Here is a 57,671-nt window from a genome sequence, read left to right on the forward strand (position 1 = left end):
ACAGGAGAAACATGCAGTGATCCTTTCAGGTTCCGGCGCCACAGCATCAGTTTCTCGGGAACCGCAGAAAGCCGCTGACGTTCGGTAGGCATGACCAATGGAGGAGGCTCATATGACCGCAGATAAAACCGCAGAACCGCACCGTTTGCAGCCGGATCCGCCCGAGGGTGACCGGCGGACGATCGAGCGCGAACTGGCAAAGCAGGACGACCCCGACGAAGAACCAATCGAACAGGGTGTCGACCTCGATCCGAAGCGACGGATCGATTGAAGGGAGCATCATCATGAACAGCAAACTGCCACCCGTTCCGGAGGAAAACCGCAGCCACAAGGGGACCGGCGAGACCGGATCGATGAAGAAGGGCGAGGAGCAGCATTTCTCGCCGGAAAAGAACCCCGACAAGCTGGGCCAGCAGGGCAACAGCAAGGTCAATACGACCCATCAGGGATATCAGCAGGACCGATAGGAGCAGACCATGTCGACATCGACGAAAAGCCCATCGACTATCCGCCAGGGCGGCCCGGGCGCATCGCACGAGAATGCCAAGGCGCCTCTGGAAGTAGAAAAGCCCGCGCCGAAATCGGATCGCAAACACCATAGCGATGTCTCGGGCGGTGGTGGCGAGCGGGATACGCACCATACCCACGACCCTAAGCGGAAGTAGAAGATGAACACCGCGAACCCTCAACTGGAAGGTCTCTACCTGGCCATCTCCGCACTTGTCCGTCGCATGATCGAGAAAGGCATTCTGAACGCCGAGGATCTCCATCAGGCGATGTCAGAGGCAAGGCAGGCCGCCGAACAGGATCTTGAGACCTCCTCTTTGTCGGAGGCCAATCGCAAAGCGGTTCTCTTCCCGATCGATTTTCTCGACAAGGCGGATGGTGATGTGGAGAGCTTCCGCAGCCTGGTACGCCGCATCGCTGCAGGAAACTGAGCCGTTCAACTTTGCGAGAGAGCATTCTTGTGCGCCATCCTAGGTCTCCTACATCTGCGCCGAGATAGGAGAACCGAAGAATGACCAACGCCGCGCCGCAAGTTGATCCCGCCCTGGAAGGCGGCGTGGCGTCCAGACGGCTGGCGCGCCTTCGAGCCCAAGCGCTGGAAGCGGGCTCGGTTACCCTCGACGGATTGATGTCTGCCATGGGCCGCAGCAGCATCGCTTTCGCCATCCTCATTCTCTCGCTGCCTGCGCTGACCCCGATCCCCGGCCCCTTCGGCATGGTCTTCGGAACCTGTCTGGCCATCGTTTCCCTTCAGATCATTGCTGGCTTCCGTCGCATCTGGCTGCCATCCTTTCTCGGCCGACGCCAGGTTTCAGGCGGCACGATCGACCTGATGGTCCGCTACACCGCACCTCTCGTGGCCCGCGTAGAAACTCTCCTGCGAAAGAACCGCATGCGTCGGTTCGCGGGACCGAGGGCACAGGCATTCCTCGGCATCCCCGTGCTACTGCTCGCCATTGCCGTGGCACTCCCCATTCCGTTCGGCAACATGCTCCCCGTCGCGGCTCTAGTGATGATCGCCCTCGGTTTGATGGAACGGGACGGGCTCGTCACTGTTCTCGGCGTGGCCATGGGTGTCTTCGCGCTCGGCGCAACGGGCGGCCTTGTCTATGCCGCAGCCTGGGGTATCGGCACACTTGCCGGCAGCTGAAAAATTTTCCGCGTCTGATGGAATAAGCCTGCCACCGGCTCCGTATACTGGGGCATGACGACGAACTCGAACCCGTTCAATGTGATTGGCCAGCTCGCAGCATTGCGACGCTATGCCCGTTCGCTCGCCAGAAACCCCGATGAGGCCGAAGATCTCGTTCACGACGCGCTGGTACGCGCGCTCGAGCGCAGGTCGAGCTTCAGGAGCGGCGGCAGCATTCGCAACTGGCTGATGTCGATCCTGCACAATACCCATATCGACCGGCTTCGCCGCGACCGGGCTGTCCATCGCCGTCACGATGCTGTGGCCGATCTGGCCGATGCCGTGGCTCCAGCTGGACAGGAGCATTCCGTCCGGCTCGCCCAGGTGCGGGACGCGTTTCTCGCTCTGCCGGAAGACCAGCGCGAAGCCCTTCATCTCGTGGCCATCGAGGAGCTCTCCTACCAGGAGGCCGCCGATGTCCTTAACATTCCCGTGGGCACATTGATGTCTCGCGTTTCCCGCGCCCGCGCCCGGCTGAGGGCGATGGAAGGCGGCGAGGAGACGAGCGCCGTGCCCCACCTCAGAATCGTTGGAGGAAACCCCGATGACCAGCCATGATCCTGTGATCGAGGCCGACCTGCACGCCTATGTCGACGACCAGCTGGATGTCGGCCGCCGTATCGAGGTCGAGGCTTACCTGTCGGAAAACCCCACGGTCGCCGCCAAAGTCATGGCTGACCTCCGGGTCCGCGACGAGTTGCGGCTGGCTCTAGCCGGCATGCCGTCGGTCGTGCGCCAGGAAACGCGCGATGCGGCACGTGCCCTTGAAAGCGCCTTCAACCGTCCCCGCACCATCGATGTGATGCGGCGCGCGGCAGCGGTTGTGCTTCTCGTCGGTGCCGGCTGGATTGCCCATGGCTGGATTTCTCCCGGCAGCATCGGCGAAGTCGTGGCCTCCGTGCCGCCACCACAGTTCGTTGAGGAAGCCATTCGCGCGCATCAGACGGCCGAACTGCGCGAGCAGATGAGCTCGCAGACGGTGACGAACAACTTCGATCCGGCAGAGATCCGATCTGCCACGGCAATCGTGCTGCCCACGATGCCGAGCGAATGGGCGGTTCGTGACGCCCAGGTTTTCCCCTCGACCTATGGTCCGAGCGTCGAGCTCGAGGTCGAACCGCAATCCGGCGAGAGGCTGTCCCTCTTCGCCGTCCGGCCTGGCAATTTTGCCGTTCAGCAGGTGCTGCTGAAGCAGGAGGGCCGGACCAACGCAGCCTATTGGCAGATCGGCGAGGTTGCCTACGCGCTGATCTCCGAAACCGAAAACGCGGACAAGCTGGCCGAAGAGGCCCGCAGGCTTGCCCGCACCCTTTATTGATCCATCCAAGGAGGTAATCGACTATGGATCCCATTCAGAACCGCTTCGGCTACGGCGCCCAGGCCCAGTCCGCGGCTCTCTTCGACGAAGGTCTGCGCAAGCACATGCTGCGCGTCTACAACTACATGGGCCTCGGACTGGTCATCACCGGCATCGTTGCCTTCGTGGTAAGCCAGACGCCGGCGCTCTATGTGCCGATCTTCTCCACGCCGCTGAAGTGGGTCGTCATGCTGGCGCCGCTCGCCTTCGTCTTCTTCTTCTCGTTCCGCATCCACGCGATGTCGGCTGCCACCGCGCAGATGGCCTTCTGGGCTTTTGCTGCCGTGATGGGTCTGTCGCTGGCCTCGGTCTTCCTGGTCTTCACCGGAACCTCAATCGCGCGCACCTTCTTCATCACCGCAACCATGTTCGGCGCCATGAGCCTTTATGGTTACACGACCAAGCGTGACCTGTCGCAGTTCGGCTCGTTCCTGATGATGGGTCTGATCGGTGTCGTCATCGCCTCGATCGTCAACATCTTCCTAGGCTCGAGCGCCCTTCAGTTCGCGATCTCGGTCATCGGCGTCTTCGTCTTTGTCGGTCTGACCGCATGGGATACGCAGAACATCAAGGAACAGTATGCCGAAAACTACGACCAGGAGAGCCAGCAAAAGCTCGCCGTCTTCGGCGCCCTCTCGCTCTACCTGAACTTCGTCAACCTGTTCCAGCTGCTGCTGAGCCTGACGGGCCAGCGCGAAGAATAAGAGAAAAAAGCGTCGGGAGAACGCTGAAACAGGAAACGCCCGGGTTTTGCCCGGGCGTTTTCACGAGATGAGAATGAGATCCAGCTTAGACGATCCCGCCGGAACCGCCCTTTACCGCCGGACGCTCGGCCGCAACCCGGGCCCGGTAGCCGCTCGCACGATAGGTCGCGACCGGATCGATCGCACCACCGGCCCGCCGACGCGCCTCCGCCAGGATCGGCTCGACATCGGCGCGATAGGCTCGCTTCAGTGTTTCCGTCGCCATCAGCGCGTCATTGCCCTCCTGATAGCCTTCGAGCGCTGCGCGATCCACCAGAAGCGCCTGCGCATAGGCTCTACGGATCTCGTTGGCGCTTGCAATCAGGCTTTCGATCGGGTCGGTCACATTGTGGCTTTGGTCGATCATATGCGCCGGATGGAAACCCTTCACACCGCGATGCTCGGCATCAACGAGTTCGTTGAAGACGAGGAAGAGGCGGTAGGGTTCGACCGATCCTGCATCCAGATCGTCGTCGCCATACTTCGAGTCGTTGAAGTGGAAACCACCGAGCTTGCCGAACTGGATGAGCCGCGCGACGATCATCTCGATATTGGTGTTCGGCGCATGATGTCCGAGATCGACGAGGCAGAAGGCCTTGTCGCCGAGCGTCTGTGCGATCAGGTAATTCGTGCCCCAGTCCTGCACGACCGTCGAATAGAAGGCCGGCTCGTACATCTTGTGTTCGGAGAACAGCCGCCAGTCATCCGGCAGCGCCTGGTAGATGTCGCGCATCGCATCAAGGTAACGCTCGAACTGGCGGGTGAAATTGCTTTGCCCCGGGAAGTTGGAGCCATCGCCGATCCACACCGTCAGGGCCTTGGAGCCCAGGGTGCGGCCGATCTCGATGCATTCCAGGTTATGCTCGACCGCCTGACGACGGGTCCCGGCGTCCACATGGCTGAGCGAACCGAACTTGTAGGAATGCGCCTGATCGGCACCATCCGAAAACGTGTTCGAGTTCATCGCATCGAAGCCGAGCCCGAGCGCATCGGCCTTGGCCTTGAGCTCCGTCGGATCCGACTTATCCCAGGGGATATGCAGCGAGACTGTCGGCGTCGCGCGGGTCAATTGCTGGATGACGCCGCAGTCATCAAGCTTGTCGAAGATATGCCGCGGCTCGCCAAGTCCGGGGAAACGAGCAAAGCGCGTGCCACCCGTGCCGACACCCCAGGAGGGAACGGCGACGAAGAAGTCGGCGACCTTCGCGGTCAACTTGTCGATGTCGATCGAGCTGCGGGCCAGTTTTTCACCCAGCGCCTGATAGTCGCTGCGATGGGCGGCTTCACGCTTGTCATTCTCCGCCGCGACGATTTCGGCGGCAATTCGCATCTCGGTCATTCTTTCCTCCACCTCGCGCGAACGATTGTTACCGAAGCGCGTTTATCTGCAATCTGAAACAACAAACGGAGCCACTATGGACGTCCTTCGCATTCTGCTTGCCATCCTCCTGCCGCCGCTGGGCGTCTTCCTCCAGGTCGGCATCGGCCTGCATTTCTGGCTGAACATCCTGCTGACCCTGTTCGGCTATATCCCCGGCATCATCCACGCGATCTGGGTCATCATCCGCAAGTAAGCGGTCCGCGGCATTCGCGCCGCGAGCGCCTCGGGGGATCAGCGCGTAAAGCTCTGCGCGTTGCCGGCATCGACATTGATGATGTTGCCGGTCGATTTCGCCGAAAGGTCAGAGGCGAGGAAATAGATCGCCTCTGCAATGTCTTCCGGAAAGACATTAAGCTTCAGCATCGAGCGCTTGCGGTAGTGCTCCTCAAGATCATCCACCTCGATCTTCGACGACGCCGCGCGCTGCTCGCGCCACTCGCCATTCCAGATCTTCGAGCCACGCAGCACCGCATCCGGATTGACCGTGTTCACCCGGATGCCGGCATCTGCGCCTTCGAGTGCCAGGCAGCGGGCGAGATGGATCTCGGCGGCCTTGGCCGTGCAATAGGCGGACGCGTTCGGCGACGAGGCGAGCCCGTTCTTCGAAGCAACGAAGACGACGTTGCCGCCGAGCCCCTGCCGCCGGAACAGCCGGAAAGCCTCGCGGGAAACCAGGAAATAGCCGGTTGCCAGGATGCTGATATTCTTGTCCCACATGGCAAGCGTCGTGTCTTCGACCGGAGCCGACGAGGCAATCCCGGCATTCGACACGAGGATATCGACGCCACCGAATTCCACGCAGGCTTCGGCGAAGGAACGAATAACCGCATCCTCGCGCGTCACATCGAGCTGCACGGAGCGGACCACATCCGCACCATGGCGCTTCGAGAAATCGGCGACGGTCTGTTCGAGCGCTGCCGCATCGATATCGGCGAGCACCACGCAAGCCCCTTCCGCCATCAGCCGGTCGGCGGTCGCCCGGCCAATGCCGCCGGCGCCGCCGGTGACGAAGGCAACGCGGCCGGCCAGGCTCTTCGGCTTCGGCATGCGCTGCAGCTTTGCCTCTTCGAGCAGCCAGTATTCGATATCGAAGGCTTCCTGCTCCGGCAGCCCCTGATATTCGGAAACCGTCGAGGCGCCGCGCATCACGTTGATTGCATTGACGTAGAACTCTCCGGCGATGCGGGCGGTTGCCTTGTCCTTGGCAAAGGACAGCATGCCAACGCCGGGAACCAGGAAGATCACCGGGTTCGGATCGCGGATCGCAGGCGAATTGTCGTGTTTGCAGGTCTCGTAGTAGCGGGTGTAGTCGGCGCGATAAGCTTCGAGCGCCTTGTCCAGACCGGCAAGAACCGCATCGACATCCGGCTTTACGGGATCGAAATCAACGATCAGCGGCCGGATCTTGGTGCGCAGGAAATGGTCGGGGCAAGAGGTGCCGAGGCTGCCCAGCGGCTGCAGGTTCTTCGAGTTGACGAATTCAAGCACGGCATCCTGATCGTCAAAATGGCCGAGCTTGCGCTCTGCCTTGCCGATGCGGCCGCGGATCTCGGGCATCAAGCGCGCGGCAATCGCACGGCGCTCCTCCGCCGGCAGGCTCGTTGCGACGGCACCGCCGAAGATCGTCTTGCCCTCGGTCTCCTTCGCAAACCACGCGATCGCCTTGTTGATGATCTCGAGCGTCAGCAGGTAGCAGTCCTTCGCGTCGTTTGCCCAGGTGAACAGGCCATGGCTTTCAAGCACGACGCCCTTGGCGGTCGGATTGGCCTTCACGAAGGCTTCGAGGTCGAGGCCGAGCTGGAAACCGGGACGGCGCCAGGGCAGCCAGCCGATCTCGGAGCCGAAGATCTTCTCAGTCAATTCCTTCGAATTCTTCGAGGCCGCGATCGCGATAATCGCGTCCGGATGCATGTGATCGACATGCGTAAACGGCACGAAACCATGCAGCGGCGTATCGATCGAGGCCGCGCGCGGATTGAGGTTGAAAGTGCAATGCGGCAGGAAGCCGACCATGCGGTCTTCGTCATGCACGCCCTTGTAGATGCCCTTCAGCGCGTCGAGCTTCTCCTGATAGAGCGTCGCAAAGCCATCAAGCTTGATCGTCCCGACGTCGCCACCAGAGCCTTTGACCCAGAGCACCTTGACCTTCTCACCGGTCAGCGGGTCGATCTCCATCACCTTGGCAGACGTGTTGCCGCCACCGTAATTGGTGATGCGCTTGTCAGCGCCCAAGAGATTGGAGCGGTAAAGAAGCTTGCCGGGCTCATCCAGCTTGGCCGCGTGGGCGTCATCCCAACGGTTTTCGAGAAGGCGGGTTTGGCCCGTCATGACATCCTCCCTGCAATGATTTTCATGAGCGGTCAGCGACGGCTCATCTCCTTCTTGTTCGCAGATATCGCGCAGCCGTCCCGCGATTGTCAATCAGTTTCGATCATTTCTTTTCATTGTGCGCTGCAATATTATTATTTTTGATCGTTTCTGATTGACAGCGTAAAAACATTACGAATAAATCACCGTCAGGAGGACCCCATGCACGAACGCGAACGCCATCGCATTATTCTGAGCGCCATCCAGGAAAAGCCTGTGATCACGGTGCAGGATATCGCCGAGCTGACCGAGGCTTCAGAAGCCACGATCCGCCGCGATATCGCGTCTCTTCACGTGCAGGGAAAGCTGAGGCGCGTCCGCGGTGGCGCAGAAGCCGTTCACCCGCCGCAGCTCGGCAATCTCGCCGCCCGCCCCTTCCGCGTTTCTGAATCGGTCAACATCGACAAGAAACGCGCAATTGCGCGCGCAGCCGTCGATCTCTGCGAAGAAGGCGATTCGATCATCATCAATGGCGGCACCACCACCTTCCAGATGGTGCATTTCATGTCGGCCCGCCGCCTGCAGGTCATGACCAATTCCTTCGCGATCGCGGAACACCTGGTGAAGCACTCGAAATGCACGGTCTCGGTTCCCGGCGGCGCGATCTATCGCGACCAGAGCTTGATCTTGTCGCCTTTCGACAATGACGCGATCCGCAATTTCTACGCCCGTCGCATCTTCATCGGCGCGCAGGGCATCAATGCGCTCGGCGTGATGGAGTCCGACGCGCTCGTCATTCAGAGCGAGCAGAAGCTTGTGCGCCAGGCCGAAGAGCTGATCGTCATGGTCGACTCCAGCAAGTTCGCCAAGCGCTCCAGCCTGATCCTGTGCGCGCTCGACAAGGTGTCGACGATCATCACCGATGACGGAATTACCGACGAGGCGGCCGCCATGGTCACCGACGCCGGCGTGAAGCTCATAACCGTGAAGCCGATGGCTTCGTCGGCAAGGGAGGATACCTCATCGGTCGCCTAGAGGAGGCGCCGGGAGGGAGAGGGAAGCAGTTCATCAACCTGGGAGGAAAACATGAAACTGACGAAAATGTTGCTGGCCGGTGCAGCCATTGCACTCGCAACCATGGGCTCGGCCGCACAGGCCGCCGACATGAAGATCGCGCTCGTCGTCAAGTCGCTCGGCATCGGCTTTTTTGAAGCTGCCAACAAGGGCGCGCAGGAAGCCGCCAAGGAGCTCGGCGGTGTCGAAGTGATCTACACCGGCCCGACCTCGACCACGGCCGAAGGGCAGATCGAAGTCATCAACTCGCTGATCGCCCAGGGCGTCGATGCCATCGCAATCTCCGCAAACGATCCCGACGCGGTCGTCCCGGCTCTCAAGAAGGCCATGGATCGCGGCATCAAGGTCATCTCGTGGGATTCCGGCGTAGCGCCCGAAGGCCGCATTATGCACCTCAACCCGTCGTCCAACGCGCTGATCGGCAAGATGTGCCTGCAGCTCGCCGCCAACCATCTGCCGGATGGCAAGGGTGACTTCGCCATCCTGTCCGCCACCACCACCTCGACCAACCAGAACATCTGGATCGAGGAAATGAAGGCACAGCTGAAGGACTTCCCCGGCCTGAACCTCGTGACCACCGTTTATGGTGACGACCTGGCCGACAAGAGCTACCGCGAAGCCAATGGTCTCCTGACCTCGCAGCCGAACGTCAAGGTCATCGTTGCCCCTACTACCGTCGGCGTTCTGGCCGCCTCGCAGGCCGTCAAGGATGCCGGCAAGATCGGCGACGTCTATGTCACCGGCCTCGGCCTTCCCTCGGAAATGGCCGGCGCCATCCAGTCGGGTGCCACGAAGGAATTCGCCATCTGGAACCCGATTGACCTCGGCTACTCCGCCACCCAGATTGCCTATCGCATCGTGAAGGGCGAGACCGACGCAGCTCCGGGTTCGGAAATCGAAGCCGGTCGCATGGGCAAGATCAAGGTCGGCGACAACGGCGAAGCCGCCATGGCTGACCCCTTCGTCTACGACGCCTCGAACATCGAGGAATTCTCCAAGATCTTCTGATCTCGGCGGACCAGCCCCGGCGGCCAAAGCCGCCGGGATTTTCCTTCAGTCGGTAAGTGAAATGATGACCGTTCAATCTGCCAAGCTCGCGGCGGGCGCGATCCCGGCTGGCGAGCCCATTCTCGAAATGCGGGGCATTTCCCAGATCTTCCCGGGCGTCAAAGCTCTGGATCAGGTGAATATCGCTCTTTATCCGGGCAAGGTGACCGCGCTGATCGGCGAGAACGGCGCCGGCAAGTCGACGCTCGTCAAGATCCTGACCGGCATCTATCGCCCGAACGAAGGCGAGATCCTGATCGACGGCAAGCCGACCAGCTTCGCCAACGCCCAGGACGCTATCGATGCAGGCGTCACGGCCATCCACCAGGAGACCGTGCTGTTCGACGAACTGACCGTCGGCGAGAACATCTTCCTTGGCCACGCACCGCGAACCCGCTTCGGCCTGATTGACTGGCGCACGATCAACGAGCGGTCCAGGCAATTGATGAAAGCGCTGGAAAGCGACATCGACCCGACCACCAAGCTCAAGGACTTCTCGATCGCCCAGCGCCATCTGGTCGCGATCGCCCGCGCACTCTCCGTCGATGCCCGCATCGTTATCATGGACGAACCGACGGCCGCCTTGTCGCGCAAGGAGATCGACGATCTCTTCCGCATCGTCGAGGGCCTGAAGCGCCAGGGCAAGGCAATCCTTTTCATCAGCCACAAGTTCGATGAACTCTACGAGATCGCCGACAACTATGCCGTCTTCCGGGATGGCCGCATGGTCGGCTCCGGCGTTCTCAAGGACACGCCGCAGGACGAGATCGTGCGTCAGATGGTCGGCCGCGACGTGCACGACGTCTTTCCAAAGACCGAGGCCGTGATCGGCGCGCCGGTTCTCAGTGTCATGGGCTACAGCCACGAAACCGAATTCCGCGATATCAGCTTCACCCTGCGCAAGGGCGAGATCCTCGGCGTATACGGCCTGATCGGCGCCGGTCGCTCCGAACTCTGCCAGTCGATCTTCGGCATCAACAGGCCGAAATCCGGCAGGCTGGAGCTCGAAGGCCGCGAAATCGCCATTCGCAACACCTCCGATGCGATCACAGCCGGCATTGTCTATGTGCCCGAGGAACGGGGTCGCCATGGTCTGGCGCTGGAACTGCCGATCTACCAGAACATGTCGCTGCCCTCGCTGATCCGCACCTCGGTTGCAGGCTTCCTGAAGGCGACCAACGAACTGAAGCTCGCGCGGCGCTTTGCCGAGCGGCTCGACCTGCGCGCGGCGGCTCTCTCGGTGCCCGTCGGCACGCTCTCGGGCGGCAACCAGCAAAAGGTCGTGATCGGCAAGTGGCTCGCCACCTCGCCCAAGGTCATCATTCTCGACGAACCGACAAAAGGCATCGACATCGGCTCCAAGGCCGCCGTCCACGCCTTCATCTCGGAACTCGCAAGCGAAGGCTTGTCGATCATCATGATCTCGTCCGAACTGCCCGAAATCCTCGGCATGTCGGATCGCGTCATGGTGATGCGCGAAGGCCTGCAGGCCGGCATTTTCGAGCGCGAAGGCCTGACCGCTGAGACGCTGGTGCGCGCCGCCACCGGCAATGCGTGAGGAATGACAATGCAGAAGCTCTTGAAAAACCGGGAAATGCTGCTGGGTCTGATCATCATCGGCATGATCCTCGGCTTCACCACCCGCGCACCCAATTTCGCCACGCCTGAAAACCTGGCTAAGATCTTCAACGACACCTCGATCCTGGTCATCCTGGCACTCGGCCAGATGGTCGTGATCCTCACCAAGTCGATCGACCTCTCGGTTGCCGCCAATCTCGCCTTTACCGGCATGGCCGTGGCCATGCTCGACAGCGCCTATCCGGGCCTGCCGCTGGCGCTCCTGGTTCTCATCGCGATCGGCATTGGTGCCGCCCTCGGTGCCATCAACGGCTTCCTCGTCTGGGCCCTGCAGATCCCGCCGATCGTCGTCACGCTCGGCACGCTGACCATCTATCGCGGCATGAGCTTCGTGCTCTCCGGCGGCGCATGGGTCAATGCACACCAGATGCAGCCGGACTTTCTCGGCGTACCGCGCCTGCCGGTGCTGGGGCTGCCGATCCTCTCCTGGGTCGCAATCGCGGTGATCCTGCTCATCGGCTTCATTCTCGCCCGCACCGCCTTCGGCCGCTCGACCTATGCTGCCGGCGGCAATCCGGTCGCGGCCATCTATGCCGGCATTGATGTCGGTCGCGCCCGTTTCCTGGCCTTCGTGCTCTCGGGCGCGCTTGCCGGCCTCTCCGGTTACCTCTGGGTCTCGCGTTATGCGGTCGCCTATGTCGATATCGCCGCAGGCTTCGAGCTCGACAGCGTCGCGGCCTGCGTCATCGGCGGCATCTCGATTGCAGGTGGCATCGGCACCGTCATCGGTACGGTTTTGGGCGCCCTCTTCCTCGGTGTCATCAAGAACGCGCTCCCCGTCATCGGCATCTCGCCCTTCGCCCAGATGGCGATCTCGGGCATCGTCATCGTGCTCGCCGTTGTCTTCAACGCCCGCGCCGAGGCCAAGAAGGGCCGCATCATCTTGCGCGACCGCGCAGCCGGAAAGGAGGTGACCGCATGAGCACTGCGACCGAACAGACGAAACGCGTCATCCCTGACCGGCTCGAAACGCCTTTCCGCCGACTGCTGGGCAGCTGGGAAGTCCTCCTCTTCTGCGTGGCGGTCGCGATCTTCATCGCCAATTCACTGGCCTCGCCCTACTTCCTGAACGCCTGGAACCTGTCGGACGCCACCTTCAACTTCACCGAAAAGGCGCTGATCGCCTTTGCCATGGCGCTGCTGATCATCGCCGGAGAGATCGATCTCTCCGTTGCCGCGATCATCGCGCTCGCATCGACGGCCATGGGCTATGCCGCACAGCTGGGCGTCGGTGCGCCCGGTCTGGTCGCGATCGGGATCACCACCGGCCTTGCCTGCGGTGCCTTCAACGGCCTGCTCGTCGCCGGCCTGAAGCTGCCCTCGATCGTCGTGACGATCGGCACCACGAGCCTATTCCGCGGCATCTCCTATCTGGTTCTCGGCGACCAGGCATTCGGCAAATACCCGCCCGAATTCGCCTTCTTCGGCCAGGGTTATGTCTTCTGGGTCATCTCCTTCGAATTCGTTCTCTTCCTGGTGATGGCCGTCATTTTCGCCATCCTCCTGCACCGGACAAATTTCGGCCGCCATGTCTATGTCATCGGCAACAATCCGCATGCCGCACGGTTTTCCGGGATTCCGGTCGAGCGGGTCAAATTCATCCTTTTCCTGCTGACCGGCCTGATGAGCGGTATCGCCGCCGTCTGCCTCACCTCCCGCCTCGGCTCGACCCGCCCGTCGATCGCTCAAGGCTGGGAACTCGAAGTCGTCACCATGGTCGTGCTCGGCGGCGTCTCTATCCTCGGCGGATCCGGCACCATCGTCGGCGTGGTCATCGCCGCCTTCGTCATGGGCCTCGTCACCTTCGGTCTTGGCCTGCTCAACGTGCCGGGCATCGTCATGTCGATCTTCATCGGCCTGCTCTTGATCATCACCATTGCCCTGCCGATCATCGCTCGCCGGATCAAGCATGCGAGGAACGCATAATGAGCGAGACCGAACGCCACGTCTTCAAGATGAAGCTTAATCCCGGTATGGAGGCGGAATACAGGAAGCGCCATGACGAGATATGGCCGGATCTCGTCGACCTCCTGCATGATGCCGGCATCAGCGACTACACGATCCATCTCGATCCGGAAACGAACCTTCTGATCGGCGTCCTTACGCGCACGAAGACGCACAAGATGGCCGACCTGCCCTCGCACCCGGTGATGAAGCGCTGGTGGGCGCATATGGCGGATATCATGGCCACCAACCCCGACAACTCCCCCTGGGCGGTGGATCTGAAACCCGTCTTCCACATGCCATGAGCCAGTCCTTCGAACGCATCGCTGTCATCGATATCGGCAAGACCAATGCCAAAGTGGTCCTGGTCGATGGGCGCACGGGGGCCGAGCTTGCCGTCCGCAAAACGGCAAACACGGTCCTGCCGGGACCGCCTTATCCGCATTTCGATATCGAGGCTCTCTGGAGTTTCATCCTGAAGACGCTGAAGGATTTTGCGGCTAATCCGGGCTTCGAAGCTCTGTCGATCACCACCCACGGCGCCTCCGCAGCCCTCCTGGACCAGGACGGCGAGCTTGCGCTGCCGGTCCTCGACTACGAACATTCCTACCGCGACGCCATCGCGACCGCCTATCGAGCGTTGAGGCCGAGTTTCTCCGAAACCTTCTCTCCACCGCTGACCGGCGGGCTGAATGTCGGCGCGCAGTTGCACTACCAGAAGACGGCCTTTCCAGACGAATTCACGAAAGTGCAGACGATCCTCACTTATCCGCAATACTGGGCCTACCGGCTAACCGGAATTGCCGCCAACGAGCGCACCTCTCTCGGCTGTCACACCGATCTCTGGCGTCCGTTTGAGGGAGAATATTCCGATCTGGTTGACCGGCTGGAAATTCGCGACAAGATGGCGCCGCTGCGCTCCGCCTTCGAGGCCCTCGGCCCGATCCGACCTGAGATCGCAAAAGACTTGGGGCTCGCCGAACCGGTGCCCGTCTTTTGCGGCATCCACGATTCCAATGCCTCGCTGCTGCCGCATCTCGTCGGCTTCGGCAGCCCCTGCACGGTCGTTTCCACCGGCACCTGGGTGATCAGCTTCGGCGTAGGTGCGAAGCCGGAGGAGCTCGATCCCGCCCGCGACACCTTGGTCAACGTGGACGCCAATGGCGCAGCCGTTCCCTCCGCCCGTTTCATGGGGGGCCGTGAATGGGATCTTCTGACGCGAGACCTCGAGGCGACCTCCTATGACGAAGAGCGCAACGCAGCGGCTGAGGTGATCATGGCAGGCGCCATGATCCTGCCGAGCGTCGTGAGTGGCACCGGACCGTTCCCGGACGCACAGTTCCGATGGCAGAATGAGCCACAAAAACCCGCAGAGCGAAAAGCCGCAGCAAGCCTCTACACCGCCTTGATGACGCAGACCTGTCTCGATCTCATTGGCGCGGAAGGACCCGTTGTCGTCGAGGGTCCCTTTGCGCTCAACCAGCTCTACCTCGAGGCTCTGCACACCCTTTCGAGAAGGGTCGTATACGGATCGGAAGCAACGACAGGCACCGCCATCGGTGCGGCGCTGCTGACCGGAATCGGTCTCGAAGTCCCGATGACCCGGATCGATGGGCAAATTGAAGGCCTGGCAGCCTATGCCGAGCAATGGCGGGAAAGCGAGGAAAAGCGATGGACCTCGCGCAAAGGCTGAAAGCCATAGTCTCGGCCGCCGTTGGGCGAGGAAATCTGTTCAGAGAGCCACAACCAGAAACGCGAGAAAGCCGATTGAGAGCGTGGCCGTTGCCATTGCGATCCGCTGCCTGCACATCTCAGCCGAACGCCAGCACCGGGGCTCTCCGAAAATCTTGGCAATCGCATGTGACATGGCAGTCTCCTACGAAACGGGACCAGTCATTGGTCCGGCTGACAATGACACATTTTCGTCATAATCAGCCGGCCGTCAATAATCACGACTAGATTGGTATTCTAAAGATAGCCGCGATCGAAAAATGCCTCACTCCGCAGGAAGATGTCCCCGCACGTCTGATCCATCGGCCATTTGCTCCGCCCTTCACTCCTCTCTGAATGCCCTCATGATTTGGTCTGTGAATGGTTTTGCAAGGAACGAGATGACGGTTCGTTCTTCGGTTTCGATATAGACTTCGACGGGCATGCCGGGGGTGAGTTTGGCAGCGAGGTCGCCGAGGTCCTGGGGGGTGAACTCGACGCTGGTTTTCGTAGAAGGGCAGATTGGTTGCCTTGTCGATCACGGTTGCGGCGGGGATGACGTCGACGGCGCCGACGATTTCGGGGGTGGTCTGGCGGTTGAAGGCGGTGAAGCGCATGCGGGCGGTCTGGCCGACGGTGATGCGGTCGATGTCGGTGGGGGCGACCTTCACATGCACGGTGAGCTCGCTGTCTGCAGGCACGATCGCCATGATCACCTGGCCGGGTGCGACGACGCCGCCGACGGTATGGGCCTGAAGGTCGTAGATCGTTCCGCTTTCCGGTGCTTTGACGATGGTCCGCTCGAGCCGGTGGGAGAGCTGCAGCGCCCGCTGTTCCAGCTCCGTCAGCCGTGCCTCGACCGAGACGATCTCCTTTTGCAGCTCCGTACGGCTCGTCTGGTCGACCGACATCAGGCGCACATTGAGCTCGCTGATCTGGCCTTCGGCCTCGGCGACACGGGCGAGCAGGTCGCCGATCGTGCCTTCGATGCGCACCATCTGTCGGCGAAGCCCCCGCAGTTCGGCCGCCTTGGCAAGCCCCTTCTGCACCAGCCCCTCCTGCATGGCCAGTTCCTCGGCGAGCAGCTCGTTCTCCGCAAGGTTCGCCTTTTCCTGTTCGCGCAGACCGTCGATCTGGTTGCGCAGCTGCGAGATCTGCATCTCGATCTGCTGCTTCTGGTTCGCCCGCATGAAGCGGTTCTCGTCGAAGAGCTTGGCTTCCTCGCGCATCACCTCAGGAGCAAGCGCCAGCCCCTCGAAGGAGAGCACATCAAGACCGTCGCGTTCGGCCACCAGGCGAGCCATCATCGCCTTCAGCTGCCCGACCTGCGATTGCACGATGCCGAGTTCGATCCCGACCTGGGTGTCATCGAGGCGCAGCACCACATCGCCCTTCTGGACGACCGAGCCGACCTTGACCGGGATGTCGACAATCGTACCCCCATCGACATGCTGGACCTGCTTGGTCTCTCCGGTCACCACCAGCTCGCCCTGCGAGATCACGGCGCCGGCAAGCTTGGCCTGGGCCGCCCATCCGCCGATCCCGGCCGCCAGCAGCAAAGCAAGCCCGGTTGCGGCAAACATGCGGGTCTTCAGCCCCTTGCCGGAAAGCGAGACCTTCGTGTCGGTGTTGTCGAATCGCTGTGTCATGTCATGTCCCCCTTACGCAAGTTACAGAGTGAGCCTTTGAACTAGGCAACGAGCCCTTCGGTCTGGCCGGGCAGGTGGAAGGTCGTCAGGATCAGGTCGTCCTCATCGAGAGCATGCGCGCTGACGATGATGATCTCATAGTCCTGATCACCGTCGATATCGGTCACCAGCTGCAGCACCTGATGTCCGGCATCGTCGTCGTCGATCATCTTCTTGTAGAGTTTGACGAGCGTCTTGTGGTCGTGCTGGTCGAGGTCGAGCGTGGTGTCGCCATCGTCGAAGTAGAGCCGGCCGAGTTCCTGCTCGAGCTTCGACAGATCGACCTTGTCGCCGACATTAAAGTCACGGATCTGGTCGAAGCCGGCGCCGTGATTGCTGATCGAGGCGACCGAGCCGAAGACGAAGGTGTCATGGCCGCCCTGGCCATAGAGAATGTTGACGGCCGAACTGGCGGTGATCGTGTCGTCTCCCGCACCGCCCACGGCATGCTCGATCGAGCTCAGCGTGTCACAGCCGATCTCCTCGCCCTCGGCCGTCCCGGCTGCCAGATCGATGTCCACGGCCATCGTCGCGGCCGATGCATCATAGGTATCCTCGCCGTCCCCGCCATGAACGACATCGTCGCCATCGCTCGCGCCCGCATCGCTTGTGCCCGCATCGCCCGCGCTCACATCACTCGCGCCGGGCGCACCGGCTTCGGCCAGTCCGCGCCTGTGCAGAACCGGCTGGAGCCCGGCGACATAGACGTCGTCGCCGTCACTGCCAGTAACCACATCATCACCCGCGCCGCCGGCGAGCGTATCATGGCCGGCACCGCCATCCAGCACGTCATTGCCGGCATCGCCCGAGAGCACGTCATGGCCGGCTTCGCCGAACAACCGGTCATCGCCAGCGCCGCCGGAGAGCACGTCATTGCCCTCGCCGCCCAGCAGGCTGTCGCGCCCGGCCTCGCCGAACAGCAGGTCGTCGCCGGCCTCGCCGAACAGCACGTCATCGCCGTCGCCGCCGAAGATCCGGTCGTGGCCGGCACCGCCATGAATGACATCGCGGCCTTCGCCGCCGATCAGGAGGTCATCGCCCGAACCGCCGAGGATCAGGTCGTCCCCTTCGCGTCCATAGACCGTGTCGTCGCCGGCCCCCGCATCGATCAGGTCCTTGCCCGGCGTGCCGAGAAGCACATCGTCCTCCTCGGTCCCGATGATCTCCTTGTCGGGGTGGGCCTTGAGATCGAGGAAGGCCTGGCCCTGGATCGAGGCCTTGCCGTCGCTGATGGTGAAGGTCAGGGTCACCAGACCCTGGCTGTCGCGTTCGGGAACATAGATCCAGGCATCGCTGCCATAGGCGCGGATCTGACCCGAGGTCGCCTGGATGGCGGAGATCGACAGGCGATCGCCGTCGGGGTCGATGGCCGCACGGGCAAAGTCGGCCCACATCAGGAGCATCGACAGATTGACGAGACCCGCACCGAGATAGACCGGGCCACGCGACAGCGGCGCACGATTGGCCGGAGGCGTGTTGCCGCCCGGTGTGCCGCCCCCAGGCTGCTGGCTGCCGCCACCGGTGGAGCCCTCTCCACCGCCCTCGCCCGCACTGCCGGCGCCGCCACCACCACCGCCCTTGCCGGAAGACATCCCGACCTCCACGCCCGGCAGGGCAAAGCCGCCGAACTTGGGCTTTACGACGCTCGGGATGGCAAAGCGGAAGCCGTTGGCGGCCACATCGATGGACACGCCCTGGAAGGGCCGGTCCGCATAGCTACCCTCCATCAGGTAGTCCTGGGCGTTGAAGCGGATCGAGGAATAGTGCCGGCGGGCCGGCTGGATCTGCTCCACGGTCTCTTCGTAACGCCGCTGGATCTCCTGCCAGAACGCTGCGATATCGATCCCGCTTTCGGGCAGGTCTTCATCGGCCGGAGCAAGTCCGTCCTCGAGCGGGCGGACCGGCCGGTCTTCCGGCTCTACGGCATTGGGGGCCGGATTGACGATATCGCGCAGCCGCCCGAGATAGGCGCCGAGCCCCATCGCCAGCACGGCGAAGATGCCGGGTGACAACAGCGTTCTCTCAGCCTCGTCGCTGAGGGCGAACTTGCACGCCGGCGCCTTGGCCAGAACGGCATCGCCATGACCCAGTTTGAGTGTCTCGTCCTGATCGGGGGCAAAGGTGCTCATGGCTCTTACTCCGCAGCAATCGGCATGACGCGGGTCGGCCGCAGGGGTTTCTTCTCGGACGTATTGGCCGGCACCTTGATGATGTCTTCCTTCGGACCGAAGGAGACGAGCTTGCCGCCCTGGACGACGCCGACCATGTCGACCGCCTGGAGCACGCTTGGACGATGGGCCACGATGACGACGATGCCGCCGCGTTCGCGCACCTTGACGATTGCCTTCATCAACGCCTCTTCGCCCTCGGCATCGAGGTTCGAATTGGGCTCGTCGAGCACCACCAGGAAGGGATCGCCGTAAAGCGCCCGTGCCAGCGCGATGCGCTGCTTCTGCCCGGCCGAGAGCGACTGGCCATTCGCGCCGATCTGGGTCTGGTAGCCGTTTGGCAGACGCACGATCAGATCATGGATACCGGCAGCGCGTGCGGCGCGGAAGATCATCTTGGCATCGGCATCGGGATCGAAGCGGGCGATGTTGTCGGCCACCGTTCCGTCGAGAAGCGCCACCTCCTGCGGCAGGTAACCGATATGCTCGGTGAAGAAGCGCGTCGGCCACTGCTTCAGATCCGCCCCGTCGACACGCACCGAACCGCGCAGCAGCGGCCAGATGCCGAGCAGCGAGCGGGCAAGCGTCGTCTTGCCACCGCCCGACGGACCGATCAGCGCCAGCGCCTGGCCGGCCGTCAGCTGGAACGAGACATCGCTCAACAGAACGGTGCCCGTCGTCGGCGCAACCGTCGTCATGCCCTCCACGGCCAGGCCTTCGCTGGGGGCTGGAAGTTCGAACTGGGTTGCCGGCCGGTCGAGCACCGCCAGCGTGTCCTTGATCCGCGACCAAGAGCGTCTCGCCGAGATCACGCCCTTCCACTGGGCGATCGCCTGGTCGACCGGGGCGAGCGCCCGGCCCGTGACGATCGAGGAGGCGATGATCGCACCCGCCGACATCTCGCCCTTTATGGTGAGATAGGCACCGAGCCCCAGCGTCGCCGACTGCAGCATCATGCGCAGCACCTTCGAGATCCCGGCAAAGGTGCCGGAGATGTCGGATGTCGCCGTCTGGGTATCGAGGTGACGGCGATTGGCGCTTTCGAAGCGGTCGACCGCGCGCTCGGTCATGCCCATGGAATAGAGGATGTCGCCGTTGCGCACATGGTTGTCCGAGACATTGTTGCGCTGGATGGCAGCCCGCGTCATCTCCTTGGCATGGCGCCGCGACAGAAGCTCCGCCGCGATCGTAAGACAGGCGAGGAAGGCAGCACCCCCAAGCGTCAGCATGCCGAGCACCGGATGCAGCATCCAGACGAAGACGAGATAGACGGGGATCCAGGGCAGGTCGAAGAGGGCAACCGGCCCCGCACCCGACAGGAACGAGCGCACCGTGTCGACATCGCGGCCGCGTTCGGCAGCTTCCGCCGAGGAATAGCCGAAGCGCGGCATATCGATCACCACCCGATGAACGAGCGGCGCGATCTGCCGGTCGACATTCGAGCCGAAGCGCACCAGCATCTGGGACCGGAGGATGTCGAACAGGCCCTGGAACAGGTAGAGCCCGACGGCGATCACCGACAGCCAGACCAGGGTCGGAATGCTGCCGCTGGTCAGTGCCCGGTCATAGATCTGCAGCATGTAGAAGGCGCCGGTCAGCGCCAGGATGTTGATGATGCCCGACAGGCCGAAGACGAAGCCCGTCACCAGGCCGACGCCGGACAGTTTGTAGTTTGACTGCTTGCTCATGGCTTCCCCCACTCAAAAGTCTGTCTGCCGGCCCCGCCGGGCCGGCAATTCGTGCCATGCAGTCCTCAGGAAACGCCGAGGAAGTCGTTGATCGTCAGGTTGTGACGGCCATGCAGCGAGAGTTCGAAGTCGGCGGCATTGTCGCCTTGCGTGTTGCCACGGATGACCGTGAACTCCTCTCCATCGCGGATCTCGTGCGTCACGGTGATGTCGCCGATCGCATCGATCGTCTGGCCCGCCTCGAGCTTCATCGCCCCCATGCCGGTAAAGTCGATCCGGTCGCCGGTCTGGAAGCCGTAGATCGTATCGCCGTTCGCAGACGCAGCCGAGGTGAACTTGAAGACGTCGTCACCCAGGCCGCCATCGATGATGTTCACCGCCGTCGAGGCCGTGATCGTGTCGTGGCCGGCACCGCCGATGAAGTTTTCGAAGCCGTAGAACGTATCCGAGCCCGTCGTGCCGCCCGAGACCGAGCCGCGCTGGTTGAGGCCATTGCCGAGGTCGACGGTCAGGTTGGCGCTGCTCGCCGCATAGTCGAGCGTATCGATGCCGTCTTCGCCGTAATAGACGTCGTTGCCATCATTCAGCGTCGCAATGACAGTGTCATCGCCGCTTCCGGCCCAGACACGGTCGTCACCGGCTCCGCCCTCGATGACATCGGCACCGGCACCGGCAAAGATCTGGTCGGAACCAGCCCCGCCGAAGACGATGTCGTCACCCTCGCCGGCATGCACCTCGTCGTCGCCCTGGCCGGCATTGATGAAGTCGTCCCCGTCACCGCCGGTCACAACGTCATCGCCATCCTCGCCACGCAGAATGTCCGAACCACCCTGGCCGACAAGAACATCCGTCCCGGCACCACCCAGGATCGTGTCGTTGCCCGCGGCACCCAGCAGAGCGTCCGCAGCCGCCGTTCCGATCAGCGTCAGCGCTGCGACCGGGACATGGGTTGGTGTCGTTCCGCCACCCGTTCCGGATCCCGAGCCAGAGCCAGAACCCGAACCAGATCCGGCACCATCGCCATCGCCATCGTCGTCGCCAGCGTCACTGCCGTCATCTTCGCCGTCGCCATCCGACGAGCCCTCGCCATCATCTTCGCCGTCACCGTCATCTCCACCGTCGATGTCGCCGTCATCGTTGTCGTCACCATCGTCCTCACCGTCATTGCCGGTCTGGCCGTCGTCATCGCCGTCGTCCTCATCGTCACCGCCGGCGCCATTGTCGCCGTCAGGGCCGTCTTCGACGTCGGAAGAGAAGATGTCTTCCGGCAGCCCCGTCAGACCGGTGTTGCGAGCCACGATGTCCGAGAAGCCCTGGCCATCGATGAAGTTTTCGTAGAGATCGAAGTTGTCGAAGCGCTCCAGATAGTAGAAGCGATCGGCCTCCTGCAGGCGGTCGAACTGCTCGTGCAGGACGACCCAGAAAGTATCGCCAGCCATACCGCCGTTGAAGTGCTTCTCGGCTAGGCCGCCGACCCAGAGATCAACGCGATCGATACCCTTGACCAGGCCCGTTCCGTCCTCCTGCATCGTGACGATGTTGCCGTTGATCGCCTTGAAGGCGTCGATCTGGTTGGCCTGCAGGACGAGGTCCGGATAGGCCTGCATGAACTGCGCCAAAACGACGTCAGTAATACCGTTGCGCTGCTGGAAATCCTGCCAGCTCGAATAGGGGTTCATCGAACCGCCATTGGCTTCCAGGAACTCGACCGCGAACTTGATATATGGGTCGGTCGAAGCCTGCAGATCGGCCTTGACCTGATTGAGCGTGCCAAGCCCCACGTCGCGGCCGCGTGCCACGTTGAAGGCGAAGAGATCGGCGCGGATGCGAACGAGGTCGTTCCGAACCGCATCGACAACGTTGAAGTCGACGTCTTCCGCCGGCTGCTCGACGATGCCGGCGAGGATCGCTCCGGTGCCCAGCTGTTCGTAACCGGGCTGCGGATTGTAGCCCATGGCCTGTAGCTGAACGAGCTGTTCTGGCGTGAAGACGTCGTTGGTCGGGTTCAGGAAGGCATCGAACAGATTGACTGAGACATTCTGCCCATCCGGCCCCTTGACGGTGATCGTGTCGCCGATCAGCGAGTGGCCAATGCGGTAGACCGCTGCGGCAAACTCGTGGCTGATACCAGCATCTGCCTGGTCGTTATAGCCTTCGAACCCGTGGCTACCATTGCCCTGGATACCGCCGATGAGCGCATCGGCGAATTCCGTGAAGACGACACGCTGATACTCGGCTTCATTGACCATCTTGGCCGCCTGGAAGAGTTCTTCCGGGGTGCCCTCAAAACCGGCTGCCTGCAACTTCTCGACATGGAAGTTGTGGTTGCGGGCCCAGATGGTGTGCATCGAGGTCAGCGTGAAGTTCTCGTTCGCGCGACCATCACCACCGATATAGTGGTCGAGCGGACTGATCACCGGGTTCGCGTCGAGCAACAGCGCGTGGCTCGATCCCATGAAGTCCCCGGCAAGCTGGCCGACAACGGTCATGTCGTAGCCGCCGCTCTCAGTCCAGAGCGTCGGGTAGTACTCCATAAGGGTCTTGCCGGCGCCCAGGCCCGGGCCTTCGAAGACAGTCCCGGCCATCCGATGGTGGTCAAGCAGCTCGCGCAACGTCGACATCAGGTGGAAGCCAGGCGCCGACGGATCTTCCGGACCCATCAGGATGTGCGAGCCTACGCCGCCATTGCCATCGCTTTCGCGCAGGAACTGGCCGACAATGACGTTCGATCCATAGACCTGGTTCTGGTCGACATAGGGCGAAGTCTTGTTCAGATGTTCCGGCGTATCGGTTGCCGATTCCAGCGGGTTCGCCAGCGAACCACGGGTTAGATCGGTAAAGTTCGGCGGCATCGGTCTTGAGGTGTCCACCCCGTCGATCACCACCTTGCCGGCACCGCCCTTTGGCAGGAAGTCAAGCCCATGGTCGAAGTACTGACCGAATGCCATGAAGAAGATATTGGCATCGTTCGGTGCCTTCGGCAGGTCTGCCTCCTGTGAGCCGACGATGTTGGAGATCGCCCGCGGATCGAGTCCGTCGAAGATCGGGTTGAGAGCACGGTTGATGATGTTGCCCTGGCTGTCGAGCTCAACCCCCGTGCCATAACGGGCTTCGGTGAGGCGAATGAACGGTTGGTCGGCAGAACCGAAAGTCGGATTGTCGACATTGTTGCCGTTGCCCGAGAGATCGCGGACGCCGCCTGCACCCGCCGTATCGTCGTCGCCAGCAAAGGCCGGCAAGCCCTTTACGAGATTGGTGATCCCCGCAACGTCGCGCGCGGTGTATTCGAACGCACCGGTCGGACCGTTGACAGGATCCGGATTTCCGCCTTCTCCTTCGGCGACCATCGTGATGGTCTGGCCGCCTTTTGCAAAGGAGACGGATCCGTCGGCATTGACCGTGCGAGTGAACGTCGACAGTTCAGAACCATCTGCTCCGAGCACGACATCCTGTGGACGCAGCGTACCGACAATCGTGTCGTTGCCACCGTTGGACCGGAAGACGATCCGGTGCGCCGAACTCAACTGCGAGATGTCGACGACATCGTCACCACCAGTGCCTTCGATCGTGATCGTGTTGAGCGCCAGGCTCGTCTGAGTGAAGTCACCGAAGACCTGGACCTGGTCACCACCGATTGTCGTACCGACCGGGCCACCCGGAGGCGATGCCGTACCGCCGTTGATGACGATCTCCTCGACACTATCGAGTTCCGTAATCACCGAGGTCTGGCCGAGGATGTTCGTCCGGGTAACGACGATTTCCGTCGCAGCGTTGATCCCTGCAAGGTCATTGCCAGCAGCTTCCCAGGCAGCACGCGTGTAGATGCGGAAAGTCTCAGGCAATGCGCTGCCGGTGATGCGGACGGTATCCGCTCCGCCTTCTCCGTCGATGAAGTCGCGGCCGTCATTGGAAAACAGACCGGCAGACCACGTAACTGTATCGTCACCGGCACCGGCCAGGATAATGTCATCCCCACCCCCGCCGTTGAAGGTGCTGGCTGCTGCATTCCCGATCAGAATGTTGGCGGCACCGGTGCCGTCAACAGTCCCTGCTGTGTCGGTGGAAACCGCAATACTGGCGTTCGCCGTTGCTGCAGTCGGGGTTGCGCCATCCGTCACAGTGTAGGACAGCGTGCCCGTGTTGCCTGTCTTGGTGATCGAGATCCCCTGCCCCGCGACCACGGACGCAGCGAACCCGTTGACGCTGTTCACCGCGCTGATCGACAGAGACGGACCATCGGTGTCGGCGTCATTGCGCAGAAGTGTCCACTGCGGAATGAAGACCGTACCCGTCTGCACATTGGTGATGACGCTATCGTTTCCTGCTGTCGGTGCGTCGTTGACAGAAACGACCGTGACAGTGTTGCGCGCCACCGTGCTGTTGAAGTTCCCGTCGTTGACGGTGACCTCGATCACGCGCGGCGTGGTGTCCGGCGCGTTGGAGGTGTTCACAAAGGTCACCGCCTGGATCGCGGCCTGATAGGCGGCAATCGATGCAACGCCGGTCAACGTGACGGTGATGGCACCATTGGCATTCGTGGTGGTGGCATTGATGCCATTCGGCAGACCCTGGGCGGTGAGTTGGTCGCCGGGCCGCGCATTTGTCAGAACGATGCTGGCAGAGGCAAGCGTTGCACCGTCGTCCGTGATCCTTGGCTCCGAGGCCACCGAGATGGGCTGGGCGTTTTCCGTGAATGTCGAGAGGATATCGACGGAAGGACTTGCAGCCGGGCGCGTGACCGAGACGTTGACGTCGTCAACAAAGAAGAACTCGTTGTTGGCCGTTGTTCCCGTTGTCGTAAACCGGATAAGGGCATTTTGGACAAAAGGACCGGGCAGCGTGACGGTCTGCGGGCCACCGTTCAGACCATTGAATTCACGCAGCGTGTCGAAGTTTACCCCACCATCGGTTGAGTACTCGAGCGTCAGACGTTCGGTATCACCCGCTGTGATACCGTCATCCGAAATCTGGAACGTCAACTGCGCGGAGCTGACCCCAGAGAGATTGAGCTCGCGAGTGATGGATGCGCCATCACCACCGACCTCGCCGAAGCGCAGCGCTCCATTGACAACGCGAATGGCGCCTGTGGAGGCTGCATTTGCAGTCGGATCGCTATCTTCAGTCCAGGCTGTTGTCCAGGCTGACGTTCCATTATTGTTCGTATAGCTCCCGCCACCAAAAGCATCACGATAGGCCTGCGGCGCAGTATCGAATCCATTGAGTTCGATCCTCGGTGGCTGGATCCGCAGATCCCCATCCGCAAACCGCAGCACCTCGACGTTTCTCACCCGGTCGACACCATCCGAGTCGACGAGCCCGAGCGCGCCGGTCGGATCGACCTGAACATGAGTGACCGTGAAGCTGCCGTCGGCATTTTGCTCGATGGAATAGTTGGCGCGGATATCCGAGTAGACGGCAACGTCGAGATCGCCTGTCTGGCCGCCATTGACGATTTCACGCACGATTTCCATCTGGCCGGGTGTGATCGTCCGCTCCAGAAGAAGGTCTGACAGCGCCTTGCCCCCGAAGGCGGGCAGGGCATTTGCCGGGATCTCGCCATTGACGAGCTGCGACTGCAGATAGACCGGACCGGCAAGGCTGTCGGCCGTGTAGACCGGTCCATTCGGCGCAGTTGAGATCCTGATGCGGACGTTGAGCCACGCATCCCCATCGATGACGTCATCGCCGCCGCGACCTTCGATGATGTCGCTGCCGCCGCCACCCAGCAGGATGTTGCCGTCGTCGAATGCGATTTCGGCTTCGCGGGCAGCTTCACCGACGGTCGCCGTGTTCTGGACCAAATTGCCAAGCAGCTCTCGCAGACCATCGATGCGATCGATGCCGGCCTGGCTGAGATGATGCTTGACCATCGTGTTTTCGGCACCGGCGAGGTTTGCACCAGGCTCGGCTTCCGGATCCGGCTCTGCCGGGAAGGCTGTGGACCGGTTATCCCCTTTCAGAACGTCGTTTTCGTTGTAGCCGGAAAGACCTTCGACGGCATCGAAGCGATTGCGCAGGATATCCTGTTGATCCGTCGTGAAGATCGGGCGCATGAGGTCGGCATCCGCCGCCTTCGTGCTGCCCTTGTGGATCGCCCAGTCATAGCCCCACATGCCTTCATTGCGCATTACGCTCTCGCCCTGCACCATGATGTCATCGCCGGACTCAGCGTCGAAATCGTGCTCGTTCTCTCCCGCGAACATGACGTCATGGCCGAGGATGGTCGAGTTGAAGAAGAGTTCGGAATTGTCGCCGGCTGTCGTATCGAAGCCGTTTCCGCCCTCGATCCAGTCATCGCCTTCATTGCCGAGCAGGAAGTCGCCGCCTTCGCCGCCCAGCATGAAGTCGTCGCCTTCGCCGCCGAACATTTCCTTGCCGTCGGGGCCGGCGATCAGAACGTCTGAGCCCTGATTGCCGAAGACGAGAGCCAGGCCCGACCCGCCATGGATGACGTCGTTGCCTTCTTCACCCATCAGGAAGTCGGTCTCACCGATGTCAGTGCCCGAATTCGTGATGATGTCGTCGCCTTCACCGCCATGGACCTTGTCGACGCCATAGCCGGCTTCGATGCGGTCATTGCCACCGCGGCCCCAGACGGTGTCGTCACCGCCACCGGAAATGATGGTGTCGGCCTGGTTCGTGCCCTGGATCAACGCATGATCGAGACTGTTGAACTGGAGGAAATTGGCACCCCGCTGCACCATGGGCGACAGCGCATTCTGGAAGGGGTCACCGCCGACCGGGTCGGCGCCGACCCATTTTGCCTGCTCTAGAGGGTCGACATAAAGGACATGATCCGGCACCGAGAAGATATCGCCCGGTACGGCATAACCAGTGTCACCGATATCGGTGTTGCGGATGACCATTTCCGCGAAGGAATTGGCCTCCAGCTCGTTGAGCAGGTTGAGGCCCTGGGTGCGCGAGAGGTAGTAGAAACGATCGCCGTTCTGCAGATTTTCGAGCTGGAGCTCGAAGACGAAGGAGAAAGTGGAGCCCAGCATGCCGCCGAAGGCCATCTTCTTTTCGGCAAGGCCACCGATCCACAGATCGACGTCGTTCAGGCCGCCGAGATTGGTATAGGCGCCGGTACCGTTGAGGAAGTCCAAACGGTCGGCCGGGGCACCGGTACCACCGAAGACAATCTTCATCGCAGCGTCGCGTTTTGCGTCTGCCGTGGTGGCACCCGTGATTGTGGAATGCGTGCCGTAGGCTGCGATGAAGTTGACGATCGAGGCCGGGTTCTTGAGGTTCATGCCGAAGTCGACCCAGTTCTTGTAGGGGTCGAGCTGCGTGTCGCCATTGGCGATTGCCTTGAACTGGGCACGCGCAGCATTCAGACTCGGGATGCCGGTTTCACGGCCGCGGGCGATATTGAGCGCTGCCAGATCGAGCGGAATGCCGACCAGATGGTTGCGCAGAACGTCGGTGACGAATTCGTCGATCTCGTTGCCGACCTGGCCGGTCATTCCGCGAATGACGGCGCCGGCGCCCTGATCCGCCGTGATCTGGCCCGGCGCATAGGCCGTCGGGTTCAGAAAGGCCGTGAACAGGTCCATCGACGTCTTGGCACCGCTGGCGCTGACGCTGTCGACTGTCTCGTTCAGCATCGAATGCCCGAAACGATAGACGACATGGGCGAACTCAGCGAAGATCGCCGGATTGATGTCCATGGACGGATTGAAGACGAAAGCATCCACATCCGGCTGGATCTTGCGGGCGAACTCCTCGAAGACCAGGTGCTGGTACTGCATCTCGGTGGTGAAACGGGCCGCCTGGAAGAGACGCTCGCCATCCCAGTTCAGCGCGTCTTTGATGGCCGCGAGGTTTCCGCCTGGCAGCGTCTGAACATCCGTTGCCAGCCACTCGTTCAGGAAGGTGAAATCACCGTTCTGAGCCGCCGCAATCGCCTGTTCCTTGACCTGCTCGACGATACGGTTGTGCTCGGAATGGAAAATGTGATGGACAGCGGTCAGGCCGATATTTTCGTTGCCACGACCGTCGCCGGTCACGAAATGCGCATCGAGCAGTTCGTCATCATAGGTGGTCGCCTGGCCGAACTCATTGAGCGGGATTGCATTGTTGGCCACACCATCGGCATCAGCCGTCTTCAGGATGTCTGGCGTCCCCGGATTGCGATCGTGATCGACCATGCCGGGCACCGCATTGTGTGCGATGTCATCCAGGAAGGTGTGGTTGGTCAGGACAGCGTTTTCGAGGCTGATCGGATTTTCCGGATCGCCTTCGAGCCAGCCAGTCGCCGTCCGCACCTGCGGATAGCCGTTCGGCCCACGCACGAACTCACCATAGGCGTCCATGAGGAAAAGCGGTACGGTGCCGACATATTCATCCGTGAGGTCGATTCCGAGAAGCTCACGGGCCTGCTCCTTCACCTCGCCCCAGGTGGCAATGCCCTTCGCGCCTTCCAGAAGGTGGCCGGTCGAGACCGGTTTGTCATCGACCAGCTTGTATTCGCGCAGGAAGAGCTGCTTCGAAGCGACCGAGGAATAGGTCTGGTTCTGGTCGACGAACGGCGTCGTCAGATTGAGCGGCGTCTGAGGTGAGCGCGTCAGCACCATATAGTTCGTGCGGCTGCCCTCGACATAGAGTGGATCGTCCGAAGAGAGCGGAATGTAGATCTTGTCGTTTCCACCTTTCTGGACCAGATCGAGACCATGATCGAAGAACTGGCCGAACAGCGTGAACCAGGAATTGTAAGGCGCTGACAGCCCTTCATCCGGTGCCACATTCTCGATCAGGATGGACGGGCCATCGAAACTGAGACCATATCGGCTCTCGAGGCCAGCAAAGGCTGGAGAAGAATCGGTCGCCGCGCGGTCCGAAGCAAGCGTTTCAGTCACCTCTGCGATTAGAACGGCAACCGTTTTTTGCTCTGCCAATGGGAGTAGAGCATTCTGGGATTTGGCCGTGTTCAGTGCCGTGTAGAACTCGGCACGGATAGCATCGACGGCGGCCAGCACATCTCCAGAATAACCGCCCTGCACCAAAGCCGTGTAGATTGCAGCGGGATTGGACAGCGTCTGATCGACGATCAGGTTCGAGATCAGTCGGGGGTCGGCATCCGCAACAGCGCCGGTCGGCGTGTAAGCACCACCGATCGTCGCGAAGCTGTTGGCGCCGGTCCGGATCTGGAACGTATCGCCATCGCTGACACGCCATTCATCGCCCAGCAGGTCGATGAACGGCTGATCGACGGCACCCCAGTTCTCGCGCCCCTCACCCAGATTGTTGAAGCTGCCATCGACCGTGCGCAGGCCATAAGGCACATGCTCGGCGCTGATTGCGAGCGTCGCGCCAGGCGTCCCCTCAGCAACGACGTTGCCCAACTCGTCGACCCAAATATTGGTGAGCTCCCTCGCATTGGCGCCGGAGTGCGCGATCGAGTTTGCCTCGGCAATCTTGATCTGACGCAGAATGAATTCGAGATCGTGCTGATTAACCTGGACCATGACTTTATCGGGGAAGCCCCCGCCTCCGATGTTTACCCCTGGACGGTTTGTCAGGGTTTTGTCAGGGAAGCAGGGTTGCACAACCCGGAAAAATCGGAAGGGAACTTGGTCTCACGACCTGTAAGATCAAAGTCCAAACTTAGTTCAGACCAAGGTCTGATCTTTTATCGACTACAGTCGACAATGCGAAATGGACAGTGCATCTATAAAGCAATGGGAGTACGGGAGGGTCACGGATCAATACTCTGATCCGGGACAAAGCACAGGGAGGCGTCATGCTGCGATACTTCGCGCAAGTCGAAGAGCCATGACTTCTGACAAGCCATCGCAGGCAGGACCATATGTGTCAGGCTCTGCTGCGGCTGGACGTTTCTGGACTCAATTGAGTTCACTCTCGCTTTCTGCCCAGTTCCTGATCGCCGCCTCTCTGATCGTCTTCGGACTGATGGCCGGTGTCGGCATGTTCGCGGCTGCGCAGGTGGAGAAGGCAGCGTTGAATGCCGCCGGAACTGCCGGGGCGGTGAGAATGCAGACCCTGATAGCACCTCTCATCGAAAGCACTCCAGACGGCGATATTCATTTCGACGATGCGCTGCAGAAGAAGGTGGCAGCCCTGATCGGCCAGGGCCCCCCAGGACAGAAAATCCGCAATATCAAGATCTGGTCCAGCGATGGTCGACAGCTATTTCCGGCTGGTAGCGTCAATGACGAGCCGGGCCTCTTCGATGAACTCGCAGAGGCTCTGTCTGGTGAAACCGTCGTGTCGCGCACCTCTGTCGCAAAACATGAATATAGCGAAGAGGAGACCTCGGAGCCATTGCTCGAAGTTTATGCGCCTCTGGTGCGCTCCGCTGATGGCACGGTTCTGCTCGCCGGCGAAATTTACGAAGAATCCTACATCCTGGAGGCACAGATAGCCGAGACACGTCGCACATCGATGATCGGCGTGTTCCTGCTCTCCGTCCCGATGCTGTCGCTGCTCTATCTCGTCGTCAGGCGCGGCGCACGATTGATCGAGCAGCAGCGCAGAACCCTGCGCGAAAGCCTGCGTAATGCAATCGAACTCTCGGTGGAGAACAACCGGTTGCGCCTGATGGCCGATAACGCCCGGGTTGAGGCGGGCAAGCTCAACGAGCGCATCCTCGACCAGATCGGTGCCGACCTCCATGACGGATCGGTCCAATTGCTGACGCTGGTCAAGCTGAGGCTCAGCGACCTTGTGACACCCCGACCCGACATTCAGCCACCGGTTCGGGATGCCTTGAGCAAGGTCCTCGATCTTGTCAGCAACGTGCTGGAGGAGATCCGAAATCTCTCAGCGGGTCTCGTTCTTCCCGAACTGGAAGACGCCAGCGTCGACGAGGCGCTGCAGTTGGCGGTCAAACGCTTCCTGGAGATCACCGGACGCGAAGCGGCGCTGAGTGGGAGCTCTGTGCTTGACCTTCGAATTCCGGATCTGTCGATCTGTCTCTACCGGTTCGTGCTCGAAGGCCTGATGAACAGCTACCGGCACGCGACCAACAACACGCATCTCGTAAGATGCAGCTTCAAGGCCGGGCGGCTGTTTGTCGCCGTGGTCGATATCGGCGAACGCCCCGTCATGCCCTCAAAACGGGAAGTGCAGCGGGCTCGTCTGGGGAAAGTCAGCCAGAAGCGGCGGATCCGCAGCTTTGGCGGTCGCATGCGCTATTTCCCGCGAAGAAATGGATCTTTCGCCGTCGCAATCCTACCGATTGAGGCGAATACTTGATCACCGTCGGAGCCAGAAACCAGCAGACGGCATCCGACCCGCACCCCGCCGTCAGCTGACGACCCGATCTCGCGGTGAGGTGCGGTTCTTCACCGCGATGACGAGTTCCACGCGGTTGCGGACATTCAGCTTGTTCATCAGCGAGGTCATGTAATGCTTGACCGTCTTCTCACTGATGTTGAGCGTCAGGCCGATCTCGCGGTTGGTCTGACCCTTGAGAAGACCGCTCACGATCTGCTCCTCGCGATGATGCAAGCGCTCAGGCTGTTGCGCCTTGCGTCTGAGCTCCGCCGTCTTCATGGACACGATCACCTTGGTCGCGAAGCCGGGCGTTATGTAGGTCTCGCCATTATACGCGCTGATGATTGCGTCATGCAGGTCCGATGAGGACGAACCCTTGAGCACATATCCGCTGATCCCGGCCTCGATGAGTTCGACGGCAGGCTGGATCGCACTCGAAGCTGTAAAGACGATAACTTTGGTATCCGGATGGGTCGCGAGCATCAGCTCGATCGCGGCGAAGGAATCCCCCGGCATGCTCAAGTCCATCACGATCACATCCGGACGGTTGTTTTCGAGAATGTTGAGAGCATCGACAGTGGTATGCCCCATTGCCACCACGTCAAGGTCGGCTTTGGTACTGTATAGGCTGACCAGCCCCTCCAGCAAAATCGGATGATCGTCAACGAACGCCACACGCACCAGCATAATTCCTACCCCCTTGGAGTATGAATTAACACAGAAGCGATGAGTACGGAAGCATATGCTTAAATATGGGTTAATGTGCCACCTGCTCTTTTTTGGTCGAAGTAGAACATATGCGTCGCATACGGATTTACATCGAAATATCTATGGAACTTTGAATTTTACGATCTTCTAATTTTTATTCCCGATGGCCCGCACAAGGATCATCGAACCGTCTCGCCCCTTGCGCCCTAAGCTCTGCTAGAGCTAAACAGATGAGAAATTGTCAGACAACATGACAAAACGCCCGGATCTCAGGGCTTGCGGAGGAAATATGACGACACCTGCAACCGATCACGCCGGACGCGGCATCAGCGGGCTTGCCGGCTTTGCAGGGCCTGCAGTGATGCTTCTTGGCATGCTGCTTTTTGCGATGAACGATGCCATGGGCAAGTGGTTGGTGGCGAGCTACGGGCTGGGCCAGGTCATCCTGATCCGAAGCATCGCCGCCCTCCTTATACTGGCGCCGTTTCTATGGATGGCAGGCCTGAAGCCGATCGTCGAGGCGGAGCGGCCATGGCTGCAGTTCACGCGTGTGGTGCTCTCCACGCTCGAACTCTTCTGCTTCTATTACGCGGTCATGTATCTTCCCCTGGCCGATGTGATGACCTACTGGCTTGCCGCACCGATCTATGTCGCAGCAGCATCCCCTTTCCTACTTGGCGAGAAAGTGGGCTGGCGGCGCTGGACGGCCATCGCGCTGGGCTTCGTCGGCGTTGTCATCACGCTGGAACCGTCGAGCGCCATGTTCACGGCTCCTGCTCTGATCTCGATCATCGGTACAGCCGCCTTCGCTTTCATGATGCTCTCGGGCCGCAGCCTGCGCGGCACGCCGGACAAGACGCTGGTCCTGTTCCAGACGGGTGGCGCGGCAATCGTCGGTCTGGTCGCCGCGCCCTTTGGCTGGACACCGATCACGTCGGTGAGCGAAGTCCTGCTTCTCGGTCTGCTCGGCATCGTTGCCATGAGCGCGCATATGCTGGTCAATCGCGCCCTTAAGATCTCGGATGCAGCAACGGTTGCGCCGCTTCAGTATACTCTGCTGCTCTGGGCCGTCGTCTTCGGCTATTTCTTCTTCGACGAGGTCCCGCGCCTGACCATGGTCATCGGCGCAGCACTCATCGTCGGCTCAGGTCTCTTCATCTTCTTCCGCGAACAGCAGTTGAAGAAGCGCGACAAGGTCCTGCCTTCCGTTCCGGAATGACAAAGCAAAAAGCCCGCAGCGCTCATCACGCTGCGGGCTTCTTCTGGTGCGGCCCATTAAGGTGAGCCACGACCAGGGAGGTTACTTCCGGACTTCGGCGAGTTCGGCGAGAATGCCGTCCACGACGTCAGCACCGATCTCTTCCTTGTGCTTTTCGTAGACGACCATGGACTTCTCGCGGATGCGCTGCTGCTCTTCCGGAGACAGAACATTCACCTCGAGACCGGCTTCCTTGATCTTCTCCAGCGACTTCTTGTTGAGGTCGGCAATCACGGAACGCTCGACGTCACGACCAACGGTCGCGCATTCGCGCAGTGCAGCCTGCTCTTCCGGCGTGTAGGTGTCGAAGATCGCCTTGGAGAAGAGGAAGAGGAACGGCGTGTAGGCGTGGTTGGTCTCGGTGACATACTTCTGCACTTCGAAGAACTTCGAGGTATCGATCGTCACATAGGGGTTTTCCTGCGCGTCGATCGTCTTGGTTTCGAGTGCCGAGAAGACTTCGCCGAATGCCATCGGGGTCGCATTGGCGCCAAGGTTCTGGAAGGTGTCGAGGAAGATGTTGTTCTGCATGACGCGAACCTTCATGCCCTCGAAGTCTTCCCATTTGGTGACCGGACGAACCGAGTTCGACAGGTTGCGGAAGCCGTTTTCCCAGTAGCCGAGATTGACGAGGCCAACGGCTTCGAGCTTCTCGTTCATCATCTCGCCGAACTTGCCGTCGAGAACCTTGTAGGCTTCGTCGGCCGAGGCGAAGAGGAACGGAAGGTCGAACACGCCCAGTGCCGGCTCGATGCCGACGAGCGGCGAAGACGAGGTGACGACGGCTTCCTGAACGCCCGAACGCAGAGCCTGGGTGGCCTGAAGGTCACCACCGAGAGCGCCGCCCCAGAAAGCCTGAAGCTTCAGCTTGCCGCCGGACTTTTCGTCCAGGCACTTCTGCATGGCATCGATGCCGTTACCGACAGGGTGGTCGGCATTGATGCCGTTGGAAACGCGGATCGTACGCTCGTTGAATTCGGCAAAGGCCGGTGCAGCTGCCGAAACGGCAAAGGCGATGGCGGTGGTCGCTAGCAGATATCGTCTCATGTTATCCTCCCATGGATATCGTGGTTTGAATGTCGCAGGTCATATCAGCCATCGTGCGGGCACGATGACGATCTCGGGGAACAGAACCAGCAGCAGGAGCACCAGCACCTGCGCGATAAGGAACGGCCAGATGCCGGTGACGACCTTGCCCAGCGGCACGCGACCGACACCGCTGACGACGTTGAGCACGACGCCGACGGGCGGGGTGATCAAGCCGATGCAGCAATTCATGATGAAGAGCACGCCGAAATAGACGGGATCGATACCGGCCTGCTTGATGATCGGCATCAAGACAGGCGTCAGGATTAGAATGGTCGGCGTCAGGTCGAGTGCGGTCCCGACCACCAGCACGAGGATCATGATCACCAGCATCAGCAGTTTCGGCTGGTCGATCAGCGGCTCGATGTAGCGCGTGATTTCACCTGGAATATTGGCAGCCGTGATGAGCCAGGCCGACACGAGAGCCGCGCAGACCAGGAACATGATGATCGAGGTGGTCTTCGCCGCCTGCAGGATGACATGCGGAAGATCCCGGACCTTCAGCTCGCCATAGATCACGGTGCCGACGAACAGCGCATATGCCGCGGCAATCACGGCGGCTTCCGTGGGCGTCACGATACCGGCCTTGATACCGCCGAGAATGATGACGGGCATACCAAGTGCCCATGCAGCGCGGCCCGTCGCATGCAACCGCGCTTTGAAAGGTGCCTTGGGCAAGGCCTGGACGTCGTCCTTGCGCACGAGGATCTGCCAGGTGATGATCAGGACCAGACCCATCATGATGCCGGGCACGATGCCGGCCATGAACAGCTGGGTGATCGAGACGTTGGCAGCCACACCGAAGACGATGAAGGCCATAGACGGCGGAATGACCGGCGCAATGATACCGCCCGACGCAATCAGACCCGCCGAGCGCGGCACGTTATAGCCGGCCTTTGCCATCATCGGGATGAGAATGGCCGCGAGTGCTGCCGTATCGGCCGCCGCAGAACCCGAAATGCTGGCCATGATGATGGCAGCGACGATCGCGACGATGCCCAGACCGCCACGGATGTGACCGACACAGGCAATTGCAAACTCGATGATGCGCTTGGAGAGACCACCCGAATTCATCAGCTCGCCTGCGAGCACGAAGAATGGGATGGCGAGAAGGGTGAAGGTGTCAGCACCCGCGATCATGTTCTGGGCGATGATCTGGCTGTTGAACATGCCCATGTAGGACATCAGAGCAACGCCGCAGAACATCAGGGCGAACGAGACCGGTACGCCGATAGCCATGGCGCCGAGCAGAGAAACGATAAAGACGATGAGGGTCATCAGCCGCGCTCCGACAGCTTTTCGACGCTGAGATGTTCACCGGCAAAAGCCGCGACTTCCTCGTCCGTTACCCGTCCGGTCACAAGACGAACTAAGCGTTCTAGGGCAATCAGCGCGCACATGCCGCCGGTGAAGAAACCGATGCCATAGACCCAGCCCATGGAGAGACCGGTCACCGGCGCGCTCATGCTGATATTGATCGGCAGCTGCTTCCAGGTTCCCCAGAAGAACAGGATCGAGACGCCGAGGATCAGGAGATTGCTCAGGATCATGCAGATGACCCGACCACGCTTGCCGAACATGGCAACGAGCGACTCGACGCCCAGGTGGCCGTGTTCGCGAAAGCCGACGACAGCACCGATGAAGGTCAGCCAGACGAAGAAATAGCGGGCCATCTCATCGGAAACCGTGAGGCCCGAATTGAAGCCGTAACGCAGCACGACGTTGAGGAAGACCATGATGGCCATGCCGCTGAGCAGCAGGATCAGGAGGAGGTCGAGGAAGCGGTAGAAGAGCGATATGACCTTGCTCATGCCTCAGGCCTTTCCAAGAAGACCGCGCGCGGCAAGGTTTTCGAAGAGCGCCCGCGTGCCGAAGGTCCATTCCGGGCAGGCATCGGTGCGATTGACCCAGTTCACAAGCCGCCCAAGGCTGGGCGTGGAGATCTCGACGCGGTCGCCTTCTTCGTGCGTGAAGCCGAGCCCGGCGCCGCGGCGATCCTTCACGGGCGCGAACATCGTTCCGAGGAACAGCACGGCGCCATCGGGATATTGATGATTGCGATTGCGCAGCTGGGCGACGAGATTTTCCGGCGCTCGACTGATTGCCTCCATCGGGCTCTCCCCTGTCATTTCAAACCCGTCTTCGCCACGCACGAGCAAGGAAACGCGAACCGTCCGCAGAACATCCATGGTGAAGCCACCGTGGAACAGGCGGATGAACGGCCCGATCGAGCAGGACGCGTTATTGTCCTTAGCCTTGCCCAGAAGCAGGGCCGACCGCCCCTCCACGTCCCGCAGATTCACGTCGTTGCCGAGGGTCGCGCCGATGATCTTGCCGTCGGAACGAACGGCAAGAACGATTTCTGGCTCCGGATTGTTCCACTGGGAGATTGGATGAATGCCGACTTCGTCGCCACAGGTTACCGAAGACATAGGCTGCGCCTTGGTGAAGATCTCAGCATCGGGGCCGATCCCGACCTCCAGATATTGCGACCAAAGGCCCATGTCCTGGAGCAGAGCCTTGACCTTGCCGGCCTGCTCGGATCCGGCAACGAGACCGCGCAGACTGTCGCCGAGCACAGGCGCCAGCTTCTCGCGGATCGTCTGCGCCCGACCGGCATCGCCCTTGGCCTGCTCTTCGATCACACGCTCGAGCATGCTGTCTGCAAAGGTGACGCCCGCCGCCTTGACCGCCTGAAGATCGACTGGAGCGAGAAGACGCCCGGCCTCGCCAGACAGGAACTGGTCCAGCGTGCCAAGCTCCGCAAGATCGGCATTGGCAGCCAGTTGGTCCGCAAGATTGTCTATCTCGAAGAGACCCGACATCGTCGGGGAAAGGCCTGTCAGGTCGAGAACAAGCCCGTTGCGAATGAGGACCGGGCACGGACCACCTGCCGCATTGGACCACACACGCCCGACCAAAACGGCCTCGGCGGCATCCGAGGGCAAAATATAGGCGGACTCCAGACGTTCTCGGCGCTGCAAGATGGACCTCCTCCTTGTCCTCCGGCAAGAACACTCCTACTGCCCTTGCCATATTGTCAGGATGTCTGACAACCATTGACCTGCATTCATATGGTCAGAATTTCCGGCTGTCTAGCCCGAAAGGTGCTCTTGTGGACAAACCAGCCGAGGCGCCGCGCCTCAGAATTGCTCCAGGCTAAGGTCGATCCGGCTCGCGGCTCCATGCAGATGGGCCCGCATGGCCTCGCGCGCCGCGACGGGATCACGCGCCGCGATCGCATCTCTCAACCGCACATGCTCCGCGATGGTGACCTCGACGATCTCCTCCAGCACGGCTCTTGAGCGTGCGGTGTCGATCGCAAGGCTGATACGCTCGGCGATGAAGCCGATAAAGAGCGCGAAATACTCATTGTGGGTTGCTTCGGCCACGGCACGATGAAAGGCAAGGTCGGCAACGATGCCCTGCTCCGTCCATTTTTCCGCCCCGGTCATGCGTGCCAGAGCTTCATCGATCTTTGCAAGATCGGCGGCAGTGTGGTGAACGGCAGCAAGACCTGCGGCTTCGATCTCCAGCGGCACGCGCAACTGGAAGAGGGCGCGAAAGCTCTGCGGCTCCGAGAGCTCGCTGTCCTTGATGCGGATCGGACGGGCGGAGGGTTCGCTGACGAAGGCCCCCACACCTTGCCTCGTCTCCACCAGGCCCTCATTGCGCAATTGCGCGATGGCTTCGCGGATCACGGAGCGGCTGACGCCGAGCGTTTTGGCCAGCACATGCTCGGTGGGCAAACGCTCCCCCGGCTTCAGACGTCCCTGGCTGATTTCTTCGGCAAGCTGCATCGCGATACGGGCGGGCAGGTGCTCACTGCGCCTGATCTGTCCGAAGTTCATCTGCCCGAGGTCGATCGACATGCCTGCTGGTCTCCTTGCCACCGCATCGGTATTTCATGAATCCGCACTGAAATTCAATTGGCAACCCGGGTTCATGATGCCGGCGGGATCGACCGCTTGCTTGATCGCCGTCAGCAGCTGCAGCTGCGTTGCCGGCACACGCGCCAGAAAATCCGCCTTCTTGAGGCGACCGATGCCGTGCTCCGCGCTGATCGATCCTTCGAAGCCGTCGAGCACCTCGTTGACAACAGCCTTGGCCGCATAGATCCGCTCAGCAACCTCTTCCCGCGACAGGCCGCTCGGCGGCAGCACGTTGAGATGCACATTACCATCGCCCACATGGCCATAGGACACGCAGAGGCAATCGGGCAGTTGAGCGGAAATGGCCGCCTCCGCTTTCTCGACGAACTCCGGGAGGCGCGACAAGGGCACGGAAACGTCCGTTCGCAGATGCGCTCCGCGTTTCGCCTGCCCTTCGTTCATGCCTTCCCGGAAGAGCCAGAGATTGCGCGCCTGGTTGCGAGAGGCCGCAATGACCCCGTCGAGCACCAGCCCATCTTCCATGACCCCTTCGAGGAATCGGTGCATGAGATCGTCGATGTCGACAAGGCCGGATCCCGAAATCTCGAGAAGTACATAGGCAGGGTAGTCGCCCGGCATCGGCAGTTGAAGATCCGGGATCGCCTCCTGCGCCAGAGTAAAGGCCATGGGCGGCATGAACTCGAAGGCCGACATGAGATCGCAGCAGTCGCGTCGGGCGCGTCGATAAAGCGTGATCGCGTCGGAAAGTGCACCCAGGCCCAGCAGAGCGGTCGCAACCTTCTCGGCCGGCGGCATCAGCTTGAAGGAAACGGCCGTGACAATTCCAAGCGTTCCCTCTGCCCCGATGAACATCTGCTTGAGGTCGATCCCCCGGTTGTCCTTCCGCAAGGTCGACAGACCGTCGAAGATCGAACCGTCGGGGAGCACCACTTCGAGCCCCAGCACGAGTTCGCGGGTCATGCCGTAACGCAAGACGTTGATACCGCCCGCATTGGTGGAGACATTACCACCGATGCGGCACGATCCCTGCGCGCCGAGCGCGAGCGGAAAATAGAGCCCGGCCTCCTCCACCCTATCCTTGAACTCGGACAGGATGACGCCGGCTTCGACCACGGCCGAGAAGTCATCACTATCGATCCGCCGTATCGCCGTCATGCGCTCGAGGCTGATCACGACCTGGGTGCCCGGTCGATCAGGCGTCGCCCCGAGCACGAGTCCGGTATTGCCCCCCTGCGGCACGACCGTCAGGCCCAGCGCGCCGATGGCACGAACCGCCTGAGACACCTCTTCGGTGTTGCGCGGACGAACGACGGCAACGGCTCCTGTTGTCACGTCTCCATGCCAGTCACGGCAGTAGCGTTCCACTGCGGGGCCAACCAGCACGAGGTCCTGCCCGAGCTGCTCAATCAGTGCGGATGCAGCAGCCTCGTCACCAGACTTGAACTCGTTTTCCAAGGTCGTGCTGTCCGCGGTCATTGTCAGTCCCCCAACCGGCCAAAGAGCCGGAGATCAAGAATTCGGTTTTCATCCGGATGATATAAGGTTATCAGACAACCTTACAAATGGTTTTTGTAAATGGCCCTTGTGTTGACGCACGCAGGGTCGAACAATGGGACGGGAGGAGACGGTTTATGCATATTCTGGTGATTGGAGCGGCCGGCATGGTCGGGCGCAAGCTCGCACAACGGCTGACACGCGACGGAGAACTGCAGGGGCAGCAGATCACCGCCATGACGCTGGCGGATGTCGTTGCTGCCGAGCCTCCGGTCGGCTTCACTGGCAAGGTGGCGATCGAAACCGTCGACCTGTCCGAGCCAGCGGCTTCGAAGAAGCTGATCGCGGGCCGCCCGGACGTCATTTTCCACCTCGCGGCGATCGTCTCCGGCGAGGCGGAACTCGATTTTGAAAAGGGCTACCAGATCAATCTGGATGGCACGCGTTATCTCTTCGAGGCGATCCGCCATGCACATATGGCCGATGGATACCGGCCGCGCGTGGTCTTCACATCCTCGATTGCCGTCGTAGGCGCGCCACTCCCCTACCCGATTCCGGACGAGTTCCACACGACGCCGCTTACCAGCTATGGCACCCAGAAGGCGATCTGCGAGCTGCTGCTTTCCGACTATTCCCGCAAGGGCTTCTTTGACGGGATCGGCATCCGGCTACCGACCATCTGCATTCGTCCTGGCAAGCCGAACAAGGCCGCCTCGGGCTTCTTCTCCAACATCCTGCGCGAACCGCTGGTCGGTCAGGAAGCCATTCTGCCCGTAACAGAGGATGTCCGCCACTGGCACGCCTCCCCGCGCTCTGCTGTCGGCTTCCTTATTCACGGTGCCAATATGGATCTGGAACAGGTTGGCCCGCGCCGCAATCTGTCGATGCCGGGCCTCAGCGCAACGGTCGGCGAACAGATTGAAGCGCTGCGCCGTGTTGCCGGCGAAAAAGCCGTCAAGCTGATCCGCCATGAACCCGATGAGATGATCATGCGCATCTGCGCTGGTTGGGCTCCGGGCTTCGAAGCGACGCGCGCCCGGGCGCTTGGCTTCACCGCCGAAAGCTCCTTTGATGAGATCATCAAGGTTCACATCGAAGACGAGCTGGGAGGCAAGCTTTGAACGCAGCTGGCAAGAAGAATATCGCCTTCCTCGGTACGGGGCTCATGGGCGCGCCGATGGTGCGCCGCCTGCTCGGCGCAGGATTCCCCGTCACGGTCTGGAACCGCGACATAGTGAAGGCCGAGCCCTTGGCCGCCGCCGGCGCACGACTGGCGAGGGACCCCGCCGAGGCCGTCGATGGCGCGGACGTGGTCTTCACCATGTTGTCGGATGGCTCGGCGGTCGAAGACGTTCTCTTCGCCAAAGGTGCTGCCGAGGCGATCTCTCAAGGGGCGACGGTCATCGACACCTCGTCGATTGCGCCCCCTGTGGCAAAGGATCATGCGAAACGGCTTGCCGACCTCGGCATTGCCCATGTTGACGCGCCCGTCTCGGGTGGCGTCGTCGGTGCAGAGGCGGGTTCGCTTGCCATCATGGCGGGCGGTGATGCCGCCGTGATCGAAGGCCTCGCCGACGTCTTCGCGCCGCTCGGCCGCGTCACACATGTCGGCCCCTCCGGCGCAGGCCAGATCTGCAAGCTCGCCAACCAGCAGATCGTCGCCATCACGATCGGCGCCGTCGCGGAAGCCATGATGCTGGTGGAAGCCGGCGGTGCATCGCGCGAGAAGTTTCGCGAGGCGATCCGCGGCGGTTTTGCCGAAAGCCGGATCCTGGAACTGCACGGTCAGCGCATGGTCGAGCGCCGCTTCGAACCGGGCGGCCCCTCGCGCCTGCAGCTGAAGGACCTGAACGCCGTAGCGGCGATGGCCGAGACCTATGATCTGGAGCTTCCGTTGACTGCGGACGTTCGAGCCGCCTTCGACGCCTTCGTGCAGGCGGGCAATGGCGAACTCGATCACAGCGCGCTACTGCTCCACCTCGAAAAGATCAACCACCGCAAAGGTGCCTGAGATGACTGAGACTGAAAAGCCGAAACGCCGCCTTCGCTCCCAGGACTGGTTCGACAATCCCGACCATCTCGACATGACCGCGCTCTATCTCGAGCGCTTCATGAACTATGGCACGACGCCGGAAGAGCTGCGCTCGGGCAAGCCGATCATCGGCATTGCCCAATCGGGATCCGACATCAACCCCTGCAACCGGCATCATCTGGAGCTGGCAAAGCGTGTCCGTGACGGCATTCGCGATGCAGGCGGCATCCCCATCGAATTCCCCTCGCACCCGCTTTTCGAGAACTGCAAGCGGCCGACGGCCGCGCTTGACCGCAACCTCGCCTATCTCGGGCTTGTGGAACTGCTTTATGGCTACCCCTTTGACGGTGTCGTGCTGACGACAGGATGCGACAAGACCACGCCATCGGCGCTGATGGCCGCTTCCACTGTGGATATACCGGCCATTGTCCTGTCGGGCGGCCCCATGCTCGATGGATGGCACGATGGCGAACTCGTTGGCTCTGGCACGGTCATCTGGAGATCGCGTCGCAAATACGCGGCCGGCGAAATCAGCCGCGAGGAGTTCCTCGAACGCGCCCTCGATTCAGCTCCCTCCCCCGGCCATTGCAACACCATGGGCACCGCGTCGACCATGAACGCGATGGCCGAGGCCCTCGGCATGTCGCTCACCGGCTGCGCGGCCATTCCGGCAGCCTATCGCGAGCGCGGACAGATGGCCTATCGCACCGGCAAGCGCGCCGTCGAACTTGTCCTCGAGGACATTCGCCCCTCCGACATTCTGACGCGCGAAGCCTTCCTGAACGCCATCCGCGTCAACTCGGCAATCGGCGGCTCGACCAATGCCCAGCCCCATCTGATGGCCATGGCCAAGCATGCCGGCGTCGAACTCCTGCCGGAGGACTGGCAGGTTCACGGATACGACATCCCGCTGCTGGCGAATGTGCAACCCGCAGGCGCCTATCTCGGGGAGCGCTTCCATCGCGCCGGTGGCGTACCGGCCATCATGTGGGAGCTGATGCAGGCCGGCAAGATCGATGCGACCTGTCGCACGGTGAGCGGCCGGACCATGGCCGAAAACCTGGAGGGTCGGGAGGCAACGGACCGCGAGGTGATCAAGCCCTACAACGAGCCGATGCGTGAACGCGCTGGTTTCGTGGTGCTCAAGGGCAATCTCTTCGACTTCGCAATCATGAAGACCAGCGTCATCTCCGAAGGCTTCCGTCAGCGATATCTTCAGGAAAAGGGTCGCGAGGGGATCTTCGAGGGCCGCGCGATCGTCTTCGACGGTTCGGAAGATTATCATCACCGGATCAACGACCCGGCGCTCGAGATCGACGAAGACTGCATCCTCGTCATCCGAGGTGCCGGTCCTCTCGGCTGGCCCGGCTCGGCCGAAGTGGTCAACATGCAGCCGCCGGACCACCTCATCAAGCGCGGCATTCTAAGCCTGCCGACCATCGGCGACGGGCGCCAGTCCGGCACCGCCGACAGCCCCTCGATCCTCAACGCCTCCCCGGAAAGCGCGGCTGGAGGTGGTCTGGCCTGGGTGCGAACCGGAGACATTATCCGGATCGACCTCAACCAGGGACGCTGCGACATGCTGGTGGAGGACACCGAGATCGCCAGAAGGCAGGCGGAAGGCATACCGCCCGTTCCGAAGGATGCAACGCCCTGGCAGCGGCTTTATCGCCAGACGGTGACCCAGCTCGCCGACGGCGCGACCATCAGGGACGCGGACGAATTCCGTCAGATTTCGAAGACGCCGCCGCGGCACAACCACTGATATTCCGGCGCACGCCGTCAAGCGTGCGTCGGAAAACCTGTGCAAAATCAGGGTTAAAATCCATCTCATCGGGAACCGTCTCCGGACAATTACATTCTCCTGTCACCAGACGACGAGGGAGATCCCGATGAAACCCGTTCTACAACTGCTCGCAGCTTCAGCCCTTTCGGCCGGCATGGTGATCGGTGGCGTGGTTCTCGCATCCGCGGCACTTGCCCCGGAGGAAAAGCCCCGTCAGTTTGCAGGCATGTATGTCGACGGCCTTTGGACGACGAAACCCGTCCGGATCGACAGGAACGCACAGAACCTGGAGCGCCTCCCGCCCCGTTACGCCAGCCATGTGGTCATGAGCGAGCCGACGGAGCCGGTCGTCGAAACGGCCTCCGCTGCGGGAGACACAGATCAGGATCTGGCGGATCTCTCGTCTAGGGTGGCCGAAATCGATCTCATCTCGACGAGTGCGCTGGATGATGCAGGCTCGGACATGGCCAATGTCCTGCCGCAGCAGCATGTCGCCTGGTGCTCGGCCCGCTATCGCTCCTATGATCCGACCGACAACACCTATCACAGCTACAGCGGCGAAATTCGCGATTGCACGTCACCCTACCAGACGGGCGTCACGGTAGGCATCGATGAAGGTGAGGCAGAATTGCTGACCGTCAGCAATGAACCGGCATCGTCCAATGCCTATGCCGTGCAGGGTGATCACGTCGCGAGCTGCATGCAGCGCTACCGCTCGTACCGCCCATCTGACAACACGTACCAGCCATATGGCGGCGGCCCGCGCCGGCAGTGCGAACTTGCATCGTTCTGATGTAAGGCGATTACGAGTTGGAGAGAATGAGACCCGGCGGCGGAGTGACACTGTCCCCGCCGGCGACTGCCTCGGCAATATAGCTCAGCGCATTCTGCAGGCCATTCATCGTATAGGGCTTCTCGATCGCCCCAATCGCCCCGACAAAATCCTCCGGGATCCGCTTGATATTGCCGGTGACAAAGACAAAGGGGACATCCTTGTCCGCCAGTCGGCGACCGATGTCGATGCCGGTCGGCCCGTCGCTCAAATGCACGTCCACAAACGCAAAATCTGGGTCGCCTTCATCAATAATATCGAAAGCCGCCTTGCGCGAAGCGGCAATTCCCACGACCTCGTGGCCGGCCGCCTCGACTTCGAGTTCCAGTTCGAGGGCAAGCAGCGCCTCGTCCTCGACAATCATGATCTTCAAGCGTCTGCTTCCTTCATTTCTTCGACCAGCATCGTCACCAGCACATCGGTCCGGTGGCCCTCCACTTCCCGTACGATCTTCGCGCCGAGCTGCTTGGCACAAGTCTCGAGCATCAGCTTGCCGAAAGCCTCTTCTTCCGGGTTGACGGAGACCGGAGTGGTTGTGTCTGTCACCCGGATCAGGAAGTGCCCGTTTGTCCGCCTAACCTGCAGGTGAATATCGCCTCCGCCATCACTCAGCCCTCGACGCACGGCATCGAGGACGAGTTCGTTGATGATCAGCGCGAGTGGCGATGCCTTGACGGCTGGAACGAGCACCGGCGAGAGATCGATGACGACCCGGATATCGTCCCGTTTCAGAGCGCCTACGAGATCCTCGATAAGGTCCTTGGCAAAATCCGATACATCGAAACGCCCAAGATCAGCGCTGGTAAAGAGCTTTCGCTGGACGGTGCTGAGCGCCTCGACGCGGTTCAGAACGGAAAAGAGTGTCCGCTTGACGAGATCCGTCTCGGACATCCGGGCCTGCAGCTTCACGATGGACGCGATGGTCAGGAGATTGTTTTTGACCCGATGGTCCACCTCATGCACTAGCAACGTCTTTGCCTTCAGGGCCTCCGACAGGTCATGGGTCCGTCTGGCAACTTCCCGTTCAGCGGAATTGCGTGCCTCGGCGAGGTCCTTCTCCTTGCTCTTGATCGTGGTGAAATCGAGCTGGGATGCAAAGAAATAGATGACATCGCCGTTCGCGTCGCGCACCGGGCTCACAAAGAGCGCATTCCAGAACGAGCTTCCATCCTTGCGATAGTTCAGGATATCGATGGAAATATCCCGCTCGTCGGCAATCGCTTCCCGCAATTGAGCGACGGCATTCCGGTCCGTCTCCGGGCCCTGCAGAAGGCGGCAGTTGCGCCCGATCAGCTCGTCCCGGCTATATCCGGTGAGCTTGGCAAACGCCTCGTTGCAGAAGATGATCGGGTTGTCTGGCTGCTGCGGATCGGTGATCAGCATCGGCATGCGCGTCGCCTTGAAGGCCGCGGCAAACGGATCTTCCGATGGATGGGAGGCGAGGAGGCGGTCGCCGGCGTCTTGAGCGTCACGCCGCGAAGAGTTTTGATCTGACATTCACACCACTGTCCTGGAGCAGGCTGCTGAAGTGAATGACCGACCTTGAGAAAAGTTCCGGCTCTTCGCAGTTTTTTTCGGATGCGATGAATTCGGCCCTCTGAACCTCCTCCCCATATAAGGGATGACTAGAACAATAGACAGGGGCACCTGTTTAGCCTATCTGACATAACATGCCGAAATCGCGCAGTTCAGGGCAGCAGGATTGATGTCAACCGACGAGCACCAGAACGCCAGACCCGGCTTCCTCAGGAATGGCGGCTTCATGGCCGACCTCATCCTCGACCGAGACTGGTCGGATGGCCTCGGCCCCATTGACACGTGGCCGGCGGCACTTCGCTCGGCTCTCTCGATCTGCCTTAACTCCAGCTTCCCGACCGCCATCTACTGGGGCCCGGAACTGCGGCTGCTCTACAATGACACCTGGTCCCCCATTCCGGGCGAACGCCATCCCTGGGCATTGGGCAGACCCGCGGCGGAAGTCTGGTCGGATATCTGGGATGTCGTCGGGCCGCAATTCCGGCAAGTGATGGAGACCGGCGAAGGTGTAACCACTTACGACCAGTTGCTGGTCATGGATCGAAATGGCGTTCCGACCGAAGGCTACTGGAACTACAGCCTGTCGAGCATCCGAGACGAATTCGGCAACATCTGCGGTGTCTTCAATCAGGGCAACGAAACGACAGCTGCCGTGCTGGCGCGCCGACAGACACAGGAAGAGATCGACCGGCTGGGCCGGCTGTTTGCCGAGGCCCCCGCGGCGATCGCCATCACGGAAGGCCCCTCGCATGTCTTCAAGCTGGTGAATCCAGCCTACGAAGCGCTGGTGCGGCGCACGGGCTCCCTCGGCAAGCCCGTGGCAGAGGCTCTTCCCGAGGTGGTAGATCAGGGCTTCATCAGCCTCCTGGACAGTGTCTATGGGACCAACGAACCCTACAAGGGTACGGCGGTGCCGGTGGAATTCGTTCTGCCCGATGGCGAGCGCCAGTTGCGCCATGTGGACTTTGTCTTCCAGCCGATCACCGACAAGGCGGGGCAGAGTGCCGGCATCTTCATCCAGGCTTCAGACGTGACCGAAGCCGCGACCGCCATGGCTGCGCTGCGCGAGAGCGAGCAGCGGTTCGAAGCAATCGTGAACTCCATCGACCAGATGATCTGGTCGACGCGGCCTGACGGCTACCACGACTACTTCAATCAGCGTTGGTACGAATACACCGGCGTGCCTGAAGGCGAAACGGATGGCGCGGACTGGGAGACGGTATTCCATCCCGAGGACCGCGCCGAAGCCTGGGCGCGCTGGCAGGAGAGCCTGGCGACCGGAAAGCCGTATCATGTCGAATATCGGCTACGCCACCGGTCCGGCACCTATCGCTGGGTGATTGGGCGCGCCCAGTGCGTGCGCGACGACAATGGCGAGATCATTCGCTGGTACGGCACCTGCACCGACATCCACGACCTCAAGGTGGCGGAAGAAACGCGCCAGCTCCTGCTCCGCGAGCTCAATCACCGCGTCAAGAACCTCTTCGCCATCACGGCCGGCATGATCAACATGACGGCGCGTTCGTCCGAAACGGTCGGCGCCATGGCGCACTCTCTCCATGGGCGACTGCAGGCGCTGGCGAAAGCCCACCATCTTATCCAGCCGGCGATATCGGCAGGAATGCCTGGTACGGAGTATGTCGGCTTTCACGCCCTGCTGGAGGAAATCCTGTCACCCCATCTTGCCGATCGGCAGCGGCAGGTTTCGCTGGCAGGCCCAGAGCTTCAGCTCGGCCCGAATGCGTCGACGAGTTTTGCCCTGATCTTTCACGAGCTGGCCACCAATGCTGCAAAATACGGCCCGTTCCGCGATGCGGACGGTCGCCTCGACGTGAGCTGGCAGATGGATGGCGGGTCGCTGAATCTCGAATGGCGTGAAAAGGTCCCTCATTCCCAGATCACGGCGCCGAAGCAGGAAGGCTTCGGAAGCAAGCTCGCCCGCACCAGTGCCACCCATCAGCTCGGCGGCAACATCGATTTCGAGTGGCAGCCGGGTGGCGTCAACATCGCTCTCAAGGCGGCAACGGATCGCCTGAGCAAGTGAGCCGCTCACTGCGCTCGTTCGCACCTCTGATGCAGAAACAGAAAGAGCGCCCAAAGAGAGCGCTCGTGGTATCGGTGTGATCGGGTATCAATCCGTTGATCAGACAAGCGACGACATGGGTCGCCACGCCTTCGGCGATCAGTAGCGCGGGAAATCGGCCGGGTTGATCCCGAGCGTCTTCAGGTGGTGATCCTTCGGACGACGATGTCCTTCGACAGCGGCCGCTGCGGAGCTTGCTGCGCCGAGAACGGCGAAGGCGCGACCGAGGAAACCCTGCTGGATGGACTTGCGGAGGCTAGACATTTCTTTGCTCGCTTTCTTTGTTTGCAAGCAGAAAGTGGTCCCGTTACCGCTAAATTACAATAGTTGCAAAGTCACGCCAGCCATGCAGACGACGCAAGCCCGGTTAACCAGACCCTGCGTCGTTGCACGTGTTTCGAAGCATCAGTCCTCGCTGCCGGCAACTTGAGCCAGAACCTGACCTCTGCCCCGCGCCCGAAGAAACATCGGAACGAAGAGCGCAATAGCCGCGAGCGCCAGCAGGACGGCGGCAATCGGCGAGGTGAAGAGCACCGTGGCATCGCCCTGGCTGATCGAAAGCGCACGCCGCAGCTGTTGCTCCGCCATGGGGCCGAGGATCAGACCGACGATAACGGGTGCGATCGGGTAGCCGAAGACGCGCATGACGTAACCCAGCACGCCGAAGGTCAGGAGCAGACCCAGTTCGAAGACGGACGGGTTAGCCCCGATCGTCCCGAGCGTCGCGAAGACCAGAATACCGGCGTAGAGCCAGGGCTTCGGGATCGTCAGCAGGCGCACCCAGAGCCCAATGAGCGGCAGGTTGAGCACCAGCAGCATGAAGTTGGCAATCAACAGCGATGCGATCAGACCCCAGACAAGCTGGGGGTTGGTTGCGAACAGCAACGGTCCCGGCTGCAAGCCGAACTGCTGGAAGCCCGCCAGCATGATCGCCGCCGTCGCCGTCGTCGGCAGGCCGAGAGTTAGAAGCGGAACGAGAGTGCCCGCCGCGGACGCATTGTTTGCGGCTTCCGGTCCCGCGACCCCTTCGATGGCGCCCTTGCCGAACTCCTCCGGATGCTTGGTGAAATGCTTTTCCGCCGAATAGGAAAGGAAGCTCGAGACATCGGCACCACCGGCAGGCATCGCACCGATCGGAAAGCCGATTGCAGTACCCCGCAGCCAAGGCTTCCAGGAGCGCTTCCAATCGGTCTTGTTCATCCAGAGCGAGCCCTTCACGGCCTCGACCTTCTCAGGCGCCCTCGCCCCTTGAGCGGCGACATAAAGCGTTTCACCGATGGCGAACATGGCGACCGCGAGTGTGGTGACTTCCAGTCCATCCAGAAGATCCGGAACGCCGAAGCTGAGGCGCGTCTGGCCGGTCAACTGATCGATGCCGACAATCGAGAAGGCAAGCCCGATAAAGAGGGCGGTGAGGCCGCGAAGCGTGGAATCGCCAAAAGCGGCCGAGACCGTCACGAAGGCAAGCACCATCAGTGCGAAATATTCGCGCGGCCCGAATGACAGCGCGAACTGGACGACGTAAGGAGCGATGAAGGCGAGCGAGATCGTGGCCAGAAGTCCGGCAACGAAGGAGCCGATCGCGGCCGTCGCCAGAGCCGGACCGCCGCGCCCTGCCCGGGCCATCTTGTTGCCCTCCAGCGCCGTAACGATCGACGCGCTTTCGCCCGGCGTGTTCAACAGGATCGACGTGGTCGAGCCACCATACATGCCGCCATAATAGATGCCGGCGAACATGATCAGCGACCCCGCCGGATCGAGTTGATAGGTGACGGGCAGCAGCAGCGCGACCGTCAGCGCCGGGCCGATGCCAGGCAGAACGCCAACGAGCGTTCCGAGCGTGACGCCGATCAGGGCATAGAAAAGGTTGATCGGCTGAGCGGCGATCGCCAGCCCCTGGAGAAGGAAATCAAACGTATTCACGGGGTTCCCCTCAGAAGAACAGCCGTTCGAGTGGACCCGCCGGCAAGGACAATTGCAGGAAGCGCGCGAAGATGATCCACACGACGAAAGAGAGTGCGATACCGGCAGGCAACGAGATCCAGAACTTCTTCTTTCCGAAGCCGGCTGCGGTCAGGGCGAACAGGACGCCAGTCGCCAATGAAAAGCCCGCCGTCTTCAGAAGCAGCATCTGCGCCGCCAATCCTCCAACGATGAACAGAACCGGCGGAAGTTCCTGATATTCCCGCTCAGGGAAATCGCGCCGCATGGCGGCGAACACGGTCCAGACGCCCAGCACGAGCAGACCGATGGCAATGCCCTTTGGTACGGTTGCGGGTCCGAGCCCGGAATAGACATTGCCGCCCTGAAGGCGCGCAACATCGTAGAAGATCAGAGCTGCGATCGCGAACAGCACAATGGCGATGGCCAGCGCCGCCCAATCCGGGCGGCGCCTGCCATGCATGGAAGCACGGTCTTCCGAGCTCATTTTACCAGCCCGATGTCTTTCAGGATCGCCTCGGTCGCAGCTTGATCCTTGGCGAGCTGCTCGTCAAACGCAGCACCGGCGAGATAGGTATCCTGCCAGTTCTTCGTCTTCAGCGTTTCCTGCCAGGCGGCAGACTTCGCCAGCTTTTCGACATCTGCCGCAACAGCGGCCTTCTGCTCGTCGGTCAGGCCGGGTGCTGCAGCAACCATGCGCCAGTTCTGAAGCACCACGTCGAGGCCGCTTTCCTTCAGCGTCGGTGCATCGGCACCTTCGATGCGTTCAGCGCTCGAGACGGCAAGCAGACGCAGGGTGCCGGCGGCAACCTGGGCCTGGAATTCGCCATAGCTCGAAATACCGACGGTGACCTGACCGCCAAGGATGGCAGCCAGTGCTTCGCCACCACCGGAATAAGCGATGTAGTTGATCTTGGTCGGGTCGACACCAGCAGCCTTGGCAATCAGGCCGGCACCGATATGGTCGACACCGCCGGCCGAGCCGCCGGCCCAGGAAACCGAACCCGGATCGGCCTTCAGCTTCTCGACGAGCTGACCGATATTCTGGATATCGGAATTGGCCGGAACGACGACAGCCTCGTATTCGCCGGTGAGGCGCGCGATCGGCGTGACATCGGCAAGCGTCACGGGCGACTGGTTGGTCAGGATGGCGCCGACCATGACGTAGCCACCGACGATCAGAGCATTCGGATTGCCCTTCTGCTGGCTGGCAAACTGGGCGAGACCGATCGTGCCGCCAGCGCCGGGAACGTTCACGACCTGAACATTGCCGGAAATGCCTTCAGACTGCATCACCTGCTGCAGCGAACGGGCGGTCTGGTCCCAGCCGCCGCCGGGCGCTGCGGGAGCCATGATCGTGTAGTCTGCAGCCACGGCCGGAAGAGCCAGAGCGCCTGCGAGAAAAGAAGCCAGGAAAAAGTGTTTCAAGATAGTCCTCCACCATCTATGCGGCTCTTGCCGCTTTCAACTTATCTGTGGGGAGAAGACAGGACTCACGTCTTGCAGCTCGAACCGCATCAGGCCAAGGCCTGCTCCTCCCATGTCCCATCAATCCCGCCTCCACGGGACGATGTGAGCATACGCCTTATCAGCTGAACCTGTCACCCACCTGTCACCGGCAACACAGACTCATTTGCGAGATGTGAAGCAGGCACCAGCCCTGCGAGACCGGATCAGGACGCATGCGCCTGGGGATCGTTCAGGTCACGGACCAGCCGCTGGTGGCTGCGCACACTGGCAAGCACATCGCCGAACTTGACGAGCCCCTGCCCGGCAAGCATGTCCTTGAGCTTGATGAAGACATCCGCCGTGGCGATGGCATCACCCAGGGCGGTGTGGCGATCGTCTTCTTCGATGTGAACGCCGAGCCGGCTTGCAAGAGCATCGAGCGTATGGGTCTCGGCGCGACCAAAGGCCGTCGCCGAGACGAGCACGGTATCGAGGATGGGATGCAGGAATCGCAGCCCAACCTCTTTCTCCCGCCGATAGAGAAATTCCATGTCGAAGGGCGCATTATGCGCCACCAGAACCGCTCCTTCGGCGAAGCGATGAAATTGCCGTACAGCCTCCTGGACACTCACCGCATCTGCAACCATCGCATCACTGACACCATGGATCGCCGTGGCTGAGGCCGGAATCGGACGGTCGGGATTGACGAGCAGGTTGAAGACTTCGCTCTTGACCCGCTTGCCATTGACGATGCGAACGGCAGCGATCTGCACGATCTCGTCGCCCTGCTCGGGCAAAAGCCCGGTAGTCTCCGTGTCGAACACGACGAAGGTCAGCGCATCGAGCTTTGCATCGGAGAGTTTCTCGTAATGCATGCGCGACAGGAGATCGAAGTCGTAGACGACATGGCGCGACAAGTCGGTGCCGACGGGGCGCAGTCGCTCGATCGGCCGCAGCCGCGTCTTGACGCAGGGGCGATCGCCCAAGACACCGACGGAGAGCGAATTGCCATGGGCTTTCAGGATGGTCTCGCAGGTCACCCCGCCCTCATAAACGGGGTCACCGAGCCAGGCCTGCAGCTCTTCCTGTGGGATCGAGCCTCCCGACCATGAAAGAGAGACTTCGGCGGCATCCCCTGCCTCCGAGATCGCGAGTTGAAAAGCCGTAGCGGATGTTGCGCCATTCACGCGGGACACGACATGCGCCAGCAGGCTGACGATGTCGAACGCATTGCAGCGAACGGCAACCTCCGCCGCCTCGATCTCCAGCGACAACCCCGATCCCTGCAGTTCCCGGCGTAGCTGGCTTCCAAGCTCCCGCGCATCCGTTGGCGCCATGGGCCAACCGTCGGACCGACAGTGTTCGAACCGGTCTTCCAGGGCATCGAGCGTCGCGTCAAGCGTTTCGATCTGCCGCCGAATGGCATCCCCCTCGCTTTGCCGCGCCCCATTCCCGACCATCAACTGTCGCAGCTGCGAAACAGCCGGCCGGACCTGCAGGAAGACGTCCCCCAGCAGCACATCGCGCCGTCCATAGGCCGCCACTTCGGTCGTCACGTCGCGAAGCGTCATCACATAGGCGCCACCATCGCCACCATTGTCACCCGCAAGTCGCATGCGGCCGGCCAGCCGGCGTCGCCCGCAGGGGCTGAGACAGATGAACTCCACCACGGCGTCGCGGTCTGCACTCTCAAGAAGCCTATGATGCGCGTCGCGGATCGGGCCTTCGCTCAGATAGTCGAATATGTTTCGGTCCAGGCAGACAGGGCGCTGCGAACCCGCGAGGAACTGTTTCGCCACGCCGTTGTAGAAGACAAGATGATGCCGCCCGGTGCAGAGCAAGACGGCAGGCGGGACATCGGCCAGCAATTGCTCGAGCTTGTTCTTGTCGGAAGAAAGCCGTGCCGTTTCGCGCTGAACGGATTCCGCCAGCGCCCCGCGCGTCTGGGCAAGCGTGGCGGCCGTCGCCGAGGCGGCTGCCGCAAGATCTCCGAGATAACGCGCTTCCTCGGTCGCAAAGTCCTGCTCGACATCGGCGTGAGCCCGAGCGCGCATTGCGGAAGCCACCTTGTCGATGGGCCGCGCCACATGGGTGTCGAACAGAAACCAGATCCAGCTCACCAGCGCCAGGATCAGAAAACCTGCGGCGACCGCCCCTTGAACGAAAGCGTTCAACATGTCGGGGCTGCCTTCACGGTGGTAACCGAACCACAAGCCGACCGCCAGCGCCGCGACCGCGCCCGCAGCCAACGCCACGAAGAACAGAAGTATGCGGCCGCGCAGCCCGATCTTGATCAGCATGTCCTCCTCATCCCGTCGTACAGGCAATCTTCAAGGCGGGATCTGACCCATCGACCTTGACCCAGTCAGCGCCGACAAGACTGCCATCCTCGGCTATGCTGACAGAACCATCGACCAGATCCGCCCGCTGCGTATTGGGGCAATCATAGACCACCTTGACCCGCGTGATCGGCTGCCAGCGCCCGACCAGGAGCACATCGACCATCACCAATCCTGCCTGGTTGGGATGGCGTTTGGCGGTTTTCAGATCGACGGCGGTGAAGCGGGTCGTGACCGGTTCGACATAGGACCACGGACGCCAGAAAGCCGTCTGCTCGTTTTTCCAGGAGACCTCGGTGCCCGGCAGGGCAACATTCATCCGGTCGAACCAGCTGTACTCGCTCCAGACCGAATAGCCCAGCATGCCGAGGCCCGCCGTGACAGGCACGATCCACTTCGGCAGCAAGCCGCGGCTCAACCAGCGCAGCAGCATCGCAATACCGGCGAGAGCAACACCGGCAACGACTGCAGCGATCAACTCAAACAGCATTCTTCATTCCTTTAGACGGGCGCCCGACCGCCATTGGCGAGCGCCGATTGCATGGTGCGGACGACCACGAACGCGTCGCGCAGATGCGACCGTTCGAAGTCTCCGAAGTCATAGGGTGCGAGGAAGTTATCCGGCTTTCGCCCGTCCCGCACCTGCCGTACCTGGTTTCGCAGACGCATGTCGGCAATGAGATCGTAAGCGGCGAGCAGGTCCCGCGCACCGGCTCCGGAGATGATCCCGCTTTCCTCAGCCGCGAGAAGCCGGGCGCGCGTATTGACTGGCGCCAGACGCCCCATCAGAGCATAGACCCGGCCGAGATCGACCACTGGAACGACGCCATTGTGCTTCATGTCGATTTGGTTGCGGTGTTCGCCGCTGCGGATCGTGGCAAAGCCGCGAAGCAGACCAAGCGGCGGCGCATGTTTCAGCGAATTGCTGATCATATGCGCGGTGAAGATCGAGTTTCGGCTCGCGTCCTCGAGCGTTTCCGCCTGGAGATCGCGAAACAGCGAGGACGCGCCGCAGATCGGCCTCAGGTCGAACATCACGCTCGCCAGCATCTGTGCCGTCGGGTCCGGCTTGTAGATCCAGTCCCGGAAATAGCTGCGCCAGACGGAGACCGGCTGACACCAGCGTGGATTGGTCGCCATCATGTCGCCGGGGCAGTAGAAGTAACCGCAGATGTCGAGCCCGCGGCTGACCTTCGCCGCGAGCTGCTGGAACCAGGGCATCTCTTCGGGCTCGACGCTGTCTTCGATGAAGATGCAATTGTCCTGATCGCTGACGCCGGTCTGTTCCTGCCGTCCCTGGCTGCCGCAGGCAAGCCAGACATAGGGCACCGGGGGCGGCCCGAGCTCCCGCTCGGCAAGCATGATCAGCCGCCGGGTGACGCTGTCGGCGATGTCGGTGATCAGGCGCGTGACGACCTCATGCGCATTGTTGCTGCCGACGAGCTGCACGAGCAGCTGTGGGATCCGCGCCGTGATCGCGTGCATGTCTTCCGCCCGCTCGGCCGACGCGATGTCGCGGATCAACTGGGCCGAGCTGATGGCGTGGAAGCGGATGAGATCCGTCTGGGTGATCATGCCCACCAGACGGTCGCCCTCAACGACGGGCAAGTGCCCGACGCGACGCTCCAGCATCAGATGCAGGATATCGGAACCGAGCGCCTCACCTGGCAGGCCGGCCGGATCGGGTGTCATCACCTGGGAGACAGGCGTCGTGTCCGGATTGAGCCCCTCGGCCAGCACACGACCGGTCAGGTCACGCGCCGTGAGGATGCCGAGGAACCGGCCATCGTCGACGACACCAAGGCTGGAAACATGCCGTTCACGCATCAGGGTGGCCGCTGAACGCACGGTGTCGGAAGGTGCGCAGACGATCGGTGGCCGCGACATGAGTTCGCTGACCTTCTGGATCGCCATGTCGCTACGCCGCGTATCGGCAAAGCGTCCGCGCGTGAAGAAGCGGGAAAAGACCGGCTGCTCTTGCATCAACCGCTGAAACTCGCCTTTCGGCAGGATGAGCAGGACACTGTCGGAGCGGGCAATGGCGGTGGTTGCGGCCAGTCCATCGGACAAAAGACCGCGCTCGCCAAAGGAATTGCGGGGCGCAAGCTCGGAGACCACCGTGTTGGCGGCATCCAGGATTTCGACGGCACCCTCCATGATGAGATAGATGCCCGGCAGGACATTGCCGCGGTGGTAGATTTCAGAACCTGTTGAGAAGGAAACCTGCTCGAACCGAGCAGAAAGCCGCTCGATCTCGTCTCTCGGCAGACTGTCATAGGGATGAACGGTCTGGAGGAACATCAGCACGTCGGACTGTGCCTGGCTCATCCGTTTGCCCTCATGCGGCACGCTTGTGCCTTGGCTGTTTGAGGGACAGGAGGGGCGAATTCATCGCCCCTCCCGATTGGTTTGGGATCAGTGACCGGTCGCTGCACCAGCGCCACGCGGGACGCGGATGGACTCGACGAGGTCCTGAACATGCTTCGGCGGAGCCTGGGTCATCGACGACACGACATAGGCCGTGGCGAAGTTGAGCAGCGCGCCGATCGGGCCGAATGCCGTCGGCGGGATGCCGAACAGGTAGTTGGCCGGAACGTTTTCGAGCATGTTGGTGCCTGCGATGAAGAACCAGCCCAGATAGGTGAACAGGTAGACGCAGGTGACCACGAGACCGACGATCATGCCGAGCGTCGCACCGACCGAGTTGATGCGCTTGGAGAAGATGCCCATCATCAGAGCCGGGAAGATCGTTGCTGCGGCCAGACCAAAGGCGAGAGCAACGGTCTGGGCGGCAAAGCCTGGCGGGTTGAGACCCAGCAGCGTTGCGACCAGAATTGCACCGGCCATCGCGATACGGGCTGCCAGGAGCTCGGACTTTTCGGAAATGTCCGGCTTCAGGAAGTCCTTGATCAGGTCGTGGCTGATGGCAGACGAGATCGCAAGCAGAAGGCCGGCAGCGGTCGACAGAGCAGCAGCGAGACCGCCGGCTGCGATGAGGCCGATGACCCAGCCCGGAAGCTGTGCGATTTCCGGATTGGCGAGTACGAGGATGTCGTTGTTGATCGTCAGCTCGTTGCCCGTCCAGCCACGCTGGGTCGCGGTTTCGGTGAAGCCCGCAGCAGCGTCGTTGTAATACTGGATGCGGCCATCGCCGTTCTTGTCTTCGAACTTCAGCAGGCCCGTGACTTCCCAGTTGCGCATCCAGTCCGGACGCTCATCATAAAGCACGGCTTCCTGCTGCGTACCGCCCGGATAGATCGTGTCGATGATGTTCAGGCGTGCCATGGCGCCAACAGCCGGAGCCGTCAGGTAGAGCAGCGCGATGAAGACCAGTGCCCAGCCAGCCGACCAGCGAGCATCTGCGACCTTCGGAACGGTGAAGAAGCGGATGATGACGTGCGGCAGACCGGCCGTACCGATCATCAGCGACAGGGTGAACAGGGTCATATTGAGCATGGAGCCCTGTGCGGTATAGGCGTTGAAGCCGAGGTCCGTCACGACCTGGTCCAGCTTCTGCAAGAGCGGAAGCGCGGATTCGGTATGCGTGCCGAA

The 57,671-nt window shown here is 61.4% G+C and carries 46 protein-coding genes (1 of these 46 running past the window's edge); 23 read left to right on the forward strand and 23 right to left on the reverse strand.

Annotated elements, in window-relative coordinates; all coding sequences use genetic code 11:
• Positions 1 to 112 precede the first annotated feature (112 nt).
• The 8 genes from M1E12_RS16435 to M1E12_RS16470 all read left to right on the forward strand — a co-directional run bounded on the left by M1E12_RS16435 (position 113) and on the right by M1E12_RS16470 (position 3,760).
• On the forward strand, positions 113 to 271 hold the full coding sequence (locus tag M1E12_RS16435) for a hypothetical protein (RefSeq protein WP_479562583.1): 159 nt from the start codon (positions 113 to 115) through the stop codon (positions 269 to 271).
• Positions 272 to 284: 13 nt separating this feature from the next.
• On the forward strand, positions 285 to 467 hold the full coding sequence (locus M1E12_RS16440) for a hypothetical protein (RefSeq protein WP_136541922.1): 183 nt from the start codon (positions 285 to 287) through the stop codon (positions 465 to 467).
• A gap of 9 nt (positions 468 to 476) precedes the next feature.
• Positions 477 to 665, forward strand: coding sequence for a hypothetical protein (locus M1E12_RS16445; RefSeq protein ID WP_310243198.1), 189 nt, complete (start codon positions 477 to 479; stop codon positions 663 to 665).
• Between the two features lie 3 nt (positions 666 to 668).
• Complete coding sequence (locus M1E12_RS16450; RefSeq protein ID WP_479562584.1) at positions 669 to 938, forward strand: hypothetical protein; 270 nt, start codon at positions 669 to 671, stop codon at positions 936 to 938.
• 80 nt (positions 939 to 1,018) lie between these two features.
• A complete protein-coding gene (locus M1E12_RS16455; protein WP_479562585.1) occupies positions 1,019 to 1,657 on the forward strand; it encodes an exopolysaccharide biosynthesis protein in 639 nt (212 codons plus the stop codon).
• 54 nt (positions 1,658 to 1,711) lie between these two features.
• Positions 1,712 to 2,257 (forward strand): sigma-70 family RNA polymerase sigma factor, encoded by a 546-nt coding sequence (locus M1E12_RS16460; RefSeq protein ID WP_479562586.1) that lies wholly within the window; start codon positions 1,712 to 1,714, stop codon positions 2,255 to 2,257.
• Entirely contained in the window at positions 2,244 to 3,017 is a 774-nt protein-coding gene (locus tag M1E12_RS16465; RefSeq protein WP_479562587.1) for an anti-sigma factor family protein, read from the forward strand. The genes M1E12_RS16460 and M1E12_RS16465 overlap by 14 nt, the downstream gene beginning before the upstream one ends.
• Positions 3,018 to 3,040: 23 nt before the next feature.
• On the forward strand, positions 3,041 to 3,760 hold the full coding sequence (locus tag M1E12_RS16470; RefSeq protein ID WP_479562588.1) for a Bax inhibitor-1/YccA family protein: 720 nt from the start codon (positions 3,041 to 3,043) through the stop codon (positions 3,758 to 3,760).
• An 85-nt stretch (positions 3,761 to 3,845) separates the two neighbouring features.
• Here the strand turns inward: M1E12_RS16470 and rhaI are convergent, their stop codons facing one another.
• Positions 3,846 to 5,138, reverse strand: coding sequence for an L-rhamnose catabolism isomerase (rhaI, locus tag M1E12_RS16475; RefSeq protein WP_479562589.1), 1,293 nt, complete (start codon positions 5,136 to 5,138; stop codon positions 3,846 to 3,848).
• A gap of 76 nt (positions 5,139 to 5,214) precedes the next feature.
• Here rhaI and M1E12_RS16480 point away from each other — a divergent pair, with 76 nt between their 5' ends.
• On the forward strand, positions 5,215 to 5,373 hold the full coding sequence (locus M1E12_RS16480; protein WP_006728180.1) for a YqaE/Pmp3 family membrane protein: 159 nt from the start codon (positions 5,215 to 5,217) through the stop codon (positions 5,371 to 5,373).
• A gap of 38 nt (positions 5,374 to 5,411) precedes the next feature.
• Here the strand turns inward: M1E12_RS16480 and M1E12_RS16485 are convergent, their stop codons facing one another.
• Positions 5,412 to 7,508, reverse strand: coding sequence for a bifunctional rhamnulose-1-phosphate aldolase/short-chain dehydrogenase (locus M1E12_RS16485; RefSeq protein WP_479562590.1), 2,097 nt, complete (start codon positions 7,506 to 7,508; stop codon positions 5,412 to 5,414).
• Between the two features lie 201 nt (positions 7,509 to 7,709).
• Here M1E12_RS16485 and M1E12_RS16490 point away from each other — a divergent pair, with 201 nt between their 5' ends.
• The 7 genes from M1E12_RS16490 (at position 7,710) to M1E12_RS16520 (ending at position 14,883) form a co-directional block, all read left to right on the forward strand.
• Positions 7,710 to 8,522: a DeoR/GlpR family DNA-binding transcription regulator gene (locus tag M1E12_RS16490; protein WP_479562591.1), complete on the forward strand. Its 813-nt coding sequence runs from the start codon at positions 7,710 to 7,712 to the stop codon at positions 8,520 to 8,522.
• A gap of 51 nt (positions 8,523 to 8,573) precedes the next feature.
• Positions 8,574 to 9,569: a rhamnose ABC transporter substrate-binding protein gene (rhaS, locus tag M1E12_RS16495; RefSeq protein WP_479562592.1), complete on the forward strand. Its 996-nt coding sequence runs from the start codon at positions 8,574 to 8,576 to the stop codon at positions 9,567 to 9,569.
• Between the two features lie 61 nt (positions 9,570 to 9,630).
• Complete coding sequence (locus M1E12_RS16500; RefSeq protein ID WP_479562593.1) at positions 9,631 to 11,166, forward strand: sugar ABC transporter ATP-binding protein; 1,536 nt, start codon at positions 9,631 to 9,633, stop codon at positions 11,164 to 11,166.
• 9 nt (positions 11,167 to 11,175) lie between these two features.
• Positions 11,176 to 12,168: an ABC transporter permease gene (locus tag M1E12_RS16505; protein ID WP_479562594.1), complete on the forward strand. Its 993-nt coding sequence runs from the start codon at positions 11,176 to 11,178 to the stop codon at positions 12,166 to 12,168.
• Positions 12,165 to 13,172 (forward strand): ABC transporter permease, encoded by a 1,008-nt coding sequence (locus M1E12_RS16510; RefSeq protein ID WP_479562595.1) that lies wholly within the window; start codon positions 12,165 to 12,167, stop codon positions 13,170 to 13,172. Before M1E12_RS16505 ends, M1E12_RS16510 begins: the two co-directional genes overlap by 4 nt.
• Positions 13,172 to 13,495: an L-rhamnose mutarotase gene (gene rhaM / locus M1E12_RS16515; RefSeq protein WP_298464076.1), complete on the forward strand. Its 324-nt coding sequence runs from the start codon at positions 13,172 to 13,174 to the stop codon at positions 13,493 to 13,495. The genes M1E12_RS16510 and rhaM overlap by 1 nt, the downstream gene beginning before the upstream one ends.
• A complete protein-coding gene (locus M1E12_RS16520; protein ID WP_479562596.1) occupies positions 13,492 to 14,883 on the forward strand; it encodes an FGGY-family carbohydrate kinase in 1,392 nt (463 codons plus the stop codon). Before rhaM ends, M1E12_RS16520 begins: the two co-directional genes overlap by 4 nt.
• Positions 14,884 to 15,145: 262 nt before the next feature.
• Here the strand turns inward: M1E12_RS16520 and M1E12_RS16525 are convergent, their stop codons facing one another.
• The 4 genes from M1E12_RS16525 to M1E12_RS16540 all read right to left on the reverse strand — a co-directional run bounded on the left by M1E12_RS16525 (position 15,146) and on the right by M1E12_RS16540 (position 29,911).
• Positions 15,146 to 16,549 (reverse strand): HlyD family type I secretion periplasmic adaptor subunit, encoded by a 1,404-nt coding sequence (locus M1E12_RS16525; RefSeq protein ID WP_479562597.1) that lies wholly within the window; start codon positions 16,547 to 16,549, stop codon positions 15,146 to 15,148.
• Positions 16,550 to 16,590: 41 nt separating this feature from the next.
• The gene (locus M1E12_RS16530) at positions 16,591 to 18,717 is read right to left on the reverse strand and encodes a cadherin-like domain-containing protein (RefSeq protein ID WP_479562598.1); all 2,127 of its coding nucleotides are present in this window, start codon (positions 18,715 to 18,717) and stop codon (positions 16,591 to 16,593) included.
• Positions 18,718 to 18,722: 5 nt separating this feature from the next.
• Complete coding sequence (locus tag M1E12_RS16535) at positions 18,723 to 20,444, reverse strand: type I secretion system permease/ATPase (RefSeq protein ID WP_479562599.1); 1,722 nt, start codon at positions 20,442 to 20,444, stop codon at positions 18,723 to 18,725.
• A 65-nt stretch (positions 20,445 to 20,509) separates the two neighbouring features.
• On the reverse strand, positions 20,510 to 29,911 hold the full coding sequence (locus M1E12_RS16540; protein WP_479562600.1) for a peroxidase family protein: 9,402 nt from the start codon (positions 29,909 to 29,911) through the stop codon (positions 20,510 to 20,512).
• A gap of 382 nt (positions 29,912 to 30,293) precedes the next feature.
• On the opposite strand from M1E12_RS16540, the gene M1E12_RS16545 reads away from it, so the two are divergent.
• Positions 30,294 to 31,661, forward strand: coding sequence for a sensor histidine kinase (locus tag M1E12_RS16545; RefSeq protein ID WP_479562601.1), 1,368 nt, complete (start codon positions 30,294 to 30,296; stop codon positions 31,659 to 31,661).
• Between the two features lie 51 nt (positions 31,662 to 31,712).
• Here the strand turns inward: M1E12_RS16545 and M1E12_RS16550 are convergent, their stop codons facing one another.
• Positions 31,713 to 32,369, reverse strand: coding sequence for a response regulator transcription factor (locus tag M1E12_RS16550; protein ID WP_136541960.1), 657 nt, complete (start codon positions 32,367 to 32,369; stop codon positions 31,713 to 31,715).
• 310 nt (positions 32,370 to 32,679) lie between these two features.
• Between M1E12_RS16550 and M1E12_RS16555 the strand changes: the two genes are divergently transcribed.
• A complete protein-coding gene (locus M1E12_RS16555) occupies positions 32,680 to 33,609 on the forward strand; it encodes a DMT family transporter (protein WP_479562602.1) in 930 nt (309 codons plus the stop codon).
• Positions 33,610 to 33,690: 81 nt separating this feature from the next.
• Here M1E12_RS16555 and M1E12_RS16560 read toward each other — a convergent pair whose 3' ends face one another.
• From M1E12_RS16560 to M1E12_RS16585, 6 genes are all read right to left on the reverse strand, one after another.
• A complete protein-coding gene (locus M1E12_RS16560) occupies positions 33,691 to 34,695 on the reverse strand; it encodes a TRAP transporter substrate-binding protein (protein WP_479562603.1) in 1,005 nt (334 codons plus the stop codon).
• A gap of 39 nt (positions 34,696 to 34,734) precedes the next feature.
• On the reverse strand, positions 34,735 to 36,012 hold the full coding sequence (locus M1E12_RS16565; protein WP_479562604.1) for a TRAP transporter large permease: 1,278 nt from the start codon (positions 36,010 to 36,012) through the stop codon (positions 34,735 to 34,737).
• Positions 36,012 to 36,545, reverse strand: a complete 534-nt coding sequence (locus tag M1E12_RS16570) for a TRAP transporter small permease (RefSeq protein WP_310243225.1) — start codon at positions 36,543 to 36,545, stop codon at positions 36,012 to 36,014. The genes M1E12_RS16565 and M1E12_RS16570 overlap by 1 nt, the downstream gene beginning before the upstream one ends.
• A gap of 3 nt (positions 36,546 to 36,548) precedes the next feature.
• A complete protein-coding gene (locus M1E12_RS16575) occupies positions 36,549 to 37,718 on the reverse strand; it encodes a fumarylacetoacetate hydrolase family protein (RefSeq protein ID WP_479562605.1) in 1,170 nt (389 codons plus the stop codon).
• 159 nt (positions 37,719 to 37,877) lie between these two features.
• Positions 37,878 to 38,606, reverse strand: a complete 729-nt coding sequence (locus M1E12_RS16580; RefSeq protein WP_479562606.1) for a FadR/GntR family transcriptional regulator — start codon at positions 38,604 to 38,606, stop codon at positions 37,878 to 37,880.
• A 33-nt stretch (positions 38,607 to 38,639) separates the two neighbouring features.
• Positions 38,640 to 40,103 (reverse strand): FAD-binding oxidoreductase, encoded by a 1,464-nt coding sequence (locus tag M1E12_RS16585; protein WP_479562607.1) that lies wholly within the window; start codon positions 40,101 to 40,103, stop codon positions 38,640 to 38,642.
• A 155-nt stretch (positions 40,104 to 40,258) separates the two neighbouring features.
• On the opposite strand from M1E12_RS16585, the gene denD reads away from it, so the two are divergent.
• The 4 genes from denD (at position 40,259) to M1E12_RS16605 (ending at position 44,732) form a co-directional block, all read left to right on the forward strand.
• Positions 40,259 to 41,242: a D-erythronate dehydrogenase gene (denD, locus tag M1E12_RS16590; RefSeq protein ID WP_479562608.1), complete on the forward strand. Its 984-nt coding sequence runs from the start codon at positions 40,259 to 40,261 to the stop codon at positions 41,240 to 41,242.
• Positions 41,239 to 42,132: an NAD(P)-dependent oxidoreductase gene (locus M1E12_RS16595; protein ID WP_479562609.1), complete on the forward strand. Its 894-nt coding sequence runs from the start codon at positions 41,239 to 41,241 to the stop codon at positions 42,130 to 42,132. The genes denD and M1E12_RS16595 overlap by 4 nt, the downstream gene beginning before the upstream one ends.
• A 1-nt stretch (position 42,133) precedes the next feature.
• Positions 42,134 to 43,918 (forward strand): IlvD/Edd family dehydratase, encoded by a 1,785-nt coding sequence (locus M1E12_RS16600; protein WP_479562610.1) that lies wholly within the window; start codon positions 42,134 to 42,136, stop codon positions 43,916 to 43,918.
• 127 nt (positions 43,919 to 44,045) lie between these two features.
• Complete coding sequence (locus M1E12_RS16605; RefSeq protein ID WP_479562611.1) at positions 44,046 to 44,732, forward strand: BA14K family protein; 687 nt, start codon at positions 44,046 to 44,048, stop codon at positions 44,730 to 44,732.
• Positions 44,733 to 44,742: 10 nt separating this feature from the next.
• On the opposite strand, the gene M1E12_RS16610 is transcribed toward M1E12_RS16605, so the two are convergent.
• Both M1E12_RS16610 and M1E12_RS16615 read right to left on the reverse strand, forming a co-directional pair.
• On the reverse strand, positions 44,743 to 45,144 hold the full coding sequence (locus tag M1E12_RS16610) for a response regulator (protein WP_479562612.1): 402 nt from the start codon (positions 45,142 to 45,144) through the stop codon (positions 44,743 to 44,745).
• Positions 45,141 to 46,268: a PAS domain-containing protein gene (locus tag M1E12_RS16615; RefSeq protein ID WP_479562613.1), complete on the reverse strand. Its 1,128-nt coding sequence runs from the start codon at positions 46,266 to 46,268 to the stop codon at positions 45,141 to 45,143. The genes M1E12_RS16610 and M1E12_RS16615 overlap by 4 nt, the downstream gene beginning before the upstream one ends.
• A gap of 208 nt (positions 46,269 to 46,476) precedes the next feature.
• On the opposite strand from M1E12_RS16615, the gene M1E12_RS16620 reads away from it, so the two are divergent.
• Positions 46,477 to 48,351: a sensor histidine kinase gene (locus tag M1E12_RS16620; RefSeq protein ID WP_479562614.1), complete on the forward strand. Its 1,875-nt coding sequence runs from the start codon at positions 46,477 to 46,479 to the stop codon at positions 48,349 to 48,351.
• Between the two features lie 138 nt (positions 48,352 to 48,489).
• Here M1E12_RS16620 and M1E12_RS16625 read toward each other — a convergent pair whose 3' ends face one another.
• The 8 genes from M1E12_RS16625 to M1E12_RS16660 all read right to left on the reverse strand — a co-directional run.
• Complete coding sequence (locus M1E12_RS16625; protein ID WP_113460508.1) at positions 48,490 to 48,654, reverse strand: hypothetical protein; 165 nt, start codon at positions 48,652 to 48,654, stop codon at positions 48,490 to 48,492.
• A 141-nt stretch (positions 48,655 to 48,795) separates the two neighbouring features.
• On the reverse strand, positions 48,796 to 50,313 hold the full coding sequence (locus tag M1E12_RS16630; RefSeq protein ID WP_136541983.1) for a tripartite tricarboxylate transporter permease: 1,518 nt from the start codon (positions 50,311 to 50,313) through the stop codon (positions 48,796 to 48,798).
• Positions 50,314 to 50,323: 10 nt separating this feature from the next.
• Positions 50,324 to 50,818, reverse strand: a complete 495-nt coding sequence (locus tag M1E12_RS16635) for a tripartite tricarboxylate transporter TctB family protein (RefSeq protein WP_479562615.1) — start codon at positions 50,816 to 50,818, stop codon at positions 50,324 to 50,326.
• The gene (locus M1E12_RS16640) at positions 50,815 to 51,759 is read right to left on the reverse strand and encodes a Bug family tripartite tricarboxylate transporter substrate binding protein (protein ID WP_479562616.1); all 945 of its coding nucleotides are present in this window, start codon (positions 51,757 to 51,759) and stop codon (positions 50,815 to 50,817) included. The genes M1E12_RS16635 and M1E12_RS16640 overlap by 4 nt, the downstream gene beginning before the upstream one ends.
• A gap of 245 nt (positions 51,760 to 52,004) precedes the next feature.
• Positions 52,005 to 54,080: a 3'-5' exonuclease gene (locus tag M1E12_RS16645; protein WP_479562617.1), complete on the reverse strand. Its 2,076-nt coding sequence runs from the start codon at positions 54,078 to 54,080 to the stop codon at positions 52,005 to 52,007.
• Positions 54,081 to 54,087: 7 nt separating this feature from the next.
• Positions 54,088 to 54,609, reverse strand: coding sequence for a hypothetical protein (locus tag M1E12_RS16650; protein WP_136541991.1), 522 nt, complete (start codon positions 54,607 to 54,609; stop codon positions 54,088 to 54,090).
• An 11-nt stretch (positions 54,610 to 54,620) separates the two neighbouring features.
• Positions 54,621 to 56,447 (reverse strand): DUF294 nucleotidyltransferase-like domain-containing protein, encoded by a 1,827-nt coding sequence (locus tag M1E12_RS16655; protein WP_479562618.1) that lies wholly within the window; start codon positions 56,445 to 56,447, stop codon positions 54,621 to 54,623.
• Positions 56,448 to 56,534: 87 nt separating this feature from the next.
• Positions 56,535 to 57,671: the 3' portion of a sodium:solute symporter family protein gene (locus M1E12_RS16660; protein ID WP_479562619.1), read on the reverse strand. Its footprint extends 630 nt past the window's final position; only the last 1,137 of its 1,767 coding nucleotides appear in the window; the start codon falls outside the window, past its right edge — the gene reads right to left on this strand; the stop codon is at positions 56,535 to 56,537.

The sequence above is a fragment of the Rhizobium sp. K33 genome (assembly GCF_056501445.1).

Bases quoted from the DNA above. Each gene is read 5' to 3' on its own strand.
- rhaS (WP_479562592.1), top strand. From the start codon at position 8,574: ATGAAACTGACGAAAATGTTGCTGGCCGGTGCAGCCATTGCACTCGCA.
- M1E12_RS16435 (WP_479562583.1), top strand. From the start codon at position 113: ATGACCGCAGATAAAACCGCAGAACCGCACCGTTTGCAGCCGGATCCG.
- M1E12_RS16560 (WP_479562603.1), bottom strand. From the start codon at position 34,695: ATGAGACGATATCTGCTAGCGACCACCGCCATCGCCTTTGCCGTTTCG.
- M1E12_RS16465 (WP_479562587.1), top strand. From the start codon at position 2,244: ATGACCAGCCATGATCCTGTGATCGAGGCCGACCTGCACGCCTATGTC.
- M1E12_RS16520 (WP_479562596.1), top strand. From the start codon at position 13,492: ATGAGCCAGTCCTTCGAACGCATCGCTGTCATCGATATCGGCAAGACC.
- M1E12_RS16455 (WP_479562585.1), top strand. From the start codon at position 1,019: ATGACCAACGCCGCGCCGCAAGTTGATCCCGCCCTGGAAGGCGGCGTG.
- M1E12_RS16570 (WP_310243225.1), bottom strand. From the start codon at position 36,545: ATGAGCAAGGTCATATCGCTCTTCTACCGCTTCCTCGACCTCCTCCTG.
- M1E12_RS16580 (WP_479562606.1), bottom strand. From the start codon at position 38,606: ATGTCGATCGACCTCGGGCAGATGAACTTCGGACAGATCAGGCGCAGT.
- M1E12_RS16625 (WP_113460508.1), bottom strand. From the start codon at position 48,654: ATGTCTAGCCTCCGCAAGTCCATCCAGCAGGGTTTCCTCGGTCGCGCC.
- M1E12_RS16470 (WP_479562588.1), top strand. From the start codon at position 3,041: ATGGATCCCATTCAGAACCGCTTCGGCTACGGCGCCCAGGCCCAGTCC.
- M1E12_RS16615 (WP_479562613.1), bottom strand. From the start codon at position 46,268: ATGTCAGATCAAAACTCTTCGCGGCGTGACGCTCAAGACGCCGGCGAC.
- M1E12_RS16445 (WP_310243198.1), top strand. From the start codon at position 477: ATGTCGACATCGACGAAAAGCCCATCGACTATCCGCCAGGGCGGCCCG.
- M1E12_RS16500 (WP_479562593.1), top strand. From the start codon at position 9,631: ATGATGACCGTTCAATCTGCCAAGCTCGCGGCGGGCGCGATCCCGGCT.
- denD (WP_479562608.1), top strand. From the start codon at position 40,259: ATGCATATTCTGGTGATTGGAGCGGCCGGCATGGTCGGGCGCAAGCTC.
- M1E12_RS16650 (WP_136541991.1), bottom strand. From the start codon at position 54,609: ATGCTGTTTGAGTTGATCGCTGCAGTCGTTGCCGGTGTTGCTCTCGCC.
- M1E12_RS16440 (WP_136541922.1), top strand. From the start codon at position 285: ATGAACAGCAAACTGCCACCCGTTCCGGAGGAAAACCGCAGCCACAAG.
- M1E12_RS16510 (WP_479562595.1), top strand. From the start codon at position 12,165: ATGAGCACTGCGACCGAACAGACGAAACGCGTCATCCCTGACCGGCTC.
- M1E12_RS16525 (WP_479562597.1), bottom strand. From the start codon at position 16,549: ATGACACAGCGATTCGACAACACCGACACGAAGGTCTCGCTTTCCGGC.
- M1E12_RS16555 (WP_479562602.1), top strand. From the start codon at position 32,680: ATGACGACACCTGCAACCGATCACGCCGGACGCGGCATCAGCGGGCTT.
- M1E12_RS16460 (WP_479562586.1), top strand. From the start codon at position 1,712: ATGACGACGAACTCGAACCCGTTCAATGTGATTGGCCAGCTCGCAGCA.
- rhaI (WP_479562589.1), bottom strand. From the start codon at position 5,138: ATGACCGAGATGCGAATTGCCGCCGAAATCGTCGCGGCGGAGAATGAC.
- M1E12_RS16535 (WP_479562599.1), bottom strand. From the start codon at position 20,444: ATGAGCAAGCAGTCAAACTACAAACTGTCCGGCGTCGGCCTGGTGACG.
- M1E12_RS16480 (WP_006728180.1), top strand. From the start codon at position 5,215: ATGGACGTCCTTCGCATTCTGCTTGCCATCCTCCTGCCGCCGCTGGGC.
- M1E12_RS16620 (WP_479562614.1), top strand. From the start codon at position 46,477: ATGTCAACCGACGAGCACCAGAACGCCAGACCCGGCTTCCTCAGGAAT.
- M1E12_RS16485 (WP_479562590.1), bottom strand. From the start codon at position 7,508: ATGACGGGCCAAACCCGCCTTCTCGAAAACCGTTGGGATGACGCCCAC.
- M1E12_RS16645 (WP_479562617.1), bottom strand. From the start codon at position 54,080: ATGCTGATCAAGATCGGGCTGCGCGGCCGCATACTTCTGTTCTTCGTG.
- M1E12_RS16530 (WP_479562598.1), bottom strand. From the start codon at position 18,717: ATGAGCACCTTTGCCCCCGATCAGGACGAGACACTCAAACTGGGTCAT.
- M1E12_RS16550 (WP_136541960.1), bottom strand. From the start codon at position 32,369: ATGCTGGTGCGTGTGGCGTTCGTTGACGATCATCCGATTTTGCTGGAG.
- M1E12_RS16540 (WP_479562600.1), bottom strand. From the start codon at position 29,911: ATGGTCCAGGTTAATCAGCACGATCTCGAATTCATTCTGCGTCAGATC.
- M1E12_RS16605 (WP_479562611.1), top strand. From the start codon at position 44,046: ATGAAACCCGTTCTACAACTGCTCGCAGCTTCAGCCCTTTCGGCCGGC.
- M1E12_RS16600 (WP_479562610.1), top strand. From the start codon at position 42,134: ATGACTGAGACTGAAAAGCCGAAACGCCGCCTTCGCTCCCAGGACTGG.
- M1E12_RS16565 (WP_479562604.1), bottom strand. From the start codon at position 36,012: ATGACCCTCATCGTCTTTATCGTTTCTCTGCTCGGCGCCATGGCTATC.
- M1E12_RS16655 (WP_479562618.1), bottom strand. From the start codon at position 56,447: ATGAGCCAGGCACAGTCCGACGTGCTGATGTTCCTCCAGACCGTTCAT.
- M1E12_RS16490 (WP_479562591.1), top strand. From the start codon at position 7,710: ATGCACGAACGCGAACGCCATCGCATTATTCTGAGCGCCATCCAGGAA.
- M1E12_RS16635 (WP_479562615.1), bottom strand. From the start codon at position 50,818: ATGAGCTCGGAAGACCGTGCTTCCATGCATGGCAGGCGCCGCCCGGAT.
- rhaM (WP_298464076.1), top strand. From the start codon at position 13,172: ATGAGCGAGACCGAACGCCACGTCTTCAAGATGAAGCTTAATCCCGGT.
- M1E12_RS16450 (WP_479562584.1), top strand. From the start codon at position 669: ATGAACACCGCGAACCCTCAACTGGAAGGTCTCTACCTGGCCATCTCC.
- M1E12_RS16505 (WP_479562594.1), top strand. From the start codon at position 11,176: ATGCAGAAGCTCTTGAAAAACCGGGAAATGCTGCTGGGTCTGATCATC.
- M1E12_RS16585 (WP_479562607.1), bottom strand. From the start codon at position 40,103: ATGACCGCGGACAGCACGACCTTGGAAAACGAGTTCAAGTCTGGTGAC.